Origin of the sequence: Nitratireductor sp. StC3, assembly GCF_003015025.1 — a bacterium.
Classification (GTDB): Bacteria; Pseudomonadota; Alphaproteobacteria; order Rhizobiales; family Rhizobiaceae; genus Mangrovimarina; species Mangrovimarina alexandrii.
This window is the reverse complement of sequence record NZ_PYBP01000013.1, coordinates 56,428-97,254: the sequence shown is the minus strand read 5'-3', so window position 1 is coordinate 97,254 and position 40,827 is coordinate 56,428. Positions and strand designations below refer to the sequence as shown.

Genomic DNA, 40,827 nt, shown 5'->3' with positions numbered 1-40,827 from the left:
TCGCTGAGGTTGATCGCCCGCTCGCTGGTGCCGACAGCGGCGCGGATGGCGTCGGCATAGGCCGGCCGGGTCAGGTGCCGGAAACCGCCGGCGACGGCGACGAGATCGTAGGGGCGGCCGCGCAGTTCCTCACGAATGTCGTCGATCAACAGGTCGATGCTGCAGCTTTTGCCGACGATCCGCGCCAGTGTCTCGCGGCCGACCGGCTCGTTGGCCGCAAAAATCGTCGCCTCGCAGCGGTGCATCCATTCGCGCCAACGCGCTTCCGGCGGCAGGTGATCCAGCTCCCGGTCAAACAGCTGGTCAGCTGATCGCCGTCCGCCTGATCGACGGTCATCTGACCGGCTCCCCCCTCGCCTGCGTGCTGCCTCCGCCATGGTCGTCACAGCCCGTAGATGCGGAAGGTCGGACGGCCGGACAGCTCGCGCACAGCGCCGAGCTCAACCAGCCGGTCGAACAGCCGGCGCAAGCCGCGATCGCTCATGCCGGCGATCTTGTCCGATGCGATGATCGCGTCGTCGGACAGGAGTCGTTCGACGACCAGGTCCGCCGCTTTGGCCCTGAGCTTTGGCGCGACGGCAAGCAGCCGATTCGCCCGGCGCTCGAGTTCGGCGGAAAGATCAATCGCACGCAGCGCGGCGCGCGCCTGCGCGGCCAGCAGATTTTTTGCCCCCTCCCCGTTCGTCTCGATTCCCGCAGCCGTGACGACGGTGAGCCCACTGCGCGGGCGGCCCGTACGGGAGCCCGCAGTCGCCTCGGTGCCCAAGAGTGGCAGCGCATGCGCCCAACCCATCCGCTGCGCCAGCAAGGCGTCGGCGAGCCAGGCGCCGAAAGCCGGCCCAAAACCATAGCGTTCGGCGGCCACAAAAGCACCGGTCAGCATCCCGACCGTCTCTGCCCCGCCGCCGATCTGACCGAGTTCCCCCACCAGATCGCTGACCACCTCTTCATCCGGGGCGTAGCCGAGTTCTTCCAACACCGCGCCGATGCTTGCCTGGGTCAGCAATTTCTCCGCCGGCCAAGATGCCAACCGACGCCAGGCGAGGAGCAAAATGCCGGCGGGCCCCACATCGTCACCCGGTCGTGTGAGCAGCACGGCGTCGCGCAGGGCCAAAGAATCCTCGACGCGGCCGGCCTGCCGCGCTGTGACCGCGGCCGCCGCAAGCGCCAGCCGCTGCCGCCAGGCGCCGGCCCAGCGCTCGCGGCGGCGCACGACCTGATCGAGGAGGCCGATGGTGGCGCCGGCAGCGAGCGCCACGTCCTCAACGTCTTTGTCCGCAAGGCTCTCCGCGCCCGGGCTGGCGCGACGGAGCCACGTCGGCACGGGTAACGGTGCAGCGGCCGATGCGGTGTCGGCTGTCGCAAGTGCAACGGACAGGGGTGGCTTGGGGCGCAGAATCATCGCCGACCATGATGAATCGCGACGGCGCTTTTGACAATGGTTTTGCCAATAATCCGCCGCGCCTGTCGGAAACACATAACGAACGATAATGTTGCATTATCGCTTGTTTTGCTCTTTATATGAGAAATGGCCCAAAACGTCGAGCAGAAGCCCGAAAATCGCCTCGCGCGACCCTCCGCACCGCCCCACAGCACGGGGCCGGCAGATGGTGTTTCGGATGCGCAGGTGTCGGCCGAGGCTTCGGTGCCGATCGCCGCCGACGATTTGGACAGCGACCTGCCTGACATCATCGACCTCGTCATGGAGATGAGTCGCGCCCCGGAAGAACTCTCAGCCGAAGCCCCCTCCCCTCTTCCGGCCGTCGCCAATCCGCGCCTGCCGGCGCATCTCGACGCGCTGGCCGATCGCGCCCGCGATTATGTCGAGGCAGCAAGCTCGACCAACACGCGGCGCGCCTACGCCTCGGACTGGAAGCATTTTGCCAGCTGGTGCCGCCGGCAGGGCGTCGAGATGTTCCCGCCCGACCCGCAGACCGTCGGCCTCTACATCACTGCATGCGCCTCAGGAAAGGCGACCGGCGACAGGAAGCCGTACTCCGTGTCCACGATCGAGCGGCGCCTCTCCTCGCTGACGTGGAACTATACGCAGCGCGGCCAGCCGCTCGACAGGAAGGACCGCCATATCGCCACGGTCATGGCCGGCATCCGCAACAAGCACGCCGCCCCGCCCCGGCAAAAGGAAGCCATCCTGCCCGAAGATCTCATCGCCATGCTGGAAACGCTCGATCGCGGCTCGCTGCGCGGCCTGCGCGACCGCGCCATGCTGCTTCTGGGTTTTGCCGGCGGCCTGCGCCGTTCCGAGATCGTCGGTCTCGATGTGGGCCGCGACCAGACGGAGGACAGCCGCGGCTGGATCGAAATCCTCGACAAAGGCATGCTGGTGACGCTGCGGGGCAAGACCGGCTGGCGTGAGGTCGAGATCGGCCGCGGCTCTTCCGACGCCACCTGCCCGGTCGTCACGCTGCAGACATGGCTGAAGCTCGGCCGCGTCGCGCACGGACCGCTGTTCCGCCGCGTCACCGGCAAGGGAAAAGCGGTCGGCGCCGAACGGCTCAACGACCAGGAGGTCGCCCGTCTGGTCAAGCGCGCGGCGCTTGCCGCCGGCGTGCGCGGCGATCTTTCGGAAGGCGAACGCGCCAAGCTCTTTGCCGGCCATTCACTGCGCGCCGGACTTGCTTCCTCGGCCGAAGTCGATGAGCGCTACGTGCAAAAACAACTCGGCCACGCCTCGGCCGAAATGACCCGCAAGTACCAGCGGCGGCGCGATCGTTTCCGCGTCAATCTCACCAAGGCATCAGGGCTCTGAAACCCCCTCCCCTCTCCTGTTGCAGCCGTATTGGCAATCCCATATAGTCAGGATAGTCATAGTGGTCATGGAGGCCAGCGATGTTATCCGCACCCAAAGAAGATACCAACTGGACCGTCGCCGGAGCCAAAGCTCGGCTGTCGGAAGTCATCGAGCGCGCGCAGTCTGCGCCTCAAACGATCACCCGGAACGGCAAGCCAAGTGTCGTTGTCGTCTCGGCCGAGGAATGGCAGCGCAAGATGGTGCGTAGGGGCACGCTTGCAGAGTTCCTTATGGACTCACCGCTGCGTGGCGCCGATCTCGACCTCGAGCGTCAGCGCGACGAACCGCGTGATCTGCGGCTGTGAGGCTGTTGCTCGATACGAATGTCCTGTCTGAGGTTACGAAGCCGGCCCCCGACCCAAGGGTTCTGGAATGGCTGGACCAGCTCGATGAGGACCGTTCGTTCATCAGCGTGGTGTCGGTTGCCGAAATCCGGCGCGGCGTCGCCCTCATGGACGAAGGCCGGAAACGCGAGACTCTGGCCGAATGGCTGGCGCAGGATCTGCCGCGGCGTTTCGAGCAAAGGGTTCTCCATATTGACGAGCCGATCGCTCTGGCCTGGGGCGATCTGATGGCCCTAGCGAAGCGTCGCGGTCGCGGTCTGTCATCCATGGATGGCTTGATCGCCGCCACAGCGTTAGCACACAATCTCACCCTGGCGACCCGCAACACGAAGGATTTCGAGGGGTTTGCCTTCGAGCTATTCGATCCTTGGACTGCCTGAATCCCGCTCGAATCTCCGGCCATCTGGGAGGTCTGCGTGACCGTTTACGCGGCTCCCTCAGGCGTCAAGTGACTTCTTCGACCGGGCAAAGCGGAACGCTTTGTCGAGCAGGGCCTGAGACGCCATGATTGAATATGCGCGAACGCAACACCTATCGCGCGCCCTGACTTTAGCCGGATCGGCCGAAGGAAAGGTAAACGCCGGAGCGCGCTGTAATGGAACCCAGGATCGTCGACAGCCGAGACGATTTCGCACAGTGGGCGATCGATCGCGCCAATGCGATCCTGACCGATCAAGGTTCGAATCTGGCCACCGCTTCCCGCAACGGGGACCAGGCCCAAACCCGCGAGACTGCTCAGGCACTTGGTCAGGCGATTGTGGATGCCCTGCTTGAGGCGTTCGACGGTCTCGTAGGCGAAGAATGAGCCTCTGGCTCGACCCCCGCGCGCAGCCGTACCATCGACAGGCCGTCTGTGTACGCACCGATCCATCCGGCCTCACGATTTTGGCCTGCGCAAACTTCTGAGAAGCGCCTCCGACACTTCGAGCCGTCCTTCCCTCTTGTCGCCATCGTCCGGCGGTGCGCCACGGGTCTGGGCGGCCGCCTTTTCGGCATCGAGTTTGGCGCGCAACAGAGCCATCACCATCGGCCAGGCCGAGAATTTCCCGTCGCGGGCTCGATCGGTCAGGCTGCGCAAATAGCCGCCGGCGCTATTGATCTGATCGGCGCGCTGATAGATCGCGGCCAGCGTGATCGCCGCCTGGCGCTCGCCCAACGCCTCGCAGGCCTCTCGCCAGGCGCTGGGGCTGACCCCCAGCATCGGCCGGGCGACCTCCGCCGCCGCCAGAAAGTCGCGCCAGTTGCGGATTTCGCCATCCTTGGCCAGTTCGCGCCAGTTTCCGCAGGCGTCCAACACGATCCCCAAGGGCAATTCCCGTTTGGGCAAGCTGTGCAGGTTGTCGTTTTCCGCGGCGCTGCCACCCGCTTCTTCTTGGTCTCCTAAGCCGCTTTCAGATTCAGATATGGAGTCTGGATTTGAATTCTGTATGTGGCGACCGGAATGGGACTCATTGGCGTCCGGATTCTGTGTTTTCGTGAAAGATTCCAGCACGTCACGGATTTCGATCCAGAGCAGGTCCAGGTCCTCGCAGATATCCTCGAGAAGTTGCCGGGGGGCAGTTCGAGGGAGCCGGCCGATAATCGCTTGATAGGTCCGGGTCATCTTGCCCCAATTGCCTGGAACCCCTTCCTCGATGCCGGCGTCGATCATCTTCACGATGTCCCGGCGCAACAAGGTCAGGCGCTCCCTGGCAGTCTTGTAGGCGCGTTTTTCGGTCTGAACCGTCTCCGCCAGTTCGGCGAACTCCCCGGCTCGCGCGACGATCGGCGACAGATCGAAGCCATAGGCCTGTTCGATCTGCCCACCCCTGCCCTTGCGCGCAAAGCGTTTGCCGTTCGGACTGTCCCGGCGGATGATCAACCCGCAATCGACCAGGACGGCCAGATGACGTCGCAATGTTGTCGCCGGCATGCCGTTTGATCGGGCCATGAGCTGCTCGTTCGATGGCCACACGACGAGTTCGCCCTCGGCCGAAAGCTCGGTGTCCCGATGAAAGGAGAGAAGCGCGTTCAGGATCGCCAGCGAGCGATCTGTGGCGCCGATCAGATCCTTGGCTTCACGTATGGATTTGAAGACATGCCATTTTTGAACGCTGGCGCCTTCCGGCATGGCGTTCGCTGCGACCTGACTGGCCATCATAGCGAGCGTCATCGGCCGCCGCCCAAAGGGCGTCGTTGTGATATGCGTCTGCATTCTCTCTCACCTGTCGTTGGGCAAAAGAAACCTGCTCGCCGAAACAGCGCCGAGACTCTTGACAGTGATTCGCGGATTTGCGATTCTCGATCTTGTCAGAGAATACGAGAAGGGCTTCCGCGCGGTGACGTTCGGGGGCCTTTTTCTTTTGCTGGTTCGATCTCCGTTATCTATTTTCCGACTTCCTGAAGGCCTCGTAGAGGCTGTCCAGATTCCTGGCGAGCCATTCGCCAAAAGGCTTTGCTCCCTTGTCCTTGAACTCGAGCGAGAGACCGCCTGCCCCGGGATTGACAGCGACTACGAGTGATCGATCCTCTGGAGCCCAGTCCTTCGATCCAGGAATGACACGTGCTTTTCTCGGGGTTCTAGTGCTCTTTAGAAAACTCAAAAGAAGATTGAATCCTTGCTCGCTGTCTTGAGCCTTGGCGAACTCGTCGGCCTCGACAAACTCGACCGATCTTTCCGCGTTCGTCGGATTCTGAACCAGCTTCTTCAGTTCTTCCCAGCGGTCTCGGCCGACTCCCTTGGCAGCACCAACAGCGCTCAGAACGGGCTTAGGTATCCCCCCGGCGACAGACAACATGCGCGAGAGCAGCGTATCATCCACGGTCAAAGCAGACTTGATGGTGGACCTGGTCATTCCTTGGTCGAGCAATCGCTGCGCGAACATCGCCTTCTCGATAAATGACAGATCGGACCGGGCGGTGTTTTCCTGGCCCTGCGCAATCACGTGTTCGATATCGGCGAGCGGCTTGACCACCGCTCGAACCAGAGCCCCGAGTTCTCGCGCTACCTTGGCCCGGCGATGACCGAACACGATCATGTACCGACCCGCAGCATCAGGATGCGGACGCACCAAGATCGGCGTCGATTGGCCAGACTGCTTGATGGCCTCTCGCAGCTGTGCGTACTCTTCATCGCTTTCGTCAATTCGGTCGGCGACGAATGAGCTATCGAGGTCAGCTGGATCCAGCGAAACGACTGTTTCACCTGCAAGCATCTTCATGCTGCTCTCGGCAAGTTCGTCGAGAGACTGCCGCATCGAACGCGATGCACCCTTCCTCGTATACTCGGATCGAGCTTCCGACGATGATTGTGATCTCTCAGCATTCAATGAAGCTGTCACGCTTGCGAGGAGGTGTTTTCTAGCCATTCGCACACCGAGGATGACCCGTGAACGTGTTGAAACTGTAAGGCGAATTGCCGATCTGCACGGCTGTCAAGACAATCATCTGCGCCCCCACGCCTTGTGAACAAGGGAGACGATTTCCGCATTTACGGCGTTCAAGCTCTCAATCGCTCGCTCATATGTCGTACGAGTAAACTGACTTTTCTCGACCTCGTAGAGGGTTTGCTTCGTAATCCCCGCGTCGGAGACGGCAGTGGACTTGAGCATCTGATTCTTCAACATGCGCTTGTTGAAGAGCGCCTGAAGAAAGCCCACCATCTGGGCCTGAGGGCCGTCGGTGGGCTCGTAGCGCGTAACCAAATAGCGAAACCACTTCAGCCGGACAGTGGCTCCGGCTTCCTTGATAGATTGGAGAATGCCGCCAAGCATCAGCAGGAACTGGCTCATCGACATGACATCGAGCATCTGTGGATGCACAGTGATAAGAACGGATGTCGACGCCGTCAGCGACGTTAGAGTGAGGTAGCCCAGTTGTGGCGGGCAATCGATCACGACGACATCATAGCGATCGTCGACTTCGCTAAGTGCGGTGGAAATGCGCGTAAAGAACAAGCGGCCTTCTGGCGAATTTCGATTCGATGCCGCCAACGGCGTCTCGTACTCGTACTCCTGGAGCTCTAGATTGGCAGGCACGATATCGAGGCCAGGAAAGTTCGTCGGGCGGATAACCTCCTTAATCGACTTCCTGTACTCGTCATACCGTAGCGCTTCATAAAGCGAGAGGTTCTTGTCGAGTTCGGGCTGCACGCCGTGAAGCGCAGACAATGACGCCTGGGGATCAAGGTCGATCACCAGCACGCGATGCCCGGTCAGCGCCAGATACTGCGCCAAATGGGCGGCGGTCGTAGTCTTACCGCTGCCGCCCTTAAAGTTGACCACTGAGATAACCTGAAGCGGCTCGCCAAGTCGACGTTGCGGCACATAACGCTTGAAGTCCGAACGGCCATGTTTGTCGAGGTAGTGACGCAGTTCCAACATCTGCTGTGCTGTATATGAACGACGCCCGGAACTTGAGACGTCCGGAGCAGGACCCTTGCCCTCGAGATGCAGCTTCTTAATATGGTTCTGGGTAACTCCAAGAAACTCTGCCACCTCGGCCGACGAGAACCGCCGCAGTCCCTTCAATGCATCCGGAGGATACTGTTCAAGCCGCAGCATGTTCAGTTTGTCGGAAATGAGCTCTCCTTGCTCGAGAATCTCTTCGTCGAACTCAAGCTCAACATCGATCTCTGGCATTACATTCATCGGCGCCCATTTCCGGAATAACGCTTTTCCGCAGCGAACTGCGTCGTAAGCGTGATTAATGGCCGATTCGGACGATCCAGCAAGAAGTTTTTCGTTAACAGAAAGTAAACGTCATCCAACGGCATACGGCGCTCTGAGATAACCGGACAAGGGTTCACTGAGAACGCCCTCATCCGTGCAATGACCATGCAGGCGACGCGGAGCGAGTATCGCGCCGGGCCTATGCTGCTGAAATAGCAGCAAAACTCTTCGCATTGCACGGCTGTCAATTCCACCTCATTCGTGACAATCGAAGGGCTCGATCGGAATTGAAACCCGGACTGACGTACCTTTGGAATATTCCGAATTGAGCACCAACGTCCCGTTGAAAGCCGCCGCCATCTGCGCACAGCCTGTCAGCCCCAGCCCGGTGTGTCGGCCTGCACGCGTAGAAAAGAACGGCGTTTTCGCTTTCGCCATTACGTCGGCCGACATGCCCGGGCCGTCGTCGAGAACCTCGACCACCAGGTCACGTCGCTTGGAGAAACGGCGATCGTTGACCTTCGCGGCGACCGTGATTTGGCCTTTCGGCCGATCTACAAGCGCGGCTTCGGCATTCTGGACGAGCTCATCGAGGATCAGGCGCATCGGCGCAGCAGGCACGAGTGCTTGGGCGGCCCCGGGCCTGATGCGGATATGAAGCGTGCAGGGACCGATTGTTTTCAGCTGGTCCAGAACCGTTGTCAGACTTTCCCGGCGGGTGTCCCTGTTTGCATAGGCTATTGCGGCGAGGCCGTTTGTGATGGCTTCCAACTGCTGGACCGCTTCTCTCGCCGGCGCCAGCATGTCGGGGTGCTTCACGCTCTCCTCGTCCTGGTAACCCAGAAACAGCTTCAAGGCGGTGACGCGCGACCGTGTCATGTGCGCATAAAGTGAAGAGAACGACCTTAGGTGCTGCTCCTGCCTTCGAGTGAGCGCGTTTCGGAGGTGCATGATCGTGTAGCCGACGGCGGCAAGTACCAACGCGACCGCGAACAGGAACCTGTTCCGCCAAGCCGCTTCTTCAATGTGCGCCGTCGTGTTCAATGTCCCGGCATGCGCAACCGCGGTGCCGGAAACCTCGAACATCCGCTGTTCCAAATCGGGCATGACCTGAAGCGCGCCTCCGAAGTCCGTGCTGCCTTCGAGTATTGGATCGAGATGGTCGCTCGCTACGGCCTGCAAGCCGCGCAGTAGCTCAACATCGCGGTCGCCCAGGAATTTGGGGGCATATTCGAGCTTCAGCAGCTGGTCGACATTGGCATTAAGCAGGAAGACCTGGCGTTTGAGATCAGCTTGCATCCGGCTGGTCGCCGCCGCCAGCCGAAGATCGCCGTGGATCCGCGCAAGATGCTCGCGGATCTGCGTCGTCCGCCACTGAACCTCGTATGTCTGGCTGTAGTTGAGGTCCGATTCGGCACGATACTGTTCGGATCGGACGAAAGCACCGCCGCAGAGAAGCAGCGCGATACCAAGGCTTGCGAAGGGGAGGGCGGCTTTGAGCCCCGGCGCATACCTCCTCATTCTACCCGCCTGACGGCAACCACGAACCAGACCCAGATCGAATTGCGGGCGGGTACATATTCCGCTGGGAGTTGATCATAGGGCCAGACGAGAAAGATCGGTCCCTGCTCCTTGGGGGATAGCGGAGTGAACTCCTGATCTGCCTTGCATCTGCCGGACTGCACGTCCGCGCCAACGCAGGCGCGGTCGATCGCAAAGATCGGCTGGTAGCTATGGATCTCCTCCAGCAGGATCTCCGAGGTGAAATTGTCGTAGGCGATGAACTGCACCGACCTGGCCGATTCCAGGCCATGCTTGATCAGAACATCGGCAATCCTCGGTCCCCGGAATCTGATGGTCTCACCTTGCTTGGTCCAGGGCGTGCGCGTTTCGATCTCGACGTTCTCGAAGTCCGAGCGCAGCCGCTCGACGGGGTATCGATCAGAAACAGTCCGCTGACTACCTTCGATGGTCAGGATGCTGGGATCGGAGTAGGCGGCGATGGCCGTCGATGCGAAGGCTAACAGCCCCGAGACGGCGCCAAGGAATGTTTCACGTCGCATGAGCAACCTCCGCATCGAATTGCCTTTCCCCGTCGTCGACCGAGTACAAGACACAGGGGCCACTCGATCCCCGCGGATCGTAGATCAGTTCCTTCTGGGCCATGGCTGTGGTGATCGTCTGAACGCCTGACAGGCCGTAGAGGTGGTCGTGCAGTTCGAGGAAGACGCGCTCTATCCCCGGCAGTGACGCATTCTGGAGGAGCTCCAGCTCGGCTCCTTCGACGTCCATGACCAGGACGTTGATGCGGTGCTTCGCTATGAAGGCATCAATGTCCCGCGACGTGATCTCGATGACCTGCTGGTAAGGTCCCTGGTCGGCAAATCCCGACGACATCCAGAAATCCGCTCGCCGGAAGAAGGAAACCGTCCTGGGCGGCCCCGCGGCGAGGATGCCGTTTGAGAGCAGGACATTGCCGTCGCAATTCAATTCGATGACGCGTTGGGCAAGCCGAGTGGTCTGAGGATCGGCCTCGAAGCTCCAGACGCGGACGTCCGTGACCGACGCGATGATCGATGTGATCACGCCCAAGCCGGCGCCAAGTTCCAGGACACGATCGCCGGGTCGGACGGCACGGGAAATCCGGCGCGCTTCGTTGGCCTCGTAGCTGCCGGACTTCAGAGCATTCCAGATTTCGGCTGAGACTTCTTCGGGGGAGATCGGCACGCGCACGCCGTGGACGGTGAGTTCGCTCATTCGTCAGAGCCCCTTGGGGAGACGACCTAGCTTCAGCAGCTTGGCGCGCGCCTGCTTGTAGTATTTTTCAGCGCTTGCCGGGTTGATCCCGGTCTTGCCCGCCATGGCCTCGAAGACCTCGCGACGCTTCGTTCCCGCCTTGCGGCGCATCATCATGGCGAGTATCTCGTCTTCACGCGGCGTGAGGGTAGGGAAGCGCACATCTGGCTTCGCAGCGTCCAGCTCGGACAAGCGGATCGGCGTCTCGCCCCTGTCAATCTGCTCAAGGACGTTGTGCAACGCGCCTGGCGCCAATCCGGTCTTGCAAACATAGCCCTTGGCGCCGAGCAATCGGCAGGCCAAAGCCTCGTCCTCGTCATCCGAACCGGTGACGACGATATGTGCGGCGTCAGGTGCGGCCTCGATGATCGTCTCGACCACGTGAAGTCGATCAAGACGCGAAGTGGGGTCGAAGCCCGGCAAGCCGGGATCGGTGATGACAAGGTCGAACTGATCTTGCTCGAGAAGCTGCCTTGCCATCGGAAGGGTTTGGGCGCCGGCGACATAACAGTCGCGCAGCCCCGCGCGAAGTTCGGTCATGAGGGCCAAGCGCATCAAATTTTGGTCTTCGACAACAAGGGCTCGGTGCAAGAGTCGATCTCCCGATCAATCGAGCTGCCCCCGCCGCCCACGAACCGCATAAGACAGCAATTTCGCACTGCACAAAAGGGGATGACAACATCCCCCTTCGCCAAAAAGCGGGAGGCAAATGCCCCCTTTCAATCAAACTTGATTGCTGACAGTAAGATTCGGCAGGCCTCGCACGATTTGGCAATCCTCCGCATGCGGAGAAGGCGATTGCGGAGAGAACCGGATGCCCGTCAATCTGACCGGTCGGGTGGTTACAATCCGACAAGCAGTATCGCTGCACAACAGAACGCGGACGACTGCCAGCCGGCTGAAGCGATATTCGCGATTGCCTTGGTCGCTTCTGCTCTATCCTATCCAACAGCTCAACCATATGCGAGGAAAGTCAGCATTGGCAGCCTTGGTTGCTCTTGAGCCCGAGGATGGCGAGGAGGCTCGCGAGAAGCTCATTTACCTGATGGCGCTCATATCCTCGAATGCTGTCGCGATGCCACGGAGCGATGTCCAGCGCGCCATTCGGACCCTGCGTCCGTTCAGATCGGACCTTGCAGAAGCTCTCAGGCCTGGGCCTTGTGGGGACCGCCAAAGAAATGGCGACGGCCTCGCCTCCGATGTTTGAGTTTACCAGCGAGACACGACAATCGGATTCGTAACCGGACCGGTTACCGTGTCGTGACGACTACCTGCGCAGGCTGAACCAGTGCCGCGTGACATTGCCGTCATCGTGTCGGATGTCGAAATAGTATGGGTCTTCGCGGAGCGGGCGAGGCATCGTGACGGTTTGCTCGCAACCATCGCGGCCGCCATAGCCTGACGGACACGTGTTGCGAACCTGAATACAGAGGTCGCCCTGACCACCGCCGTGACCCTGGTTGCTGGATCCGACGCTCCATCCGGAAGGGCATTTGTCGTAGGCTTCGTAGCCGGGCTTGCCGGTCCCGGCTTCAGGGCAAGTCGGCCAGGAAAATCCCCAGTTGCCCATCGCCGAAATCAGCCGCTGCATCGGTGGGTGACACGCCGGCACGCCGCGCCAGGCCGGGTTCGAGGATGATGCGCACAGGAGCACCTCACATCCCCATTCGCTCGCCGCAGTGCGATCGGTCAACGAAGCAAACGCCGCCGCGGAGAGTACCGTCGCCATTGTCATCCTGACTGGGTTCATGGAAACGTCTCCTTCGATCAGCCTATCGATCTGTTCGCTTCGGGCGCGTGCGGGCATCCTCGAACGGTGGGGAGATTTCGCTTTCGCGTTCGGCAAGCAGGTTGAAATCCGCGATCGGTCGCCGGGACAAGGTCCGGTCAACGGCCTTTGCGCGCCATTCCGGCATATCGAGCACATAGGTGGCCCACATGCCGTACCGGGCCGACATGGCATAGTTCTGCCAAGTGAGATACCCGGCCGGCGCCGGCGCCTTCACCCGGGCCCAGCCGACCCGCAGCATCTTGAGCGCCAGATCGCGACCGCGCATCGTACAATGGCCGAGGAGGGCGCCGTCGGCATCATAAGCCCGAACGATGCAAGTCACTTGTGCGCTGCCAACCGTGCGCTTCAACCACGCCTTCGCCAAAGGGCCGCAGGGAACCGGCTTCGGGATTGTGCTTACGCCATGGCGGCGTGGATCGTAGGCCCATTGCGGCAGTTCACAGACGTCGATCGAGGCTAGTCTCACCTTCTGCCGGTCCATTGGGAACCAAAGCGTTCTGCCATCGATGACAGATGTCCGGCCGTCGATTCGTATTGCCTCGCTCAGTTTGGGAACCGAGTTTGCTTCGACGGAAGATAGTCTTTGATCGCGCAGAAGGTCGGCCCCATGGACGGGATAGGGCAGGGCGGTCAGCAGCAACGCCGCGACGCTCGACCTGGCGGCAACCGACCTCATGGTGAGGTTCTTCCATCGGCTGCACGCTGACCGAGCAGGAGCGCCGGATGCTGGACATCATCGAATTGCCACAGCCCGACCTTCTTTTCCCGCGCGGCCTGCTCCACCACAGCGTAGGGCGTGTGGTGGGGCAGGCCGCGTCCGTCGAGGGAGGCGTAGGCAAAGCCCGAGGAGATCATCAGATTGGCGAGATCGAGCCGGTCGGCGCCGATCGTAGCGTAGCAGGACACAAAGACCGTTCCAGCCGATCGCCCGACCTGCGCACAAACGGGATGCGTATCTGCGATGTAGGCGGCCAACACGGCCAATGACGCCTCACCACAGTCGCGACGAGCGCCCGACCTATCGGTGTATACTGTACCGCGCAGGCAGGCCTGCACGCCGAAGAGCCGGAAGTGTCGGCCGCTGTACTGCCAGCTGTCTCCGCTTTCGAGCGTCACGCCTGGTTTCAGCTCGAAGTAACCCTCCGGCGGTGCGGCCGTTGCCGGCGTCAAACCGACGGTCAGCGACAGGAAGAGGGCAGGGGACTTCATTGGCCGGCAACCCTTGGATCCGCCCACATGCCGTAGCCGCGACGACCGATGTCCTCGGCCTCTTTCAGATCGGCTCTTGTGGGTGTCCCGTCCGCCCGCTTTGCGATGCGGTGAGTGCCGAGCGAGACCAGCTGCTCCTCGAACATATCGATCGAGTCGAGGCTGCCCGGGTAGTTGTAGTAGCCGTAGCAGGTTGCGTCCTGCGCCTGCGCGCCGGTCTCGCTGACAAAGGCGCGGCAGTAGATCACACGGGGCGACTGGAGCAGCGTTGCCAGACCTTGGCGAGCGTAGTCGTCACAGGACCCGGCAAATCCTTCCTTGCGATTGACCATGTCGCCCGCGCAAGGCTCGATCCCGTAGAGGTGCACCGTCAGATTCGCGTCGACGCGGAAGTCAGTAGGCGACACTGTCTTGAATCCGGAAGCCGACGCAAAGCCTTTACGCTCCGACACGTTCCCCTGGCCGTCGTAATATTCCATGACCAGGACGGTCTTTCCGGGCGCCGCCAGCGAGCGGACATAAGCCTCGTCGATCGCCTCGGCCGCATAGGCCGGCAGGCACGCACTGATCGCCATCAGGTAACCGGCTGCTCGTCGCATCGGCAGTCGCCTCCAGGTTGTCACCTTGCTCGACATTGACCTACCTCCTCTCTCTTTGCAAGAAAAATCACAATCAAATTGACATTGTTTCTTCTCTCACCTAACCGTTCCTGCATCTGTCGTGACAAGGCTTTGGATGCGGACCCATGGCGATGCAGGCAAAATCACCGTCGATAGCGCCGATCCGGGCCGTGACAATCCTCACGGGCATATGCGTTGCCGCGGCCAAAGTAACATGGGCTTCAGAACTATCCTCGCGCCTGGCATTCCAGCCGGTCGAGACAAGCGAAAATGGACAACATGATGATGTTCCGTCGTCCGCTGACGCCGTGGCCGAAGCACGCTGGGCGCGGCTGCCTGACGACTACGTGCTGGGAGAGGGTGGTCAGATAGTTCCCCAAAACCAAACGCCCGAGCTGATCGGAGTGCCAGCAGCCGAGGTCGTCGGGCTCGAATCCGACGGCAGTCATTTTGATAGTGGTATTCAGCCTGGCACGCCGGAGTGCGGGCCGTCTCCGGCAACGCCTGCTGAGATCACCCGCCTCGTGATCGAGGCGGCAGAACGGCACGATGTCGATGCGGGATTCGCCGTCGCGGTTGTGACCGCCGAAAGCCGGCTCGATCGGCTGCGCAATTCGCCCAAAGGCGCGCGTGGACCCATGCAGCTAATGCCGGCGACGGCCGAGCGATTCGGTGTGACCGATATCTGCGATCCCGAAGAAAACATTGATGGTGGGGTCCGCTACCTGCGCGAACTAGCCGACGAATTCCGCAATCCGCTTCTCGTTGCCGCCGCTTACAACTCAGGCGCGGGACGCGTGCGCGACTATGGCGGCATTCCGCCCTTCAAGGAAACGCTCGGATACGTCGCCGAGGTCCTCAACATCCAGATGATAGGTCCTGAGGGCAGCGGTGCGACTGCAAGCGAGCCGCGTGACGTTGTTGATGAGCAGAAATCTACCCCTGCCAGCGGAGTCATCACGTCGCGCGAACGCCGCCAGTGGATCGGCGGTGTCATGCATTTCTAGCCGGAGGTCATCATGAACGACGTTTCCTATTCGCCTGCTGCTCGGCCCATCCCAATGCCAATTGCATTCGTCACGATGCTGGCCATCTGTCTGCTGTTTGCAGAGCCGGCATTGGCGCAATCCTCTGGCGCCTTTGCGCCGCTGGAAACCGCGGTCCAGATGATCGTGGATTTCATCACCGGGCCGTTCGGACGGCTTCTCGCCATCATCGCGGTGATCGCGCTCGGCTTCCTTGCTTTCGCCGGCCGCCTCTCCTGGTTCACCGCCGGCGCGGTCGTGCTCGGCATCGGCCTCGTCTTTGGCGCGCCGGCGATCGTGGACGAGATGATCGCGGCCGTGGGGAACTGAGCCATGGGCGAGCTCACCGACGAACAACCCCATCTGACGCCGCTGGTGATCGGTCTGACACGGCCGCCAATGATGTGGGGCATCCCTCTCAATGCCTTCTACATCATCGTCGGCTTCACGCTGATCGCCTTCCTCGTGAGCACGAGCTTCTGGTCGGCGCTGATCGCGCCGCTGATCTATCTCGCGCTCTTCGCCTTCTGCAGCCGCGACATCCGGATTCTCGATCTCGCGCAGGTCGTCGGTCGCCGCACACCTCGGACGCCCAACCGGCTGTTCTGGCGCACCAACTCCTACGGGCCGTGATCATGTTGAACGTCGTCATCGAAGAGCTTGGATTTGGACGTGAGAGCCGGCGCGAACGGCCCATGTCGATCCACATCCCGTATCTGCGCCATGTCGCCGACGCCGTGATCGGCCTCGAAAGCGGGGCGATCCTTTCGGTGATCAAGCTGGATGGTTTGTTCTTCCAGACCGAGGACCAGGCCGAGCTCAACATGCGTGCAGCCGTCCAGAACACGCTGATTCGAGCGCTCGGTTCGAGCCGCTATTCGCTCTGGTCGACGGTGATCCGCAAGGAGGTCAAGCCCTCGATCGGCGGGATTTACTCGGACCCGTTCTGCGATCTTCTGAACACGCGTTACATGGCATCGTTGCGCGACAAGCGCATGTTCACCAACGAACTCTACCTCACGATCATCCGTTCCGGAATGCGCGGCGCGCTCGGCGCCGCCGAAGGCTTTTCAAGACTGCTCGACCGCTCCTCCGGCAAGGAGGTCCTTGAGCAGCGGCTGCACGAACGCATCAACGAACTCGAAGAGATCGTGGGCAACGTCACGCGTGAGCTGCAAAAGTACGGCGCGCGTCCGCTTGGCGTCGTCTACCGGGACGGCGAGCCCTATTCGGAACCCTGCGCCTTTATCAACACGCTGCTCACCTGCGGCATCGCGCGCGATATGCGCCTGCCCCGAATGGGCATCCGCAGCTATGTCGGCACGTCGCGGCTACACTTCTCGAAGCGGACTTTACAGGCGCAGGGTCCGACCGAGGCGGAGAATCGCTTTGGCGCGATGCTATCGATCAAGGAATATCCTCCGTTCTCCGGGCCTGGGATGCTCGACGGGCTCCTGCAGATGAATCACGAGTTCATCTGCACCCAGTCGTTCACGCTTGCCGACAAGCCGATCGCGCAGGAGCGCATTTCCCGGCTACAGCGTCAGATCCATGCATCGGATGAATCGGGCAGCACCGTCGAGACCGATATCGATTTCGCGCTGAACAGCCTACTCAACCAGGAAGCCGTCTTCGGCTATCACCATTTCAGCCTGCTGTGCCTGTCGCGCGATCTCGCTGGGCTCGACAAGGCCGTCGCCGAGCTCGGCTCGTGTCTCACCGACATGAACATCAACTGGCTACGCGAAGACCTTAACATGGAGGCTTCGTTCTGGGCGCAACTGCCGGGCAACCACGCCTACATCGCGCGTTCCTGCATGCTGTCGAGCGCGAATTTTTCGGGTTTCTCGTCGCTGCACAACTTCGCGACCGGCTCGGCTAGTGGCAACCACTGGGGATTGCCGATTTCGATCCTCGAAACGACGTCGCAGACGCCCTACTGGTTCAATTTCCACCAACGCGATATCGGCCATTTTTTGGTGACCGGACCGACCGGGTCGGGCAAGACCGTGGCGCTGACCTTCCTGCTTGCGCAGGCCTTCCGGATCTCGCCTGAGCCGCGGGCCGTCTTCTTCGACAAGGACCGCGGCGCCGAGATCTTCATCCGCGCCGTCGGCGGCGATTATGAGGTGCTCCAGCCAGGCGTTGTCACCGGTTTCAATCCGCTGCAGCTCGAGAACAACGCCACAAATCGCGAGTTCCTGCATCGGCTTCTCAAGGCCATGCTCGACCCGGCCGACGGCCACGGTTTTTCCCAGGAAGAAGAGGACACGCTGGAGCGCGCGATCGGGCGCATCTGCCAGGAGCCGGTCGAACAGCGCACGCTCGCCAACCTGTCCGGCCTGTTGATGGGTCGCGCGCGCTCCGACGCCAACGATCTTCAGTCACGTCTGCGTCCATGGTTCGAGGGCGAGAAGGCCTGGCTCTTCAACGCGCCGCAGGACGTCTTGTCGTTCTCGGGCCGCCGAATTTTCGGCTTCGACATGACGCACATCCTCGACAATCAGGATGTGCGTACGCCGGCGCTCATGTACCTTTACCATCGGCTGGACGAGCTGCTCACCGGCGAGCCGGTTCTCATCTTCATGGATGAGGGCTGGAAGCTTCTCCAGGATCCGATCTTCTCCAACTACATCGTCGACAAGATGAAGACGATCCGAAAGCTCAACGGGATCGTCGGGTTCGGCACACAGTCGGCGGCCGATATTGCGCGCTCGCCGCAATCGCACACGCTGATCGAGCAGTCGGCAACCAATCTGCATTTCCCGAACCCACGCGCAGATGAGGAAAGTTACATCAGGCGTTTCGGCCTGACCGCCAAGGAGTATTCCTTCATCCGCAACACGCCACCCGAGCGGCGGACCTTTTTGATCAAGCACGGCAACGACTCCGTCATCGCCAGGCTCGATCTCTCCTCAATGCCGGACCTCGTGCGCGTGATGTCCGGCCGGAAGGAGACGGTCGAGCAGTGCGCGGCGCTGCGCGCGCAGCTCGGCGAGGATCCGGCGAACTGGTTGCCAGAATTCTGCGGTTGGGAGCGTGCGGCATGATCAGGCGTCTTCCCATTCTCCTTGTCTGTATTGCATCGCCGGCATTGGCCGACATACCGACCATCGATGGCACGGTGCTCGACGAGCGCGAGGATCGCGACCGGAAGACGTCCGAGATCGAGAAGGTCGACGAGGACCGGTACGTCAACAATCAGAGTGTCACCTGCTCGATGTACCGGCCGGGCCGAAAGAACGATCCTGTTGGCGCCGCCAATGCCAATCCTGCGATCTCGGGCCTGGTCCGCCGCATCGCGCGCGAGGAGGGGATCAACGAGGACCAGTTCTTGGCGTTGGTCTATCAGGAGAGCCGCTTCAACCCTTGCGCAAAGTCTTCTGCGGGAGCGATCGGTCTGGCGCAGCTGATGCCGGGGACGGCCGGCGACCTCGGAGTAGACCCCTATAACATCGAACAGAACGTGCGCGGCGGCGCGCGCTATTACAAGCAGCAACTCCGAAAATACAACGGCAATGTCTCGCTGGCGCTTGCCGCCTACAATGCCGGGGCGGGGAACGTGAACAAATATGGCGGCATCCCGCCCTTCAAGGAGACGCAGGGCTATGTCGCCAGCATAACGCAGACATGGCTTCCGGCCTTCGGCGGCTCCGACAAGTCCGGCATTCCGCTCAACTACGGTGGTGGCGGCGCTTATGAGAGCGCGCGAACCAGCACCATGAATGCCATGGGTCTGACCACAGCGATCGGAGAAGGATCCGCCGATGTGATGTCCTGGCTACAGCAGCTCGGGCAGCTTGGCGCCGGAACTATCCAGGATAGCTGGGACCACAATTCGGGCGCGCGCAATGCGAACATCGAGCTCATCAACCGGCTGATCCTGCTTTCCACGGCCTTCGCCCATCTCACCAATTCCAGCAACGCCATGACGCTTGGCGACCTGTCCGGAATGAACCGATCAACCCGTTACGAGACGGGGAACGGTGACGACGATCGGCCGGTGGTCGGCTTCTGCGACGAGCGCGAGGGCTTCGTCTGGGATGCGGATGCGAAGGCATGTGTCCAGCGCATCGATGCGCAGGCCGAACTGCTCCTCGAGACACGGTAATGGAGATCGACATGAAACGTTCATTGGCAGTCGTGGCGCTGATCGGCGTGAGCGGTGTCCCGGCCGCAGCCGATATCCCGGTCATCGACAAGACGAACTATGCCGTCGCGCGGGACACAGCCGAAAAGACCGGCAAGATCCTTGACACGAACAAGGAAATTCTCACGACGGTCGAGGAGACGCTGAAGGCCGTGACCGGTGACCGCGGCAGCGACGCCGGATCGCTGAAGGATCTGGCGATCGGCAACGGCTTCAGCGTCTCGTCGGTCCCATCCTTCGAGAGCATCCTGAAGAGCGGGATTGCCGATTTCGGGTCTCTCGACCCCAAAGTCGTCGAAGCCGCCACGCTCTTCATCAACGGACTTCAGCTCGTGCGCTCTCTGTCCGGCAAGGAGAACAGCTCGCTTGCGAGCGACAAATCCTATGAGGAACTCATGAAGACAGTGATGGGCGTCTCGGCGCTGATCACAGGGGCCCAGCAAGCGGTCGAGACACGCCGCTCCGCCCTTGAAAGCGCGGGCGGCGAGATCGGACAGGCAGAGGACATCAAGGGCTCGATCGACCAGAACACACAGCTTCAGGTTCAGACGGGTTTAACGCTCAACGAAATGATCGGCGTGCTGAATGCAGGCGTGCAATCGCTGCATGCCGAAAACCAGCGCAAGCTCACCGACATGTCGAACACCCGAAAAGCGTTGCAGTACGAATGACGGCGCCCCGAACTCGATGCGCCGCCCTGCTGATATTGGCTGTTACTGCCGGCGGTTGCGGTACTCCGAAGGAGAAGACGGCGCCCTGCAAGCGGCCTGCGAACCTGTCCAGCTACGCCAGCGCGGATGGCGAGTGTGGACCGATGAGACCGCTCAATGCGGACAGGGCCGCGGCATTGGCGGCGATCCAGGACCTGGCGTCCGGGGACGAAGAATAGGGCAGGGCGGTGGACGACTTCATTGGCGAATTGCTGGAACGGATCGACGCCTCGGGGCAGAATTTCTCCCAGCGCGCTTATGAAGCGCTGGGCCAGGATATAGAACCGCTTCTCCGGGTCCTCTTCGTCCTTGTCGTGCTCTTCTACGGCGTCCAGCTCTTTCTCGGCACGTCGCGTCTCAGTCTCGCCGAGGTCATCGGCAGGCTCGCGCGCGTGATGGTCATTTTCATCATCGTCACGTCGTGGGCGAACTTCAACTCACTCGTCTATGAGTGGATTACGACGGTGCCGGAGGATGCCGGGCGCGCTATTCTTGCTGCCTCCGCAACGGGTGTCACCGAGCCCACCAACGGCCTTTCCCAGATATGGAAGACGGCGAACGTCGCCGCAGCAGCCTTCTCAGAGCAGGCAGGTTATCTGTCAGTGCTGCCAGCGCTGATCGGCTTGATCATCATGGTGTTCGCTGGCCTATTCGTAGCGGTTGCGCTCGGCATCCTCGTTCTCGCCAAGGTCGTGCTGTGGGTTCTGTTGGGGACTGCGCCCATTTTCATCTCATGCTTCTTGTTCGACTCGACCCGCGGCTATGCGATGGGGTGGTTCAACCAGTCGCTGCTCTACGCGCTCATTCCACTTTTCGTCTATGTGATCGCGGCCTTCCTGATTGCCGCCATGGAGCCGGAGCTGACGAAGATCGATCAGATTTCCGGAAACCGCGAACTGACGCTCAGCGACTTCGCCGCCTTCATCATGCTCTGTCTCGCCGGCAGCTTTGTGCTGATCCAGGTCCAGTCGCTTGCGCAGGGTATCGCGGGCGGGTTGGCCACACCGATTGGACCTCGCTCGCGACAGCTGACCACCCGAGGAGTCTGGTGGAGCCGCGAGGCAATCGGACAGTCGGCCCGGCAAACACGTTCTGCCGTCCACCGTGTTCAGGCACGACTTCATTCGCCACGACAGGATGGCGCTGGCGCCGCCATGCAGCGGGCGATCACGTCCAACGGAACGCCAAGGCAGACATGACCGGCACGCCGATGTTGGACTTTGAACGACACATAAAGGGCAGGGATGGCAGACAAGTCCGAAACCACACTCCGCTCCTATTTCCAGCAGGGCGACATCTGGGAGCAGGAGATCGTCAAGCGGGCGAAGCGTTCGGCGCGGGTCGCCTGGTTCTTCTCGATCGTCTTCGCCGGGATCGCCGTGCTCAGCCTTGTCGCCGTGGTGCTCATGCTGCCGCTGAAAAGCTTCGAGCCCTATGTCGTCACCGTCGACCAGACCACAGGTTACATCGAGGTGAAGTCCGGCCTGACACGGCCGGCGAATCTCACCGAGCAGCAGGCAATCACGCAGGCGAATGTCGTGCGTTACATTCGAGCTCGCGAAGGCTACGATCCCTATGCGATCGAGCAGAATTTCGGGATCGCCGCACTTCTGTCCACGGACGAGGCGGCGCGCGAGCTGCAGAGCCTCTACAGCGCCGCCAACGCGCAGAACCCGACCAAGGTCTATGGGCGTCTCAAACGGGTCCTGGTCGACATCAAGTCGGTGACCTTTCCGAATACCAGCACGGCCATCGTCAGGTTCTCGACCAACGAGCGCAGCGACACGGAATCGATTGTCCGTCATTGGATCTCCGTCGTGCGCTTCCGCTACACCGATACACCGATGCGCAACGAGTGGCGTTTCGAGAACCCGCTTGGCTTCCAGGTCTACGCCTACCGTCGGGATCAGGAAACTGTCACGTCCGGGGACGCGCGATGAGGGGCCGCGCGTTCGCCGTTGCCATTGCGGTCTTCGGATCCTTCGGAGTGGCTCATGCAGCGCAGACGCCGAAGGGCGGCTCTCTCGATGCCCGGGTGACCAGCGTCACTTATCAGGAGAACAACGTCGTCCAGGTTTTTGCGACCTACGGCATCTCGACCATGATCATCTTCGATGAGGACGAGAAGTTCGAGACGATCTCGCTAGGCGACACGGAGAGCTGGCAGGTCGTCCCGGCCGAGAAGGGCAACATTCTATTCGTCAAACCGATCGCCGAGGACGTGACGACGAATATGAACATCGTCACCGACAAGCGCATCTACTATCTAGAGCTCCACGATTTCGCGCCAGACGATGGCCGCAAGGTCTTCGGTATTCGATTCCATTACCCGGAGAAGAACCTTAATGCCGCATTGCGGCGCGAGGCGGAGCAGCGCGCGGCCTGGCCGAACATTTCCGGGATCGACAAGGCCAACGTCAACATCGACTATTCCTTCTCGGGCGATGCGAGGCTGAAGCCTCTCATGGTCTTCGACGACGGCAGCAAGACCTTCTTCAAGTTCGACCGCCGCGTTCCCGCTATCTTTGCCGTCAACTCAGACTTCTCCGAGACGCTTCGAAACTTCCGCAGGGAAGGGGAGTATATCGTCGTCGACGGCACCGCGACCCAGTTCACCCTGCGCGACGGCGATCAGTGGATCTGCATCTTCAACCTTCGAAAGCCCGATTTCGGGGCGCCCGACCCGGCCATTCTCGGTCCCGTTGAGGATGACCAGGCAAAGCGTCGGCGCCGGAGCGGCAACTGATGAAGCGCTCTCCCGAACTCGACGCTCTGGCCGGCAATGACGATCCTGTCGTTGCCGACACCTCAGTTCGCCGCAAGCAACTCGTCGGTGGCGCCGTTCTGGTCCTGCTGGGCATTGCTGCCGGTTATCTGGTTCTCGCCGGCAGGCAGCCGCCGGTGGGCGACATGCTCGACGGCGACGAGGAGTTCACCACCACGACGTTTCGCCCACCTTCCTTCGTTCGAGAGGGCGAGCCGGAGCCCGATCCGCCGGCGCCGGAGGTCGTGCAGATACCAGCTCCACCACCTCCACCTCCTCCGGCAGAAGAGGTCGATACGACCGAGTTCGAGGTGCCGCCTCCGCCTCTGCCGGGTGCACCCCCGCCGGCGCCGGAAGCCGCCGAAGCACCTCCGGAAGAATTCCCGGCACGCTTCCGCTCGAATCAGGTGGTGCTCGATAACCCGACGTCCGGCGAAACGGGCAGTCTGACCGAAGGCGAGGGGGGAGGGCTCACGGTCGCCGGCGAGGATCGCAGCAGCAAGTTCCTGGCGGCGGCCGCCAGCATTGGTGACCGCAGCGCCAAAGCCGGGAAGATCGAGCGGATCGATGCGCTGGTTCCCGAGGGTACCCTGATCCCGGGCATTCTGGAGACGGCCATCGTCAGCGATCTGCCGGGACAGGTGAGGGCGATCGTCTCGCAGGATGTCTACTCCTTTGACGGCCGGCGTGTCCTGATCCCAACCGGCACGCGGCTCATCGGCGAGTACCAGTCCGAGATCACGCGCGGCCAGACGCGAATTTTCGTTGTCTGGACCCGTATGCTGCGCGATGACGGCGTGTCGGTCCGGCTGAATTCGATCGGCGCCGATAGTCTTGGCCGCTCCGGCCTGGCGGGACGTGTGGACAAGAAGTTCCGCGAGCGGTTCGGCGCGGCCATTCTGCTCTCGGTCGTCGGCGCCGGCGCCAGCTATCTGACGGGCTACGGCAGCCAGACCGCATCCGGCGACAGCGGCGATGCGCAGCGCGCGGAAGAGCTGGCACGGGAGACACTCGCGCAGACATTTTCCGATATGGCCAATCAGGCACTGGGAGACTCGCTGCGCATTCCGCCGACGATCAGCGTGAGCCAGGGCGAGCGCATTTTCGTCTTCGTCCGTCAGGACCTCGATTTCTCAGCGCTCTACGAAGACCCCGTTACCGAAGCGTTGAAGGAGATACGTCGTGAACGTGGCCTTCCCTGAGCTTGCATCGGACAACCGGCACTATTTCCTCTATCGGGCGCTTGCTCCGCTGAAGGCGTTCCTGAACGATTCGGAGGTCGTCGAGATCTCGGTCAATCGGCCCAGACAGATCTATGTCGAACGTCTCGGCTCGGCGCACATGGAGTTCCATGAGATTCCGGAGCTCACCACGGCCGAGATCGTCAACATCGGCGAGCGCGTCGCGGCGAGCACCAACCAGTTCGTCAGCCCCGCCAATCCGATCCTCAGCGCAGCGCTTCCCACGGGCGAGCGCATCCAGGTCGTTCTGCCTCCCGCGGCGCCGGAAGGCGGCACGCTGTCGATCCGCAAACAGGTCGTCAGCAACTTCACACTCGAAGACTACCGCGATCAGGGATCACTCGACCAGGTGACGGTTGCCGTCGGTGGCCTAAGCGAGACCGACCGGGCCCTGGTCGAGCAGCTCTCGGCCAGGAACATTTACGGCTTCATCCGCACGGCGATCGTCAATCGGGTGTCGATCCTGATCAGCGGCGGCACGTCGAGCGGCAAGACGACCTTCCTGAACGCCTGCCTCAAGACCGTTGACCCGCATGAGCGGATCATCACGCTGGAGGACACGCGCGAGCTCTTTCCACCCCAGAAGAACGCGGTGCATCTGCTCGCATCGCGCGGCAATCAGGGAACGGCGAGCGTGACAATCCAGTCCTTGCTCGAGGCCTCGCTGCGCATGCGACCGGATCGGTTGTTCGTCGGCGAGGTGCGGGGATCGGAGGCCTTCGCCTTCCTGCGCGCCATCAACACGGGTCATCCGGGATCCATGTCGACGGTTCATGCCGACACACCGCTTGGCGCGTATGAACAGCTCGCCATGATGGTCATGCAGTCGGGCCTGTCGGCCGCCTACCCGAAGAGCGACCTCATTTCCTATATCCAGAGTGTCATCCCGATCGTCATCCAGTTGCGCAGGGAAGGGGGCCGACGTGGGGTCTCCGAGATTTTCTTCGCGCGCGAACGGATGGATGTGCCATGACCGGCTCGCTTCGCGTCTTCTATCTCGGCTTCTGCCTGGCCATTGCCTTTGCTGCCTGGCTGCTGGCCTATGGGCTTGCGCTGCAACTCGTCTATGGCGACGGACGAATCCTGCAGGCAACCATCACAACAAATCCGTTCGCGCCGTTCCAGCAGCTCGTCGCCTATGGCGACAGCGCCGTCCTGCGCGTCGTGGCGCTGGGCGCACTCTTGCCTGCGTGCCTGGTCGCCGGCGTTGTCGCCTACGCCGGTCTGCGACCCAATTCGAGCCCCCTCGGCGACGCACGCTTCCAGACCGCGACGACGCTCCGTCGTGATGGATGGTTCAGGAAGAAGGGCAAGATACTTGGTCGTTTCGGACGGCAGATTCTCCGTGTCGACGACGATCGGCACCACCTGATCATCGGACCGACGCGCTCGGGGAAGGGCGCCTGCTATGTCGTGCCGAACGCGCTCACCCACGAAGGTTCGATGATCGTCACCGACCTCAAGGGAGAGATCTTTCGCAGCACCGCCGGCTATCGCAAATCGAAGGGCAACCAGGTCTTTCTGTTCGCGCCGGGATCGGAGAGGACGCATCGCTACAACCCGCTCGACTTCATTCGGCCGGATCGCGGCGACCGAACCACCGACATCCAGAACATGGCCGCGATCCTCGTCCCGGAAGTCACCGAGTCCGAAAACTCGATCTGGCAGGCCACGGCCCAGCAGGTCATGGCCGGCGCGATCAGCTACATCAACGAAAGCGTCTTCTACGAGGGACATCGCAACCTCGGCGAGGTCACGGCCTTCTTCAACAGCGGGGCGAATCTGCAGGCGCTGATGATCCTCATCAAGGAGCGCGAGCCCTACCTGTCCCGCTTCACGGTGGAGAGTTTCAACGCCTACATCGCCCTATCCGAGCGTGCTGCCGCATCGGCGCTCCTCGACATCCAAAAGGCGCTCAGGCCGTTCCGCAATGAGCGCGTCGTCGCCGCAACGTCGGTCACCGACATGGACCTACGCGCCCTGAAACACCGGCCGGTGTCGATCTATCTTGCACCCAACGTCACCGACATCACGCTGCTGCGGCCGCTGCTCGCGCTCTTCGTGCAACAGACCCTGGATGTGCTCATGCTCGAGCACACTGAGCGATCCGTGCCGGTCTACTTCCTGCTCGACGAATTCCGGCAGTTGAAGAAAATGAACGAGATCACGACGAAGCTGCCCTACGTCGCCGGCTACAACATCAAGATGGCGTTCGTGATCCAGGACCTGAAGAGCCTCGATGAGATGTATGGCGAGACGTCCCGCCATTCCCTCATGGGGAATTGCGGCTACCAGCTGGTGTTCGGCGCCAACGACCAGGTGACCGCGGATGCTGTCTCGAAGGGCCTTGGCAAGCGCACGGTCCGCTACAAGACCGAATCCCGCACGATCGAGCTGATGGGTCTGCATCGTCGGACCAAGGTCGAGCAGTTGCGGGAACGCGACCTGATGATGCCGCAGGAAGTCCGGCAGATGCCGGCGAGCAAGATGGTCATCCTGGCCGAGGGCCAGAACCCGGTCTTCGCCGACAAGCTGCGGTTCTTCAGCACTGCGCCGTTCAAGACGATGGAGTGGTTCTCGAGGGCAAACCCGCTGCATGTGCCTGCGATCGAGTTCCTGCCGCAGCGGCCAGTGCCGGCAACAGTCCACACCTCAGCTGGCCAGGATGCATTGAAATCGGAGGGGCAGGGTGCTCCACCGGAGGAGAAAGCAAAGCGTCCCGCTCGGAAACCATCGGCCGCACCGAAGCGCGAGGCCGTCGGCGGCAGGGGCCAAAGAACGGTGGTCGCGGCCGCGACGACATCGCTGCGGGCAGGGGCTTCTTCTGCGAGGCCTGCGCGCGGCGCACTCGATGCGCGTTTCGCCAAAGCCGCTCGAAAACTGAAGGCACTCACCCAGGCGCCGGCCAGGTCCGGGAGCCAGCGCGGAAAGACTGCTAGTTGGGCACGGGTGTTCGATGAGACCGTCCCAGACGAACTGGAGATCGCCGAGGCCGAGGCAGTCTGACCCTCTCCGCTTGATCGCCTTCTCTTTCGAGCGCGCGAAACGGCTGACGTTAGAGAAACGCGTGTTCTCTATCTGGGAGGACGAGCGAGCGCGTAACGGGACCCTTGCCATGACCATACAAAAGTTTGTATACTCTGCCCATGAAAGTGCTTAAATTTCGGGGCGGCGCCCTCAATGATCTGCGCGCCTTTCCCGAGTCGGCACGGCGTGAAGCAGGCTATCAACTCGACAAGGTACAAAACGAGCAGGCCCCAATCGACTGGAAGCCGATGGGCACCATCGGGAAGGGCGTACAGGAAATCAGGATTCGGGACGAAACCGGCGCGTTCCGGATCATCTACGTCGCCAAATTCGCCGAGGCAGTCTACGTGCTACACTGCTTCCAGAAGAAATCGCAGAAGACCAGCAGGTCGGACCTGGATCTTGCCGCGAAGCGCTACAGCGATCTGGTGAAGGAACTAGGCCAATGAGCAACGAAACGTTTGCAAGCGTTTGGGACGCGATCGAAGACACGCCCGCCGAAGCGGAGAACATGAAGCTCCGCTCGACGCTGATGGTGGCGCTGGAGCAGCACATCCGAGCAAAGGGCTGGACGCAGGCCGAAGCTGCGCGCCAGCTCGGCGTGACGCAGCCCCGTGTGTCCGATCTCCTGCGCGGCAAGATCAACCTGTTCACCCTCGACACCCTCGTCAATATGCTGGTCGCGGTCGGCCTGCATGTCGAAGTTAGCGTCCGAAAAGCTGCATAATCGTGGGCGCCCGGCAGTTAAACGGCTGCGGACTCAGTGCCGCGAGCCGCGGTGGCGCAGATGTAACTGCAATATCAATGACTTAAGTTCCATGTTATGCGACTTTCTGTATGGCGGCCAAATTTATCCCTACCTCCGGCCACCATGCGAAAGATGAGGTCGACGGTCTCTTCGGGTGCATTTCCGCGTTTCTGCTTTTGCCAGCCGTGAGTCGCCTCCACGACCACGCACGCTTCCTTCGGTGCAGAAGTGCGTTCCAATCTGCTGAGTGCAAAAGCATCCGTCGAACGGAGGGACCAAATGACGGCAATCTGGCGGCTGAGCGGGATGCTCGCAGCAAAAGCTACTGCTCGACTGAATGACCTACCGATCAACAATCTAATCCAGGAACCGGTAACCGACCCCAGGCTCGTTGAGGATGAACCGGGGCGCGGCGGGGTCGTCGCCGAGCTTGGCGCGAAGGCGGCCAACGAAGACGCGCAGATACTGCAGGTCGTGCTCGTGGGCGGGACCCCAGATGTCGGCGAGCAGTTGGCGGTGGGTGACGATGCGGCCGGCATTGCGGGCGAGCAGCGCGAGAAGGTCGAACTCCTTGCGCGTGAGCCTGAGCGGCTCGCCGGCGAGCGCGACCTCGTGGCGGGCGAGATCGATGCGCAGATCGCGACGCAGGATTTCCGTTTCGGGTGCAGTGCCTCCTGAGACCGATCGAAGAAGTGCCCTAACGCGTGCCAGCATCTCGGCGATACCAAAGGGCTTGACGACATAGTCGTTGGCCCCAGCATCGAGGGCTGCGACTTTCTCCTCCTCGGCCTGGCGCACCGAGAGGATCAGGATGGGCACCTGGGACCATTCTCGGATACGGGCGATCACCGTCTTGCCGTCCATGTCGGGCAGGCCGAGGTCGAGCACGACCAGATCGGGCTGCGCTGTCGCCGCCCTCGCAATCCCGCCCTTGCCCGACGCCTCCTCCTCCATCGTGAAGCCCTGCGCCTCCAGTGCCACGCGCAGGAACCTCCGGATGCCCGGGTCATCCTCGATCAGGAGGATACGGCCGGTGTTCATGCGGGCGCCCCGGATGGTGCGACGGCGGGAAGGGTCATGACGATGCGGGTCCCGCTACCATCCTTCTGCGCTGCCTCGGCGCGGATCGATCCGCCATGCGCGTCGACGATCCCCTTGGCGATGGCGAGGCCGAGACCGGTGCCGCCGGGCTGGCCATCCCCCGCACGGACGCGGAAGAACATGTCGAAGACATGAGCCCGATCGTTCTCGCCAATGCCCGGGCCTTCGTCCGTTATGGCCAGCGCGACTCGGTCGCCGTTCGCTTCGGCCGACAGGGTGACCCGCGAACCGGGGGGCGCGTATTTCGCCGCATTGTCGAGGATGTTCGTCACCACCTGCTCCAAGAGGACGGCGTCGCCGGACACCTCCGGCAGCGAGGCCGGCAAGTCCCGAACGATGCGATGCGCGGCGAGATCGCGGTCCAGCCGCCGTAAGGCCCGACCTACCACCTCGCGCAGATCGACCGGCTCACGGACGACCTTGAGGGCACCGTAGCCGAGCCGGGTCATGTCGAGAAGGTTCTGGACGTAGCGGTTGAGCCGGTTGCCCTCGTCGCGGATGGTCTCGGCCATGCTCCGGCGGCCCGATGCCCCCAGCGCCTCGTCCGCGTCGACCAGCGAGGTCGCGGCGCCGATGATCGAGACCAGTGGCGTCCTGAGATCGTGGCTGACGGACGATAAGAGGGCAGCGCGAAGGCTCTCCGTCTCGGCCAGCAGGCGCGTTTGTTCCATGTCGGAGGCGAGCTTCGTGCGTTCGATGGCAAGACCGACCTGGTCGACGAGGGAATCCAACAGCCGGCGCTCTTCCGTGGTGATGTAATGACGCGTGCCGAACTGGACACCAAGCAGGCCGTGGATTCGGTCCGCACTCTTCATCGGCAGGAAGAGCCAGGTTGCCGACGGCAAAGTCTGCGACGACCAGCCAGCGGGTTCACGCTTGTCCCAGGCCCACTCCGCCGCGCCGCGGTCGCGCGGTTCCAGCTGGTCTTCGGGCGGCATGCCGCCGACGATCGCTAGCCGGCCCGCGGCGTCCGGCATGAGTATCATCGAGGAACACTGCATCGTTGACGCGACATGGGTGACCGCCGCCCAGACGACGTCGTCGAGCGAGGCAACGCTCGCCACCTTGCGCGAGAAGTCAAACAGGTTGGCCGTGCGCTTGGCGATGGCGCGCTGCGCCTGCGCCTGGTCGCGAAGCCTGGCGGCAAGGTTTCCGGTCACGATTGCCACGAGCAAGAACAAGAAAAGCGTCAGCACCACGCCTTCATGCGCGACTTCGAACGTATGGTACGGCTCAGTGAGGAAGAAATTGTAGGCGAGGAAGGACAGGACGCTCGTGAAGATCGATGGCCAGAGGCCGAAGCGCGCGGCAATCGTGAGCACACCCACGAGGAAGAAGAGCGCAAGGCTCTCGACCGGCACAATGTGATCGACCAGATAGGCGACCCCTACCGATGCCGCGACGGCGACTGCGCCCCACATATAGGCGCGCACATCCTTTTCGGGCGCCGGGTGGGGCGCCGTTATGATGGCTTTGCGTGCCTCGGAGGGCTCTGCCGATATGATAGTCACCTGAAAATCCTCCGCCTTGCGGATGATTTCCTCAGCCACTGTCTCGCGGAACAGCCATGCCGTGAAGCGTCGGGGCCGGGGTCGCCCGATAACGATGCGCGAGACGTTGCGGCTGCGGGCGAAGGCAAGGATCTCGTCGGCGATATGGCTCTCGGCGTTGATGGTCGAGATATCCGCGCCGAGGGCCTCGGCCAGCCGCAGGGTCTCGGCGATCGAGTCCTTGGCGGCATCCGGCAAATGCTCCGACTGCGGCGTCGACACGGTTGCCGCGATCCAGTCAGTCCGCGACCGTTCGGCCATCCGCTTGGCAGCCCGGACCAGCGCCTTGGAGACGGGCGCCTCGTTGACGCAGACGAGCACCCGATCCTGCGCCGGCCACGGGCCGGGGATCGCATGGCTCTTCATGTGGGCCGCCATCTGCGCGTCGACCCGATCGGCGGCAACGCGCATCGCCAGCTCACGAAGGGCAGTCAGATTACCCTTCGAGAAGAAGTTCTGGATCGCGCGTGCGATCTGGTCCTGGATGTAGACCTTGCCTTCCCGCAGCCGCTCGATGAGTTCGTCCGGCGGCAGGTCGATCAGTTCGATGTCGTCAGCGAGCTCCAGAACCTTGTCCGGTATCGTCTCGCGCACCTTCACCCGAGCAATGCGGGCGACGACGTCGTTGAGGCTTTCGAGATGCTGGATGTTCAGCGTCGAGTATACGTCGATGCCGGCTGCCAGCAGTTCCTCCACGTCCTGCCAGCGCTTGGCGTGGCGGCTGCCCGGCACGTTGGTGTGGGCCAGTTCGTCGACGAGGACCAGTCTTGGTCGCCGGGTGATGATGCCGTCGAGATCCATTTCGGCGAGCAGGCGCCCGCCATATGGTATCTGTGCGCGCGGAAGGACCTCCAGGCCCGCAACAAGCCGCTCGGTCTCGGCTCGGCCATGCGTCTCGACGACACCGACGACGACGTCAAGACCGTCCGCCCTGCGGCGCTGAGCAGCCTCCAGCATCGCATAAGTTTTCCCGACACCAGGGGCAGCGCCGAGAAAGATCTTCAGCCGCCCGCGTCCCTCCTTCGCGGCTTCCGCGAGGAGGGCGTCGGGCTCGGGGCGGCCTTCCTGCTCCATCGTCAGTCGGAGACCGGGATGCGTTCGTCGAGAGCGAGATTGAGCAGGAGCACATTGACGCGCGGCTCGCCCAGCACGCCGAACGTCCGGTCTTCGATGTGATCGGCGACCAGCGCGCGGACCGTGGGTATGTCTGCTCCTCGCGCCGCGGCGACACGTTCTACCTGCAGGTTCGCGGCCTCGGGCGAGATGTGAGGGTCGAGACCGCTGCCGGATGCGGTGACGAGGTCGATGGGGACGGACGCGCCGCCGTTTGCAGCACTGATCCGCTGCGCATCGGCGGTCACGCGGTCGATCAGCGTCTTCGAGGTCGGACCGAGATTGCTGCCGCCGGTCGAAGCGGCGTCGTAGCCGTCGGTGCCGGCTGCGGAAGGGCGGCCGTGGAAGTAGCCTTCGACCGCGAAGGACTGGCCGATCAGCGACGAGCCGATGATTCGGCCGTCGCGCTCGATCAGGCTGCCATTGGCCTGCGCGGGGAACAGCGCCTGGGCTGCGCCCGTCATCGCCAGCGGATAGGCCACACCCGTGAGCAGCGTGAATAGCGCGAGAAAGGTCAGAGCGGGTCTGAGTTCGGAAAGCATGGTTTCACCTCATACGATGCCGGCGGCGTTGACAATCAGGTCGATCGCCTTGATGCCGACGAAAGGAACGATCAGGCCGCCGAGCCCGTAAACGAGCAGGTTTCGTCTCAGCAGGCTGGCGGCGGTGGCGGGCTGGTATTTCACGCCACGCAGTGCCAGAGGGATCAGCGCGATGATGATCAGCGCATTGAAGATGACAGCCGACAGGATCGCGCTGCCCGGGCTTCCGAGGCCCATGACGTTGAGCGCATCCAGCGCCGGATAGGCGGTCACGAACAGGGCCGGCAGGATGGCGAAATATTTCGCAACGTCGTTGGCGACGGAGAAGGTCGTCAGTGAGCCTCTGCTGATCAGCAGCTGCTTGCCCACGAGTACGATCTCGATGAGCTTGGTCGGGTCGCTGTCGAGATCGATCAGGTTGCCCGCCTCCTTCGCGGCAGGAGTGCCGGTGTTCATCGCCACGCCGACATCGGCCTGGGCAAGCGCGGGGGCGTCGTTCGAGCCGTCGCCGCACATGGCGACGAGCTTGCCCTCGGCCTGCTCCTTGCGGATCAATTCGAGCTTTCGTTCCGGCGTCGCCTCGGCGAGGAAATCGTCGACGCCTGCCTCGGCGGCAATGGCGGCGGCCGTCAGCGGATTGTCGCCCGTGACCATCACCGTGCGCACGCCCATGCGGCGCAGTTCGGCGAACCGCTCGCGGATGCCCGGCTTGACGATATCCTTGAGCTGAATCACGCCGAGCACGCGTTTGTCGCGGGCCACGAGCAGCGGCGTGCTGCCGGACTTGGCGATGCTTTCGACGACCGCGCGGACCTGCGGGGTCATGCCGACGCCGCACCATGCGAGTATCGCGTCGGAGGCGCCCTTGCGCAGCTTCGACCCATCCTTCAGGTTGGCGCCGGAGATACGTGTGTTGGCGGCGAAAGGGATGACCTCGGCCACTTGGTCCGTTCCGTCCAGGGTCCGGCCGAGGTGTTTTCTTGCGAAATCCACGATCGAGCGGCCTTCGGGCGTCTCGTCCGCGAGCGAGGCTATCAGGGCCGCTTCCGCCATCTCCTTTTGCGACACGCCTTGCAAGGGCTCGAAAGCATCCGCCTGCCGTGCGCCGAAGGTGATCGTGCCTGTCTTGTCGAGAAGAAGCACGTCGACGTCGCCGGCCGCCTCCACCGCACGACCCGATTTGGCGATGACATTCGCTTTCACCAGCCTGTCCATTCCGGCAATGCCGATCGCCGACAGGAGCCCGCCGATCGTCGTCGGGATGAGCGTCACAAGCAGGGCGATCAGGAAGACCACCGGTACGAATGCTCCGGAATATATGACGAAGGGCTGAAGCGTGACGACGACGATCAGGAAGATGATGGTCATGCCCGCGAGCAGGATGTTGAGCGTGATCTCGTTCGGGGTCTTCTGGCGTTCCGCGCCCTCGACCATGGCGATCATGCGGTCGAGGAAACTTTCGCCGGGCTTCGAGGTGATCCTGACCTTGATCCAGTCCGACACGACACGCGTGCCGCCCGTCACCGCCGACCGGTCGCCGCCGGCCTCGCGGATCACCGAGGCGGATTCACCCGTGATCGCGCTCTCGTCGACGGATGCGATCCCCTCGACGATCTCGCCATCGGCGGGAACGATGTCGTCAACCTTCACCAGCACCAGGTCTCCCGGCTTGAGCGAACGGCTGGAGACGATTTCGGGCTCTGCCGCGTCGATGGAGGCGAGCTGGCGCGCTGGCGTCTCCGTCTGCGTAGCGCGCAGCGTGTCGGCGCGCGCCTTGCCGCGGCCCTCCGCCATCGCTTCGGCAACGTTGGCGAAATACACCGTGAACCACAGCCACGCGGCGATCTGGCCGCTAATGGCGACGTGTTCACCCCCGGTGAGCAGATCGCGCAGGAACAATAGCGTCGAAAGCGCCGCTACCACCTCGGTGACGAACATCACCGGATTCGTGGCCATCAGGCGCGGATCGAGCTTAATGAAAGCCACCTTCAGCGCCGGACCGGTCACGCGCCAGTCGAGAAGCGAGATGTCGGGTTTCTTGCGCATGGATTTGCCTCAGAAGGTTTCGCCGGCGAGCATCGATACGCGCTCGGCGATCGGCCCCAGCGCGAGCGCCGGGAAGAAGGTCAGCCCGCCGAGGATCAGGATCACGGCGATCAGGAGGGTGACGAACAGCGGCCCGTGCGTCGGGAATGTGCCGCTGGAAGCGGGCGCCGATCTCTTGGCGGCCAGCGAACCGGCGACCGCCAGCATCGGCACGATGTAGACGAAGCGGCCAAGCAGCATGGCGATGCCCTGCATCGTGTTCTGATAGGGCGTGTTGGCGCCGAAGCCCGCGAAGGCCGAGCCGTTGTTCCCGGTCGCCGACGAATAGGCGTAGAGGATTTCCGAAAGACCGTGAGGCCCCGCATCCTGGAGCGAGGATAGCGAGATGGGGAGGACTGCCGCGAGCGCCCCAAGCCCCAACACGCCCAGCGGCATCACCAGGAAGGCGACGACGGCGAGCTTCACCTCCCGCGCCTCGATCTTTCTGCCGAGATATTCCGGCGTCCGCCCGACCATCAGCCCTGCGAGGAAGACCGTCAGCACGACGAAGGACAACATGCCGTAGAAGCCGGAGCCGACACCGCCGAACACCACTTCGCCGACCTGCATCAGGAGCATGGGGGCGAGAGCGCCGAGCGGCATGAACGAGTCGTGCATCGAATTGACAGAGCCGTTCGACGCCGCAGTCGTTGCGGTGGCCCACAGCGCCGAATTGCCAACGCCGAAGCGGACTTCCTTGCCCTCCATGTTGCCGGCCGACTGCTCGACGGGAAGCTGCGCGAAGGCTGGATTGCCGGAGACCTCGGAGCCGTAGGTCAGCGCCAGCCCACCGAGGAACAGGATGCCCATGGCCGCGAAGATCGCGACGCCCTGGCGCATGTCGCGAACCATCCTGCCAAACATGAAGCAGAAGGCGGCCGGGATGAGCAGGATCGAGACCATCTCGGCGAGGTTCGAAAATGGCGTCGGGTTCTCGTAGGGCACCGACGAGTTCGCGTTCCAGAAGCCGCCGCCATTGGTGCCGAGCTGTTTGATCGCGATCTGCGAAGCGGCTGGGCCCTGGCTGATCGTCTGTTGGGCGCCTTCGACGGTCGTCGCTGAGACGTAAGCCATCAGGTTCTGCGGCACGCCCTGCCAGACCAGGAACAGCGTCAGCCCGATCGAGAGCGGCAGCAGCACGTAGAGAACCGAACGCGTCAGATCGACCCAGAAATTGCCGAGGGTCTTCTGTTCGCGGGCGAAGAAGCCACGGATGACGGCCGCGCAGACAGCCATGCCGACGCCGGCGGAAACGAAGTTCTGCACCGTCAGGCCCGCCATCTGGCTGAAATACGACATGGTCGTCTCGCCGCCATAGGCCTGCCAGTTGGTGTTTGTGATGAACGAGACTGCCGTGTTGAAGGCGAGGTCCGGAGACAGCGGTCCAAGCGCCTGCGGGTTGAACGGGAGCACGTGCTGGAGGCGCAGGATCGCGTAGAGCAGCGCCCACGAGCCAAGGCTGAAGGCAAGCACCGACAAAGCATAGCGCGTCCAGTGCTGGCCCTGGCCCATTTTGATGCCCGCCAGCGCGAAGAACCCGCCCTCGACGGGCGCTAGTACCGGCGACAGCCACGTAGTGCCGCCTTCATAGACGCGGGCAAGATAGAGGCCGAGCGGCCAGGCAAGCGCGGTGACGAGCGCCGCGTAGAGAATGAATTGCAGAAAATCGGGTGCCATGAGACGTGTCCTTGCGCGCGGTCAGAACCGTTCCGGCCGGGCCAGCGCATAACCGAGATAGGCGAGGAGGAGAGCGGCGACGGCGCCGCCGACGAGGAGGTCGAGAGCCATGGCGCGACCTCAGAGCCGTTCGATCAGGCGAACGGAGGCAGCGGCCGCGACGAAGAAGCCGGCGGCCAGCGCAATGTAGAGGATGTCAAGCATGGGACGCTCCGTAATTTCAGGAGCGCCCTGTCTATGCCACGCGGGCATCAACACGCGATGTGCCATCGACGCGATCGGCGCAAACAGCGCGTAAACAACATTCACTCCGGTCGGCACGACCGCTCGCTTTCAAGCGAGGCAGGTGACGGCATCATTCTGGGAATGGGGTTCAGCAGTTGAATTGCGAAGCTATTCCAGAAGTGGACTGTCAGAAACCCACCTCATTATCGACGCAGCCACGGTCTTACCGGACAGTTCGCAGAAGAACCTATGTTATCCGAGGTTTACATGGTCCACAGGATAGACAAGGGCGCAGACTGTAATTTCTCGCCGAACGGCGTCACGCGGTCGTGGTCGTGCAGGACCAGGCCGCGGATGAACCGGTCTCCGACCGCCTCCTGCAGCTGTTGCAGCCTCCGGAAATCCTTCGGCCGCACCGTCGCGGAGGCCTTCACCTCAATGCCGACGACCCGACCTCGGCGATCCTCGATCACGACGTCGACCTCGTCTTGATCCTTGGTCCGGTAGTGCGAGAACAACACCCGCCGCTCGCACCATGATGCAAGCTTCAAGAGCTCCGAGACGACGAAGCTCTCCAGCAGCGCGCCGAACCGCGATCGATCCTGCCGCAGCGCTTCTTCCTCGTCCTCGCGCAAGGCAGCAAGGAGTCCACTGTCGAGAAAGTGCAGCTTCGGCGTCTTGATCAGCCGGCTCAGCCGATTGTTCGACCACGGCGTCAAAGTCCTGACTAGGAAGAGCCGCTCGAGGATCGCGACATATTTCTGCGCGGTCACGCTCGAAAGACCGAGGGCCGCGCCGAAGCTCGAATGGTTGACCAATTGTCCGGCATGCTCGGCGAGAACCTGAAGCAGCCGGGGCAGCCGGTCGAACTGATCGATATTGGCGATGTCGCGAACGTCCCGATCGAGAATCTGGGCCACATAATCCTCGAGCCACGCCGTGCGGCGGGCCGATGTCGCCCGGCGCAGAGCCTCCGGGTAGCCGCCCCGCAGGACGAGCGCGACCAGCTCGTCACCAAGGATTGCACTTTCTCCCGCTGTAGGCTCCTCGCCGGCGAACAGGCGATCCAGAAGCCGCCCGGGTGTCGAGCGGATTTCCGATTGTGCGAAGGGTAGCAGCGAGATCGTTGCCATCCGGCCGGCAAGGGAATCGGCGATCATCGGCACCGTCGCCAGATTGGCGGAGCCGGTCAGAAGGAACCTTCCCGGCGTATAGTCGCGGTCGACGCTCTCCTTGATCGCCAGCATCAGCTCCGGCACACGCTGAACTTCGTCGATCACGGTCCGGCCGATGCCTCGCACGAACCCGACCGGGTCGGACCGGGCCGCGCTCAGCGCACCGGCGTCGTCAAGGGTGACATAGGGACGATCTGGCCCGGCAAACGTTCGTGCGAGAGTCGTCTTGCCCGCCTGCCGCGGGCCGGCGATGAGCACGACGCGTGTGTCGCCAAGCGCCCGCCTCGACAAGCGGGCGCACCTTGCGGTCGATGATGGAACGCGGCAACACTGAACTGGCCATGGCCGATCCGCTCGTCTATCGAACAGGATGGTCGACAATGACCACAGGGCTACGCCACAAACCCGACGAACCAGTCCCTGATCGGAATGAGCCAGCCTTCGAGGGTGCTGTAAGCCTTCACAATCCAGGCCTCGATCGTACGCAGCTGCGGCCCGAAATAGATCAGTGGAGCGACGACGACGAACGCCAGGAGCAGGTAGGCCGAGAAGGGGTCGGGGCCCTGGTCATCCGAGCCTTCGGGCGGTGGAAGCGGGTTGATATCCCAATGACGTTTCATCTGGTGCTTCTAGCGCTCCCGGTCATCGCGATCCCGTTCGCGCCGCTCCTCGATCTCGCGCTCCAGTTCCTGCAGACGTGGAAAGTGCTGCTGCGGAGGATCCGACCGCGCCGCCTCCGCCGGCCGCTCAGGACTGTCTCGAACGACCGCGGGCGGCACATGCTGCCTCTCCGGACCTGAGAGATTGTTGTCGCGTTCGCGCGCGATCTCGTCCTGGGCTGGCGGAGCGACACGGCCATCATCACGGCCGCGCTCGTGTGCTCGATCATCGTCGGCCGACTCTACGGTAGTCGCCGTGCCTTCGTGCCTCTGCGCCGCCTCCATTTGTTTAATCTGGAACGACTGAAGTTCGCTGCTTCGCCGGTTGAAGTTCTCCCATGCGGCTTGCGAATCCTCCCTGGTCCAGGAGCCGTCGGCGGGCCGCCAGCCTTCTGACCCAATCCCGTGCTCCGCGTCGATCACGGCGATCTCTATTTCGAGCGCTCTCAGCCCCTGCTCGTAATGTGCAAGCAGCTTCGCATCGCCCTTTGCGATGTCCGGGATGGGCCTTCCCTCAAAGCCGTCATTGTATGAGGCGTCGCGCTCCTCTCGCATTTTCTCAAGCAGCTTGATCCGATCGCCAAGCTGCTCGTCATCCTTTGCGGCCTCGCGCACATGCGTGTTTTGATGTTCGACGGCGAGTTCCGCCGCCCGCCACAGGCCGAGATTGAGGTTCTCGCGATAGGCCTCGACCGTTGCGTCGGAGTGTTCACCGGTCCCGGCGCCAATCAACGTTGCACGCGAAGACCGGATCTCGGCCAGAACCTCGTTCGCCGCTTCGGCCAACTGTCCGATGGGCGTCAGGTCCGGGCCAGCGTTGCGGCCGTGCAAATCATCCGGCGCCGCATCGTGATGTTCCTGCCGGGCGCCCTGAGGCTCGGCCGAGAGCTGCCGTTCGGTGAGATCCAGATACTCGCGACGAACATCGACCACTTCGCGTGCGGCGGCAGCGACCTCGTCGAACTCCTCGCGCTCGGCCGGGTCAAGGGTCTGCTCAACAGAAGCAAGAATCGCTTCCACGCGTTTTTCGTAGGCTTCGAATTCCGGACGCGTCATCTCCCGCATCTGTCCATCCTCACCGTTCACGACTGCGTTCAAATCTATCATATTAGCTGCATTTTTGACAGCTCTTTGCTTTGAGCCCTCAAAAACAAGGTTATTTTGGTTGATATCGGCAGCGCCTTCGAGACGGGCTTTCTGAAGCACCGCAAAATTGCCTTCCGAGGCGCCCGGCTTCTCTATCGCCAGGTCGCTCCAGGCCCGCGCTGCCGTCGCCGCGTACTGCCTGCTGCGATCGGAAGTTGCCGGGCGCAACTCATTCGAGCGCTTTGCCTGATATCGAGCGTGTGCCGCGTCGCTCGTGCCTTCATGCTCGGTTCGGCCGCGATAGCTGATGGGCCGCACCTGGTTGCGTGTGTAGGCCGGCGCGCTTGCGAACTCCCGCCGATCGGTCAGTTCCATATCGATGCCCTGCTCGCGTGCCTTCTCGGCCATCAAGGAGCGCCATTCCCGGAACAACCGCGGACTGGTAACGATCCGTTCGCCGGTTTCTGACCGCATGGTCACAATGGCATGGGCGTGGATATGCGGGCGCTTGCCGCCCTCCGCCATCTCCTTCGGATCGAGCGCCGGATCGTGAACGGCGAACACATAGCGGTGCCCCGCGAACTGCTCGCCAAGGAATTCGCGGACCGCCCCCTCAAACGCGGATGCATCCGTGCCGGCCCGGGCCGAGACGATCAGGTGCATGACGTCCCTGCCCTTGCGGCTGTGCAGCTCCTTGCGCCATTCCTTCTGCACGAGATCGCCGGCCTGCGTCGCGTCCCCGATCAGCCGGCCCGTATCCTCGCGGACCTCGCCGTCGGTTGACGCGACCAGTTCCCGAACCCGGGCGGTGCCCCATTCCACGCCGTTGCCGTAGCCATGAAAGCGGAACCGCGCCTCGACATCCCCGCCGGCCTCCGTCTCGTCGTAGCGCTGCTGCACGATCTCCGCGGCTTTCCGGTCGCCGGTCAGCCGCTCCCCGGCCCCGTCGCGGAGGACGACGACGCCACTCACATAGAGGTCTCCGTCGGATCGCTCGCGCGCAGCATAGACAAACCGACGATCGCCAAAACCCGATCGCAGGATTTCGCGCAGCTGATCGTCCTGGTCCACGCCTGAGGAGAGCGAAGCCGCGTCTATCGAGACATGGAAGACGCCGAGATCCCGGCTGGCGGCGCGATTGTCGAAGAGATGTTCCCACTCCGCCTGCTGTTCGGCGAGCACCTCCCGGCCGAGCACTCGCTCGCCGCGCTCGTTCTCAACGGCAAGCTCTCCTCCCCGCGATGTGTAGCTCATCATCGTGGCCGCGCGACCGCCCCCGCCATAGGAGGCGAGCTTCACCACCGCCGGCTGGCTCCCCCGCGCCAGCGCCGAGAAGCGCGCTCGCATCGATCGGCCGGCTGCGCCCGCGCCGCCACGCGACCCCCGCGGTCGGCTCCCGCCCAGCCGCCGCGCCCTGCCAAAGCCGCCAGACCCCTCCTCGGAAAGGCGCGCCATCCCTCCCCTTCGCGGCTCGTCCCAGTTGGTCTGACTGAGCTGACCCATCTGCATTTCATGGAGCAGCGTGGCGCGGCGGCGCTCCCACTCCTGCTCGAAGGCACCGGGAAAGAACTCCATCAGGCGCCCTCCCCGCGTCGATGCGCCGCCGCCCGCCGGGTCATCTCGGCGAACTCGGAAGCCACTGTGGTCGCCACGACATGCGCGTCCTTGATGCTCCCCGAGAGCTCCTCTTTGGCCGGAACCCTCCCGGTGTTGATGGCACGGGCGATCTG

Annotated in this window: 42 protein-coding genes (1 of these 42 only partly in view); 18 read left to right on the top strand and 24 right to left on the bottom strand. The window is 62.6% G+C overall.

Annotated features, from left to right (window positions below; all coding sequences use genetic code 11):
* The coding region (locus tag C7T96_RS21155; protein WP_146149222.1) for an SMC-Scp complex subunit ScpB at positions 1-377 on the bottom strand (377 nt) is incomplete at its 3' end.
* Between the two features lie 5 nt (positions 378-382).
* Positions 383-1,402, bottom strand: a complete 1,020-nt coding sequence (locus C7T96_RS21150; RefSeq protein WP_106573239.1) for a DUF1403 family protein — start codon at positions 1,400-1,402, stop codon at positions 383-385.
* A 126-nt stretch (positions 1,403-1,528) separates the two neighbouring features.
* On the opposite strand from C7T96_RS21150, the gene C7T96_RS21145 reads away from it, so the two are divergent.
* From C7T96_RS21145 to C7T96_RS21130, 4 genes are all read left to right on the top strand, one after another.
* On the top strand, positions 1,529-2,767 hold the full coding sequence (locus tag C7T96_RS21145) for a site-specific integrase (protein WP_106573238.1): 1,239 nt from the start codon (positions 1,529-1,531) through the stop codon (positions 2,765-2,767).
* 80 nt (positions 2,768-2,847) lie between these two features.
* Positions 2,848-3,114 (top strand): type II toxin-antitoxin system prevent-host-death family antitoxin, encoded by a 267-nt coding sequence (locus tag C7T96_RS21140; protein WP_106573237.1) that lies wholly within the window; start codon positions 2,848-2,850, stop codon positions 3,112-3,114.
* Complete coding sequence (locus C7T96_RS21135) at positions 3,111-3,533, top strand: type II toxin-antitoxin system VapC family toxin (protein WP_106573236.1); 423 nt, start codon at positions 3,111-3,113, stop codon at positions 3,531-3,533. The genes C7T96_RS21140 and C7T96_RS21135 overlap by 4 nt, the downstream gene beginning before the upstream one ends.
* 215 nt (positions 3,534-3,748) lie before the next feature.
* The gene (locus C7T96_RS21130; RefSeq protein WP_106573235.1) at positions 3,749-3,958 is read left to right on the top strand and encodes a hypothetical protein; all 210 of its coding nucleotides are present in this window, start codon (positions 3,749-3,751) and stop codon (positions 3,956-3,958) included.
* Positions 3,959-4,030: 72 nt separating this feature from the next.
* Here C7T96_RS21130 and repC read toward each other — a convergent pair whose 3' ends face one another.
* The 11 genes from repC to C7T96_RS21070 all read right to left on the bottom strand — a co-directional run bounded on the left by repC (position 4,031) and on the right by C7T96_RS21070 (position 14,198).
* Entirely contained in the window at positions 4,031-5,347 is a 1,317-nt protein-coding gene (gene repC, locus C7T96_RS21125; RefSeq protein WP_106573234.1) for a plasmid replication protein RepC, read from the bottom strand.
* A gap of 166 nt (positions 5,348-5,513) precedes the next feature.
* Positions 5,514-6,500, bottom strand: coding sequence for a plasmid partitioning protein RepB (gene repB, locus C7T96_RS21120; RefSeq protein WP_106573233.1), 987 nt, complete (start codon positions 6,498-6,500; stop codon positions 5,514-5,516).
* 75 nt (positions 6,501-6,575) lie between these two features.
* Complete coding sequence (gene repA, locus C7T96_RS21115; protein WP_072608370.1) at positions 6,576-7,781, bottom strand: plasmid partitioning protein RepA; 1,206 nt, start codon at positions 7,779-7,781, stop codon at positions 6,576-6,578.
* 276 nt (positions 7,782-8,057) lie between these two features.
* Complete coding sequence (locus C7T96_RS21110) at positions 8,058-9,323, bottom strand: HAMP domain-containing sensor histidine kinase (RefSeq protein WP_106573232.1); 1,266 nt, start codon at positions 9,321-9,323, stop codon at positions 8,058-8,060.
* A complete protein-coding gene (locus C7T96_RS21105; RefSeq protein ID WP_106573250.1) occupies positions 9,320-9,865 on the bottom strand; it encodes a hypothetical protein in 546 nt (181 codons plus the stop codon). Before C7T96_RS21105 ends, C7T96_RS21110 begins: the two co-directional genes overlap by 4 nt.
* Entirely contained in the window at positions 9,855-10,559 is a 705-nt protein-coding gene (locus C7T96_RS21100) for an FkbM family methyltransferase (RefSeq protein WP_106573231.1), read from the bottom strand. The genes C7T96_RS21105 and C7T96_RS21100 overlap by 11 nt, the downstream gene beginning before the upstream one ends.
* A gap of 3 nt (positions 10,560-10,562) precedes the next feature.
* Positions 10,563-11,189 (bottom strand): response regulator, encoded by a 627-nt coding sequence (locus C7T96_RS21095; protein ID WP_106573230.1) that lies wholly within the window; start codon positions 11,187-11,189, stop codon positions 10,563-10,565.
* A gap of 676 nt (positions 11,190-11,865) precedes the next feature.
* Complete coding sequence (locus C7T96_RS21085; RefSeq protein WP_106573249.1) at positions 11,866-12,348, bottom strand: hypothetical protein; 483 nt, start codon at positions 12,346-12,348, stop codon at positions 11,866-11,868.
* Positions 12,349-12,370: 22 nt separating this feature from the next.
* Complete coding sequence (locus C7T96_RS21080) at positions 12,371-13,066, bottom strand: thermonuclease family protein (RefSeq protein ID WP_106573228.1); 696 nt, start codon at positions 13,064-13,066, stop codon at positions 12,371-12,373.
* Entirely contained in the window at positions 13,063-13,599 is a 537-nt protein-coding gene (locus tag C7T96_RS21075) for a succinoglycan biosynthesis protein exoi (RefSeq protein WP_106573227.1), read from the bottom strand. The genes C7T96_RS21080 and C7T96_RS21075 overlap by 4 nt, the downstream gene beginning before the upstream one ends.
* A complete protein-coding gene (locus C7T96_RS21070; RefSeq protein WP_199190536.1) occupies positions 13,596-14,198 on the bottom strand; it encodes a hypothetical protein in 603 nt (200 codons plus the stop codon). The genes C7T96_RS21075 and C7T96_RS21070 overlap by 4 nt, the downstream gene beginning before the upstream one ends.
* A gap of 146 nt (positions 14,199-14,344) precedes the next feature.
* Between C7T96_RS21070 and C7T96_RS21065 the strand changes: the two genes are divergently transcribed.
* The 14 genes from C7T96_RS21065 to C7T96_RS20995 all read left to right on the top strand — a co-directional run bounded on the left by C7T96_RS21065 (position 14,345) and on the right by C7T96_RS20995 (position 27,863).
* Positions 14,345-15,226: a lytic transglycosylase domain-containing protein gene (locus C7T96_RS21065; RefSeq protein WP_245414202.1), complete on the top strand. Its 882-nt coding sequence runs from the start codon at positions 14,345-14,347 to the stop codon at positions 15,224-15,226.
* A gap of 54 nt (positions 15,227-15,280) precedes the next feature.
* The gene (locus C7T96_RS21060) at positions 15,281-15,574 is read left to right on the top strand and encodes a TrbC/VirB2 family protein (RefSeq protein WP_245414201.1); all 294 of its coding nucleotides are present in this window, start codon (positions 15,281-15,283) and stop codon (positions 15,572-15,574) included.
* A gap of 3 nt (positions 15,575-15,577) precedes the next feature.
* On the top strand, positions 15,578-15,877 hold the full coding sequence (locus C7T96_RS21055; protein WP_106573224.1) for a VirB3 family type IV secretion system protein: 300 nt from the start codon (positions 15,578-15,580) through the stop codon (positions 15,875-15,877).
* A gap of 2 nt (positions 15,878-15,879) precedes the next feature.
* Positions 15,880-18,294 (top strand): VirB4 family type IV secretion/conjugal transfer ATPase, encoded by a 2,415-nt coding sequence (locus C7T96_RS21050; protein ID WP_106573223.1) that lies wholly within the window; start codon positions 15,880-15,882, stop codon positions 18,292-18,294.
* The gene (locus C7T96_RS21045) at positions 18,291-19,355 is read left to right on the top strand and encodes a lytic transglycosylase domain-containing protein (RefSeq protein WP_106573222.1); all 1,065 of its coding nucleotides are present in this window, start codon (positions 18,291-18,293) and stop codon (positions 19,353-19,355) included. The genes C7T96_RS21050 and C7T96_RS21045 overlap by 4 nt, the downstream gene beginning before the upstream one ends.
* Positions 19,356-19,366: 11 nt before the next feature.
* Entirely contained in the window at positions 19,367-20,065 is a 699-nt protein-coding gene (locus C7T96_RS21040) for a type IV secretion system protein (protein WP_106573247.1), read from the top strand.
* A 227-nt stretch (positions 20,066-20,292) separates the two neighbouring features.
* Complete coding sequence (locus tag C7T96_RS21030; RefSeq protein ID WP_106573220.1) at positions 20,293-21,303, top strand: type IV secretion system protein; 1,011 nt, start codon at positions 20,293-20,295, stop codon at positions 21,301-21,303.
* Between the two features lie 45 nt (positions 21,304-21,348).
* Complete coding sequence (locus tag C7T96_RS21025; protein WP_106573219.1) at positions 21,349-22,044, top strand: type IV secretion system protein; 696 nt, start codon at positions 21,349-21,351, stop codon at positions 22,042-22,044.
* On the top strand, positions 22,041-22,850 hold the full coding sequence (locus C7T96_RS21020; protein WP_106573218.1) for a TrbG/VirB9 family P-type conjugative transfer protein: 810 nt from the start codon (positions 22,041-22,043) through the stop codon (positions 22,848-22,850). The genes C7T96_RS21025 and C7T96_RS21020 overlap by 4 nt, the downstream gene beginning before the upstream one ends.
* Positions 22,850-24,070, top strand: a complete 1,221-nt coding sequence (gene virB10 / locus C7T96_RS21015) for a type IV secretion system protein VirB10 (protein WP_106573217.1) — start codon at positions 22,850-22,852, stop codon at positions 24,068-24,070. Before C7T96_RS21020 ends, virB10 begins: the two co-directional genes overlap by 1 nt.
* Positions 24,051-25,082: a P-type DNA transfer ATPase VirB11 gene (gene virB11 / locus C7T96_RS21010; RefSeq protein WP_106573216.1), complete on the top strand. Its 1,032-nt coding sequence runs from the start codon at positions 24,051-24,053 to the stop codon at positions 25,080-25,082. The genes virB10 and virB11 overlap by 20 nt, the downstream gene beginning before the upstream one ends.
* Positions 25,079-27,115 (top strand): type IV secretory system conjugative DNA transfer family protein, encoded by a 2,037-nt coding sequence (locus C7T96_RS21005; RefSeq protein ID WP_106573215.1) that lies wholly within the window; start codon positions 25,079-25,081, stop codon positions 27,113-27,115. The genes virB11 and C7T96_RS21005 overlap by 4 nt, the downstream gene beginning before the upstream one ends.
* Before the next feature lie 140 nt (positions 27,116-27,255).
* Positions 27,256-27,585, top strand: a complete 330-nt coding sequence (locus C7T96_RS21000; RefSeq protein WP_106573214.1) for a type II toxin-antitoxin system RelE/ParE family toxin — start codon at positions 27,256-27,258, stop codon at positions 27,583-27,585.
* Positions 27,582-27,863: an XRE family transcriptional regulator gene (locus C7T96_RS20995; RefSeq protein WP_106573213.1), complete on the top strand. Its 282-nt coding sequence runs from the start codon at positions 27,582-27,584 to the stop codon at positions 27,861-27,863. Before C7T96_RS21000 ends, C7T96_RS20995 begins: the two co-directional genes overlap by 4 nt.
* 378 nt (positions 27,864-28,241) lie before the next feature.
* Here the strand turns inward: C7T96_RS20995 and C7T96_RS20990 are convergent, their stop codons facing one another.
* The 11 genes from C7T96_RS20990 to mobC all read right to left on the bottom strand — a co-directional run.
* Complete coding sequence (locus C7T96_RS20990; protein WP_106573212.1) at positions 28,242-28,925, bottom strand: response regulator transcription factor; 684 nt, start codon at positions 28,923-28,925, stop codon at positions 28,242-28,244.
* Complete coding sequence (locus C7T96_RS20985; RefSeq protein WP_106573211.1) at positions 28,922-31,609, bottom strand: sensor histidine kinase KdpD; 2,688 nt, start codon at positions 31,607-31,609, stop codon at positions 28,922-28,924. Before C7T96_RS20985 ends, C7T96_RS20990 begins: the two co-directional genes overlap by 4 nt.
* A 2-nt stretch (positions 31,610-31,611) precedes the next feature.
* Positions 31,612-32,190, bottom strand: a complete 579-nt coding sequence (gene kdpC / locus C7T96_RS20980; protein ID WP_106573210.1) for a potassium-transporting ATPase subunit KdpC — start codon at positions 32,188-32,190, stop codon at positions 31,612-31,614.
* 9 nt (positions 32,191-32,199) lie between these two features.
* Complete coding sequence (gene kdpB, locus C7T96_RS20975; RefSeq protein WP_106573209.1) at positions 32,200-34,236, bottom strand: potassium-transporting ATPase subunit KdpB; 2,037 nt, start codon at positions 34,234-34,236, stop codon at positions 32,200-32,202.
* A gap of 9 nt (positions 34,237-34,245) precedes the next feature.
* Positions 34,246-35,952 (bottom strand): potassium-transporting ATPase subunit KdpA, encoded by a 1,707-nt coding sequence (gene kdpA / locus C7T96_RS20970; RefSeq protein ID WP_106573208.1) that lies wholly within the window; start codon positions 35,950-35,952, stop codon positions 34,246-34,248.
* A gap of 21 nt (positions 35,953-35,973) precedes the next feature.
* Complete coding sequence (gene kdpF, locus C7T96_RS20965) at positions 35,974-36,063, bottom strand: K(+)-transporting ATPase subunit F (RefSeq protein WP_106573207.1); 90 nt, start codon at positions 36,061-36,063, stop codon at positions 35,974-35,976.
* A gap of 9 nt (positions 36,064-36,072) precedes the next feature.
* Positions 36,073-36,273, bottom strand: a complete 201-nt coding sequence (locus C7T96_RS23960) for a hypothetical protein (RefSeq protein ID WP_146149221.1) — start codon at positions 36,271-36,273, stop codon at positions 36,073-36,075.
* Between the two features lie 167 nt (positions 36,274-36,440).
* A complete protein-coding gene (locus C7T96_RS20960) occupies positions 36,441-37,610 on the bottom strand; it encodes an ATP-binding protein (RefSeq protein ID WP_245414200.1) in 1,170 nt (389 codons plus the stop codon).
* Positions 37,611-37,744: 134 nt separating this feature from the next.
* On the bottom strand, positions 37,745-37,972 hold the full coding sequence (locus C7T96_RS20955) for a hypothetical protein (RefSeq protein ID WP_106573205.1): 228 nt from the start codon (positions 37,970-37,972) through the stop codon (positions 37,745-37,747).
* A gap of 9 nt (positions 37,973-37,981) precedes the next feature.
* On the bottom strand, positions 37,982-40,672 hold the full coding sequence (locus C7T96_RS20950; protein WP_106573204.1) for a hypothetical protein: 2,691 nt from the start codon (positions 40,670-40,672) through the stop codon (positions 37,982-37,984).
* Positions 40,672-40,827: the final stretch of a plasmid mobilization relaxosome protein MobC gene (gene mobC / locus C7T96_RS20945; protein WP_106573203.1), read on the bottom strand. The gene runs 240 nt beyond the window's last position; only the last 156 of its 396 coding nucleotides appear in the window; the start codon falls outside the window, past its right edge; the stop codon is at positions 40,672-40,674. Before mobC ends, C7T96_RS20950 begins: the two co-directional genes overlap by 1 nt.

Bases quoted from the DNA above. Each gene is read 5' to 3' on its own strand.
- C7T96_RS21055 (WP_106573224.1), top strand. From the start codon at position 15,578: ATGGGCGAGCTCACCGACGAACAACCCCATCTGACGCCGCTGGTGATC.
- repA (WP_072608370.1), bottom strand. From the start codon at position 7,781: ATGAATGTAATGCCAGAGATCGATGTTGAGCTTGAGTTCGACGAAGAG.
- kdpC (WP_106573210.1), bottom strand. From the start codon at position 32,190: ATGCTTTCCGAACTCAGACCCGCTCTGACCTTTCTCGCGCTATTCACG.
- C7T96_RS21075 (WP_106573227.1), bottom strand. From the start codon at position 13,599: ATGAAGTCCCCTGCCCTCTTCCTGTCGCTGACCGTCGGTTTGACGCCG.
- C7T96_RS21085 (WP_106573249.1), bottom strand. From the start codon at position 12,348: ATGAACCCAGTCAGGATGACAATGGCGACGGTACTCTCCGCGGCGGCG.
- C7T96_RS21040 (WP_106573247.1), top strand. From the start codon at position 19,367: ATGAAACGTTCATTGGCAGTCGTGGCGCTGATCGGCGTGAGCGGTGTC.
- repC (WP_106573234.1), bottom strand. From the start codon at position 5,347: ATGCAGACGCATATCACAACGACGCCCTTTGGGCGGCGGCCGATGACG.
- C7T96_RS21000 (WP_106573214.1), top strand. From the start codon at position 27,256: ATGAAAGTGCTTAAATTTCGGGGCGGCGCCCTCAATGATCTGCGCGCC.
- C7T96_RS21105 (WP_106573250.1), bottom strand. From the start codon at position 9,865: ATGCGACGTGAAACATTCCTTGGCGCCGTCTCGGGGCTGTTAGCCTTC.
- C7T96_RS20990 (WP_106573212.1), bottom strand. From the start codon at position 28,925: ATGAACACCGGCCGTATCCTCCTGATCGAGGATGACCCGGGCATCCGG.
- C7T96_RS21045 (WP_106573222.1), top strand. From the start codon at position 18,291: ATGATCAGGCGTCTTCCCATTCTCCTTGTCTGTATTGCATCGCCGGCA.
- C7T96_RS20950 (WP_106573204.1), bottom strand. From the start codon at position 40,672: ATGGAGTTCTTTCCCGGTGCCTTCGAGCAGGAGTGGGAGCGCCGCCGC.
- C7T96_RS21050 (WP_106573223.1), top strand. From the start codon at position 15,880: ATGTTGAACGTCGTCATCGAAGAGCTTGGATTTGGACGTGAGAGCCGG.
- C7T96_RS21140 (WP_106573237.1), top strand. From the start codon at position 2,848: ATGTTATCCGCACCCAAAGAAGATACCAACTGGACCGTCGCCGGAGCC.
- C7T96_RS20995 (WP_106573213.1), top strand. From the start codon at position 27,582: ATGAGCAACGAAACGTTTGCAAGCGTTTGGGACGCGATCGAAGACACG.
- C7T96_RS21150 (WP_106573239.1), bottom strand. From the start codon at position 1,402: ATGATTCTGCGCCCCAAGCCACCCCTGTCCGTTGCACTTGCGACAGCC.
- C7T96_RS20955 (WP_106573205.1), bottom strand. From the start codon at position 37,972: ATGAAACGTCATTGGGATATCAACCCGCTTCCACCGCCCGAAGGCTCG.
- C7T96_RS21080 (WP_106573228.1), bottom strand. From the start codon at position 13,066: ATGAGGTCGGTTGCCGCCAGGTCGAGCGTCGCGGCGTTGCTGCTGACC.
- C7T96_RS21100 (WP_106573231.1), bottom strand. From the start codon at position 10,559: ATGAGCGAACTCACCGTCCACGGCGTGCGCGTGCCGATCTCCCCCGAA.
- C7T96_RS21145 (WP_106573238.1), top strand. From the start codon at position 1,529: ATGGCCCAAAACGTCGAGCAGAAGCCCGAAAATCGCCTCGCGCGACCC.
- C7T96_RS21020 (WP_106573218.1), top strand. From the start codon at position 22,041: ATGAGGGGCCGCGCGTTCGCCGTTGCCATTGCGGTCTTCGGATCCTTC.
- C7T96_RS21060 (WP_245414201.1), top strand. From the start codon at position 15,281: ATGCCAATTGCATTCGTCACGATGCTGGCCATCTGTCTGCTGTTTGCA.
- virB10 (WP_106573217.1), top strand. From the start codon at position 22,850: ATGAAGCGCTCTCCCGAACTCGACGCTCTGGCCGGCAATGACGATCCT.
- kdpF (WP_106573207.1), bottom strand. From the start codon at position 36,063: ATGGCTCTCGACCTCCTCGTCGGCGGCGCCGTCGCCGCTCTCCTCCTC.
- C7T96_RS20985 (WP_106573211.1), bottom strand. From the start codon at position 31,609: ATGGAGCAGGAAGGCCGCCCCGAGCCCGACGCCCTCCTCGCGGAAGCC.
- C7T96_RS21130 (WP_106573235.1), top strand. From the start codon at position 3,749: ATGGAACCCAGGATCGTCGACAGCCGAGACGATTTCGCACAGTGGGCG.
- C7T96_RS21110 (WP_106573232.1), bottom strand. From the start codon at position 9,323: ATGAGGAGGTATGCGCCGGGGCTCAAAGCCGCCCTCCCCTTCGCAAGC.
- C7T96_RS21070 (WP_199190536.1), bottom strand. From the start codon at position 14,198: ATGCGACGAGCAGCCGGTTACCTGATGGCGATCAGTGCGTGCCTGCCG.
- C7T96_RS21065 (WP_245414202.1), top strand. From the start codon at position 14,345: ATGGCGATGCAGGCAAAATCACCGTCGATAGCGCCGATCCGGGCCGTG.
- C7T96_RS21025 (WP_106573219.1), top strand. From the start codon at position 21,349: ATGGCAGACAAGTCCGAAACCACACTCCGCTCCTATTTCCAGCAGGGC.
- C7T96_RS21005 (WP_106573215.1), top strand. From the start codon at position 25,079: ATGACCGGCTCGCTTCGCGTCTTCTATCTCGGCTTCTGCCTGGCCATT.
- kdpB (WP_106573209.1), bottom strand. From the start codon at position 34,236: ATGCGCAAGAAACCCGACATCTCGCTTCTCGACTGGCGCGTGACCGGT.
- repB (WP_106573233.1), bottom strand. From the start codon at position 6,500: ATGGCTAGAAAACACCTCCTCGCAAGCGTGACAGCTTCATTGAATGCT.
- kdpA (WP_106573208.1), bottom strand. From the start codon at position 35,952: ATGGCACCCGATTTTCTGCAATTCATTCTCTACGCGGCGCTCGTCACC.